The organism is Marinobacter sp. KM021 (genome assembly GCF_050707965.1).
Lineage (GTDB): Bacteria > Pseudomonadota > Gammaproteobacteria > Pseudomonadales > Oleiphilaceae > Marinobacter > Marinobacter shengliensis.
Map to the genome: position 1 here is coordinate 452,827 of NZ_CP136129.1, position 57,671 is coordinate 510,497.

The 57,671-nt window shown below is 58.5% G+C and carries 45 protein-coding genes (1 of these 45 running past the window's edge); 22 read left to right on the top strand and 23 right to left on the bottom strand.

Features of this window, described 5'->3' with window-relative positions; genetic code table 11:
- Positions 1-273, bottom strand: the 5' portion of a protein-coding gene (locus RVM24_RS02255) for a hypothetical protein (protein WP_213480196.1). Its footprint begins 138 nt before the window's first position; 273 of the gene's 411 nt are visible here — the first part of the coding sequence; the start codon lies at positions 271-273; its stop codon lies off the left edge, out of view.
- A 452-nt stretch (positions 274-725) separates the two neighbouring features.
- Between RVM24_RS02255 and RVM24_RS02260 the strand changes: the two genes are divergently transcribed.
- Positions 726-1,751 carry an IS110 family transposase gene (locus tag RVM24_RS02260; RefSeq protein ID WP_058091130.1) on the top strand — a complete coding sequence of 342 codons (1,026 nt, stop codon included), beginning with the start codon at positions 726-728 and terminating at the stop codon, positions 1,749-1,751.
- Positions 1,752-2,783: 1,032 nt separating this feature from the next.
- Here the strand turns inward: RVM24_RS02260 and RVM24_RS02265 are convergent.
- The 8 genes from RVM24_RS02265 to RVM24_RS02300 all read right to left on the bottom strand — a co-directional run bounded on the left by RVM24_RS02265 (position 2,784) and on the right by RVM24_RS02300 (position 12,444).
- On the bottom strand, positions 2,784-4,484 hold the full coding sequence (locus RVM24_RS02265; protein WP_286920580.1) for an AMP-binding protein: 1,701 nt from the start codon (positions 4,482-4,484) through the stop codon (positions 2,784-2,786).
- Positions 4,485-4,537: 53 nt separating this feature from the next.
- Positions 4,538-5,113: a peroxidase-related enzyme gene (locus RVM24_RS02270; RefSeq protein WP_431474889.1), complete on the bottom strand. Its 576-nt coding sequence runs from the start codon at positions 5,111-5,113 to the stop codon at positions 4,538-4,540.
- Between the two features lie 145 nt (positions 5,114-5,258).
- Positions 5,259-6,167 (bottom strand): hydroxymethylglutaryl-CoA lyase, encoded by a 909-nt coding sequence (locus RVM24_RS02275; RefSeq protein WP_286920583.1) that lies wholly within the window; start codon positions 6,165-6,167, stop codon positions 5,259-5,261.
- On the bottom strand, positions 6,167-8,161 hold the full coding sequence (locus tag RVM24_RS02280; protein WP_286920584.1) for an acetyl/propionyl/methylcrotonyl-CoA carboxylase subunit alpha: 1,995 nt from the start codon (positions 8,159-8,161) through the stop codon (positions 6,167-6,169). Before RVM24_RS02280 ends, RVM24_RS02275 begins: the two co-directional genes overlap by 1 nt.
- A gap of 2 nt (positions 8,162-8,163) precedes the next feature.
- Positions 8,164-8,967 carry an enoyl-CoA hydratase-related protein gene (locus RVM24_RS02285; protein ID WP_286920585.1) on the bottom strand — a complete coding sequence of 268 codons (804 nt, stop codon included), beginning with the start codon at positions 8,965-8,967 and terminating at the stop codon, positions 8,164-8,166.
- Positions 8,968-8,981: 14 nt separating this feature from the next.
- Positions 8,982-10,589 (bottom strand): carboxyl transferase domain-containing protein, encoded by a 1,608-nt coding sequence (locus tag RVM24_RS02290; RefSeq protein WP_286920586.1) that lies wholly within the window; start codon positions 10,587-10,589, stop codon positions 8,982-8,984.
- Positions 10,590-10,787: 198 nt separating this feature from the next.
- Positions 10,788-11,954: an isovaleryl-CoA dehydrogenase gene (locus tag RVM24_RS02295; protein ID WP_286920587.1), complete on the bottom strand. Its 1,167-nt coding sequence runs from the start codon at positions 11,952-11,954 to the stop codon at positions 10,788-10,790.
- Between the two features lie 49 nt (positions 11,955-12,003).
- Complete coding sequence (locus RVM24_RS02300) at positions 12,004-12,444, bottom strand: MerR family transcriptional regulator (protein ID WP_213466031.1); 441 nt, start codon at positions 12,442-12,444, stop codon at positions 12,004-12,006.
- Between the two features lie 104 nt (positions 12,445-12,548).
- Between RVM24_RS02300 and RVM24_RS02305 the strand changes: the two genes are divergently transcribed.
- The 3 genes from RVM24_RS02305 (at position 12,549) to RVM24_RS02315 (ending at position 16,185) form a co-directional block, all read left to right on the top strand.
- Positions 12,549-13,310 (top strand): SDR family NAD(P)-dependent oxidoreductase, encoded by a 762-nt coding sequence (locus RVM24_RS02305; RefSeq protein ID WP_286254448.1) that lies wholly within the window; start codon positions 12,549-12,551, stop codon positions 13,308-13,310.
- 80 nt (positions 13,311-13,390) lie between these two features.
- Complete coding sequence (locus tag RVM24_RS02310; RefSeq protein ID WP_286920588.1) at positions 13,391-14,539, top strand: acyl-CoA dehydrogenase family protein; 1,149 nt, start codon at positions 13,391-13,393, stop codon at positions 14,537-14,539.
- Positions 14,540-15,006: 467 nt separating this feature from the next.
- A complete protein-coding gene (locus tag RVM24_RS02315; protein WP_058093069.1) occupies positions 15,007-16,185 on the top strand; it encodes an acetyl-CoA C-acyltransferase in 1,179 nt (392 codons plus the stop codon).
- Between the two features lie 122 nt (positions 16,186-16,307).
- Here RVM24_RS02315 and RVM24_RS02320 read toward each other — a convergent pair whose 3' ends face one another.
- Positions 16,308-16,562 carry a hypothetical protein gene (locus RVM24_RS02320; RefSeq protein WP_431474890.1) on the bottom strand — a complete coding sequence of 85 codons (255 nt, stop codon included), beginning with the start codon at positions 16,560-16,562 and terminating at the stop codon, positions 16,308-16,310.
- A 190-nt stretch (positions 16,563-16,752) separates the two neighbouring features.
- On the opposite strand from RVM24_RS02320, the gene RVM24_RS02325 reads away from it, so the two are divergent.
- On the top strand, positions 16,753-18,087 hold the full coding sequence (locus tag RVM24_RS02325; RefSeq protein ID WP_058093070.1) for a sodium-dependent transporter: 1,335 nt from the start codon (positions 16,753-16,755) through the stop codon (positions 18,085-18,087).
- Positions 18,088-18,581: 494 nt separating this feature from the next.
- Here the strand turns inward: RVM24_RS02325 and RVM24_RS02330 are convergent, their stop codons facing one another.
- Positions 18,582-20,480: a sigma 54-interacting transcriptional regulator gene (locus tag RVM24_RS02330; protein ID WP_058093071.1), complete on the bottom strand. Its 1,899-nt coding sequence runs from the start codon at positions 20,478-20,480 to the stop codon at positions 18,582-18,584.
- Positions 20,481-20,783: 303 nt separating this feature from the next.
- On the opposite strand from RVM24_RS02330, the gene RVM24_RS02335 reads away from it, so the two are divergent.
- Genes RVM24_RS02335 through cynS form a run of 4 tightly spaced genes read left to right on the top strand, consistent with a single transcriptional unit; the run spans position 20,784 to position 24,476 of the window.
- Entirely contained in the window at positions 20,784-22,208 is a 1,425-nt protein-coding gene (locus RVM24_RS02335) for an ABC transporter substrate-binding protein (RefSeq protein WP_058093072.1), read from the top strand.
- 2 nt (positions 22,209-22,210) lie between these two features.
- Positions 22,211-23,038, top strand: a complete 828-nt coding sequence (gene ntrB / locus RVM24_RS02340; RefSeq protein ID WP_058093073.1) for a nitrate ABC transporter permease — start codon at positions 22,211-22,213, stop codon at positions 23,036-23,038.
- A 57-nt stretch (positions 23,039-23,095) separates the two neighbouring features.
- Positions 23,096-24,004: an ABC transporter ATP-binding protein gene (locus RVM24_RS02345; protein ID WP_431474891.1), complete on the top strand. Its 909-nt coding sequence runs from the start codon at positions 23,096-23,098 to the stop codon at positions 24,002-24,004.
- 28 nt (positions 24,005-24,032) lie between these two features.
- Complete coding sequence (gene cynS, locus RVM24_RS02350) at positions 24,033-24,476, top strand: cyanase (protein ID WP_431474892.1); 444 nt, start codon at positions 24,033-24,035, stop codon at positions 24,474-24,476.
- A 470-nt stretch (positions 24,477-24,946) separates the two neighbouring features.
- On the opposite strand, the gene ilvD is transcribed toward cynS, so the two are convergent.
- The 3 genes from ilvD to ilvG all read right to left on the bottom strand — a co-directional run bounded on the left by ilvD (position 24,947) and on the right by ilvG (position 28,723).
- Positions 24,947-26,623 carry a dihydroxy-acid dehydratase gene (gene ilvD / locus RVM24_RS02355; protein ID WP_431474893.1) on the bottom strand — a complete coding sequence of 559 codons (1,677 nt, stop codon included), beginning with the start codon at positions 26,621-26,623 and terminating at the stop codon, positions 24,947-24,949.
- Between the two features lie 124 nt (positions 26,624-26,747).
- Positions 26,748-27,029 carry an ACT domain-containing protein gene (locus tag RVM24_RS02360; protein ID WP_431474894.1) on the bottom strand — a complete coding sequence of 94 codons (282 nt, stop codon included), beginning with the start codon at positions 27,027-27,029 and terminating at the stop codon, positions 26,748-26,750.
- Positions 27,026-28,723, bottom strand: a complete 1,698-nt coding sequence (gene ilvG / locus RVM24_RS02365; protein WP_431474895.1) for an acetolactate synthase 2 catalytic subunit — start codon at positions 28,721-28,723, stop codon at positions 27,026-27,028. Before ilvG ends, RVM24_RS02360 begins: the two co-directional genes overlap by 4 nt.
- A 342-nt stretch (positions 28,724-29,065) precedes the next feature.
- Between ilvG and RVM24_RS02370 the strand changes: the two genes are divergently transcribed.
- The 4 genes from RVM24_RS02370 to RVM24_RS02385 all read left to right on the top strand — a co-directional run bounded on the left by RVM24_RS02370 (position 29,066) and on the right by RVM24_RS02385 (position 35,986).
- Complete coding sequence (locus RVM24_RS02370; protein WP_431474896.1) at positions 29,066-30,148, top strand: efflux RND transporter periplasmic adaptor subunit; 1,083 nt, start codon at positions 29,066-29,068, stop codon at positions 30,146-30,148.
- 5 nt (positions 30,149-30,153) lie between these two features.
- Positions 30,154-33,231 carry an efflux RND transporter permease subunit gene (locus RVM24_RS02375; RefSeq protein WP_431474897.1) on the top strand — a complete coding sequence of 1,026 codons (3,078 nt, stop codon included), beginning with the start codon at positions 30,154-30,156 and terminating at the stop codon, positions 33,229-33,231.
- Entirely contained in the window at positions 33,231-33,953 is a 723-nt protein-coding gene (locus tag RVM24_RS02380) for a pseudouridine synthase (protein WP_286920868.1), read from the top strand. Before RVM24_RS02375 ends, RVM24_RS02380 begins: the two co-directional genes overlap by 1 nt.
- A gap of 164 nt (positions 33,954-34,117) precedes the next feature.
- Positions 34,118-35,986, top strand: coding sequence for a sensor domain-containing diguanylate cyclase (locus RVM24_RS02385; RefSeq protein WP_431474898.1), 1,869 nt, complete (start codon positions 34,118-34,120; stop codon positions 35,984-35,986).
- On the opposite strand, the gene RVM24_RS02390 is transcribed toward RVM24_RS02385, so the two are convergent.
- Positions 35,956-37,422 carry an amidase gene (locus RVM24_RS02390; protein WP_431474899.1) on the bottom strand — a complete coding sequence of 489 codons (1,467 nt, stop codon included), beginning with the start codon at positions 37,420-37,422 and terminating at the stop codon, positions 35,956-35,958. The two genes, RVM24_RS02385 and RVM24_RS02390, sit on opposite strands and share 31 nt — an antisense overlap.
- Before the next feature lie 184 nt (positions 37,423-37,606).
- Here RVM24_RS02390 and RVM24_RS02395 point away from each other — a divergent pair, with 184 nt between their 5' ends.
- Positions 37,607-38,119: a methyltransferase family protein gene (locus tag RVM24_RS02395; protein ID WP_431474900.1), complete on the top strand. Its 513-nt coding sequence runs from the start codon at positions 37,607-37,609 to the stop codon at positions 38,117-38,119.
- Here RVM24_RS02395 and RVM24_RS02400 read toward each other — a convergent pair.
- Entirely contained in the window at positions 38,071-39,276 is a 1,206-nt protein-coding gene (locus tag RVM24_RS02400; RefSeq protein ID WP_011785425.1) for an ISL3 family transposase, read from the bottom strand. The two genes, RVM24_RS02395 and RVM24_RS02400, sit on opposite strands and share 49 nt — an antisense overlap.
- A gap of 113 nt (positions 39,277-39,389) precedes the next feature.
- Here RVM24_RS02400 and RVM24_RS02405 point away from each other — a divergent pair, with 113 nt between their 5' ends.
- The gene (locus tag RVM24_RS02405; RefSeq protein ID WP_431474901.1) at positions 39,390-39,533 is read left to right on the top strand and encodes a methyltransferase family protein; all 144 of its coding nucleotides are present in this window, start codon (positions 39,390-39,392) and stop codon (positions 39,531-39,533) included.
- Between the two features lie 9 nt (positions 39,534-39,542).
- Here the strand turns inward: RVM24_RS02405 and djlA are convergent, their stop codons facing one another.
- Together djlA and RVM24_RS02415 are read right to left on the bottom strand one after the other, a co-directional pair.
- A complete protein-coding gene (gene djlA, locus RVM24_RS02410) occupies positions 39,543-40,325 on the bottom strand; it encodes a co-chaperone DjlA (RefSeq protein ID WP_058093084.1) in 783 nt (260 codons plus the stop codon).
- Between the two features lie 50 nt (positions 40,326-40,375).
- Positions 40,376-43,177, bottom strand: a complete 2,802-nt coding sequence (locus tag RVM24_RS02415; RefSeq protein ID WP_431474902.1) for an HD domain-containing phosphohydrolase — start codon at positions 43,175-43,177, stop codon at positions 40,376-40,378.
- Between the two features lie 86 nt (positions 43,178-43,263).
- Here RVM24_RS02415 and alkB point away from each other — a divergent pair, with 86 nt between their 5' ends.
- From alkB to RVM24_RS02435, 4 genes are all read left to right on the top strand, one after another.
- Positions 43,264-43,914 carry a DNA oxidative demethylase AlkB gene (gene alkB / locus RVM24_RS02420; RefSeq protein ID WP_286920873.1) on the top strand — a complete coding sequence of 217 codons (651 nt, stop codon included), beginning with the start codon at positions 43,264-43,266 and terminating at the stop codon, positions 43,912-43,914.
- Between the two features lie 259 nt (positions 43,915-44,173).
- On the top strand, positions 44,174-45,661 hold the full coding sequence (locus tag RVM24_RS02425) for a SulP family inorganic anion transporter (RefSeq protein WP_106695300.1): 1,488 nt from the start codon (positions 44,174-44,176) through the stop codon (positions 45,659-45,661).
- Positions 45,662-45,738: 77 nt separating this feature from the next.
- Complete coding sequence (locus RVM24_RS02430) at positions 45,739-46,590, top strand: universal stress protein (RefSeq protein WP_431475390.1); 852 nt, start codon at positions 45,739-45,741, stop codon at positions 46,588-46,590.
- Positions 46,591-46,607: 17 nt separating this feature from the next.
- Positions 46,608-48,167, top strand: coding sequence for a phospholipase D family protein (locus RVM24_RS02435; RefSeq protein ID WP_431474903.1), 1,560 nt, complete (start codon positions 46,608-46,610; stop codon positions 48,165-48,167).
- Positions 48,168-48,173: 6 nt separating this feature from the next.
- On the opposite strand, the gene RVM24_RS02440 is transcribed toward RVM24_RS02435, so the two are convergent.
- From RVM24_RS02440 to RVM24_RS02450, 3 genes are read right to left on the bottom strand one after another with little or no spacing between them, the layout of a single operon-like run.
- Positions 48,174-49,364: an NAD(P)/FAD-dependent oxidoreductase gene (locus tag RVM24_RS02440; protein ID WP_286920876.1), complete on the bottom strand. Its 1,191-nt coding sequence runs from the start codon at positions 49,362-49,364 to the stop codon at positions 48,174-48,176.
- Between the two features lie 45 nt (positions 49,365-49,409).
- Positions 49,410-50,216, bottom strand: a complete 807-nt coding sequence (locus RVM24_RS02445; protein ID WP_431474904.1) for a PhzF family phenazine biosynthesis protein — start codon at positions 50,214-50,216, stop codon at positions 49,410-49,412.
- Positions 50,213-50,518: a hypothetical protein gene (locus tag RVM24_RS02450; RefSeq protein ID WP_431474905.1), complete on the bottom strand. Its 306-nt coding sequence runs from the start codon at positions 50,516-50,518 to the stop codon at positions 50,213-50,215. The genes RVM24_RS02445 and RVM24_RS02450 overlap by 4 nt, the downstream gene beginning before the upstream one ends.
- A gap of 202 nt (positions 50,519-50,720) precedes the next feature.
- On the opposite strand from RVM24_RS02450, the gene RVM24_RS02455 reads away from it, so the two are divergent.
- The gene (locus tag RVM24_RS02455) at positions 50,721-52,148 is read left to right on the top strand and encodes a PLP-dependent aminotransferase family protein (protein WP_061331675.1); all 1,428 of its coding nucleotides are present in this window, start codon (positions 50,721-50,723) and stop codon (positions 52,146-52,148) included.
- Here RVM24_RS02455 and RVM24_RS02460 read toward each other — a convergent pair.
- The gene (locus tag RVM24_RS02460) at positions 52,129-52,785 is read right to left on the bottom strand and encodes a response regulator transcription factor (RefSeq protein WP_061331676.1); all 657 of its coding nucleotides are present in this window, start codon (positions 52,783-52,785) and stop codon (positions 52,129-52,131) included. The two genes, RVM24_RS02455 and RVM24_RS02460, sit on opposite strands and share 20 nt — an antisense overlap.
- A gap of 7 nt (positions 52,786-52,792) precedes the next feature.
- On the bottom strand, positions 52,793-54,283 hold the full coding sequence (locus RVM24_RS02465) for a sensor histidine kinase (protein ID WP_420195365.1): 1,491 nt from the start codon (positions 54,281-54,283) through the stop codon (positions 52,793-52,795).
- 149 nt (positions 54,284-54,432) lie between these two features.
- Between RVM24_RS02465 and RVM24_RS02470 the strand changes: the two genes are divergently transcribed.
- Both RVM24_RS02470 and RVM24_RS02475 read left to right on the top strand, forming a co-directional pair.
- On the top strand, positions 54,433-56,061 hold the full coding sequence (locus RVM24_RS02470; RefSeq protein WP_286254535.1) for an acyl-CoA synthetase: 1,629 nt from the start codon (positions 54,433-54,435) through the stop codon (positions 56,059-56,061).
- A gap of 95 nt (positions 56,062-56,156) precedes the next feature.
- The gene (locus RVM24_RS02475) at positions 56,157-57,527 is read left to right on the top strand and encodes a solute carrier family 23 protein (RefSeq protein ID WP_061331679.1); all 1,371 of its coding nucleotides are present in this window, start codon (positions 56,157-56,159) and stop codon (positions 57,525-57,527) included.
- Positions 57,528-57,671: the final 144 nt, after the last annotated feature.

A 57,671-nucleotide genomic window follows, 5' to 3' on the forward strand; every position in this document is an offset into this window, starting at 1 on the left:
CTTGCCTCGCTCAATACGCCATTTAATAGCCATCAGCGCTTTATCTGGCAGGCTCTCCCATGATTTAAAAGGAGTTTCTTCGGAGGATGCGGAGATGCCGAATTCACGCAACAGTGCTCGAACATGCTCTGTTTCTGACCAGAGCGCTGTGTCTGCCGCATATATGCCCAGCGCGTTTGCCTTTTGCTTGGCCTCCGCATAACTGACACCGGCAAGAGCAGCACTTGCCGCAATACCGCAACCAGTTGGCTCTTCCTGGATGACAGGTTCCATAGCTTTACCAATTAACGCTAGCGGTAACCGGCGCCGGAGCGCAGCGGAGGGAACCAAAAGCGGTACGCTTTTGGCGTCCGGTTGACCGCCTGGTTAAGGGCCGGTTACCCGTTGTTCTGTTGTGGCACCCAGTGGCGAATGCCTACTCCCGATACCTTGCAATAACTCGACCCATGGCGCCAGGAACCAGAACACCAAATGAGCGGAAGCTGACCCATGAATGGCCGGATTACCCCGCGACCTGAACTCCAGATTGGCCATCAAAACCGTTGCCCGACTGAGGGCTGTTTTCTGCCTGCCGGCACCCCCCCAAACCGCGGGAGAACACCAAACCCAAGAACACCGGAGCCAGGCCTTTAACGAATGATATGGACTCCCCTGCTCCCACGGCATCAGTCATGTGCCACATTGAAGGTGTCTGACATCTTCAATCCGAAGCAGGAGGAGTCATCATGAATGTTACAACCATTGGCATCGATCTGGCGAAAACTGTGTTCAGTATTCATGGCACCAATCAACACGGCAAGGTCGTGGTTCGCAAACGGCTCAATCGCCCCAAACTGTTGGCGTTCTTCGCACAACTGCCGCCGTGCCTGATCGGCATGGAAGCCTGTTCCGGTGCCCATTACTGGGCTCGGGAGTTAACCAAACTCGGCCACGATGCCCGGATCATTGCGCCCCGCTTTGTCGCTCCGTATCGCAAGAGCAGCAAGAACGACGACAACGATGCCGAGGCCATCTGCGAAGCCGTCAGCCGGCCCAATATGCGCTTTGTTCCAGTTAAGACTGAGGACCAACAAGCGGTACTGTGCCTTCACCGCATTCGCCGTGGGTTAACCAAAGAGCGCACAGCCCAGATCAATCAGATTCGCGGGCTGTTAGCCGAGTTCGGACTGATCATCCCCCAGGGGCGCTATCATGCCCGACACCGGATTCCCGAAATCCTGGAAGATGCCGAAAACGGTTTACCCATGCTGGCCCGGCGTTTACTCAACAACATCAACCAGCGCATTCTCCAGCTCGATGAAGAGATCCTGGCCTATGACCGGGAAATCGAAGCCATGGCCCGGCGCGACGAGCAGGCCAAACGGTTGATGGCCATTCCCGGCATCGGCCCACAAACAGCCACTGCGATATTGGCCAGTGCGCCGGATCCCAGACAGTTCAAAAGCGGACGACACTTTGCCGCCTGGCTCGGGCTCGTGCCCAGGCAGTACTCGACCGGAGGCAAGCCCCGGCTGGGTAGAATCACCAAGCGCGGGGACAAGTACCTGCGAACACTATTAATCCACGGCACTCGAGCGGTGATTGCCAAACTCGACGACAAACACGATCAACTCAGCGAGTGGGCCAAAGGGTTGGTGGAACGCCGCGGCTACAAACGAGCCGCCGTGGCATTGGCCGCCAAGAATGCCCGGATTATCTGGGCACTGTTGATGAACCAAACTGAGTTTAAAACACAGCCTGCAGAGGGCTGATAACGGGCAACAACGACAGGCAGAACACGCCTGCCAGCCGAGTCTTGCAACGGCAAGCGATGACGGAACGGTCAGACCGAGAGTGATTGAACCTGTTGTGCTTTGCGGCTGATACAAGCCGACTAACGAATGAGGTCATCACTCACACGCATCATCATCCTGGCCCGGGCTGAAACGCCCACACAGAGGCCGAATGTAGAGCTGCAGTCTCAAACCGCTTCGAAATCAAATGGCGTTGCTTGACCGCAGGGGGAGTCCATGTAGCAAAGCGCAGCGGCGCCCTTGTAATGGAGGCGAAGCCGCAATGAAAAGGGCGTCCGGCGGCCATCGGCCGCGTACTGACGCGACTGGTTAAGTGACAGCACTGGTTAACATCCCGTACGAAGAAAGACCAAATAACGTGAGTGGTAAGATGATATATGCGACTGCATCGGAATACCCCCAACGAGACTCACGTCTGCGCTTTGAACGCAACTTGCAGACGGAATATCCGAAAAAGGCAAAGATGCACGCTCCAGCGTAAGGCATCCAGAACACTTCGTCAGAAGCCATCAACGACACCGGAATTAAAGGAGAGAAGCACCATAGAGTTGCTACGAAATGGGCGCCATCTACCAACTCAACGATTCTGCTCATATCAATTAACAGCTAATTCAACGACAAATTACAGCTATCCAAAATGCGCTTATCCCGGGGCACTAGGAAAGTCATTCATTAAATTATTTTCAAAATCAAACTACTACCGGCCCACCAAATATGACGCACCGGGAAATAAGCGCCAGTTGTCGGTTTCTCCCCGAATCAGTGGAGCGCCTATTTGTAATTTAACGTTCTGACTATTCCATGATTTTCATTAGGTTACAAGCCAAGAGAGACCACGTTCACAGAGTTTTACGACAGTTGTCGTCTATTTCCACTATCGACCGTGAATTTGCAGTGGCCCACGCCCTGTTTGAACTCGGGCGTATACAGCCGGGCAGGGAGGCCGGCCCAGTGTGACCCTGGGCCGGAGTGATGCAGCAAGAAGGTCGTTTACCTCTTCAACCCCATCTCCTCAATCGAAATCTCCCGCATCTTGAACTTCTGAATCTTCCCGGTCACGGTCATCGGGAAGGCATCCACAAACTTGTAGTTCTTGGGGATTTTGAAGTGGGCGATTTTGCCTTTGCAGAAGGCCTGCAAGTCGTCACCGGTTACCGGGTCTGTGTCTGGGCGCAGTTTTACCCAAGCAATCAGTTCTTCGCCGTATTTTTCATCGGGTATGCCGGTTACCTGCACGTCTTCGATGGCGGGGTGGGTGTAGAGGAATTCTTCGATTTCTTTCGGGTAGATGTTCTCGCCGCCGCGGATGACCATGTCTTTGATGCGGCCGACGATCTGGATGTAGCCGTCCTCGTCCATGGTGGCCAGGTCGCCTGTGTGCATCCAGCCGCCGTCGTCTATGGCTTCACGGGTTTTCTCTTCGTTGTTCCAGTACTTCAGCATCACGCTGTAGCCACGGGTGCAGAGTTCGCCAATTTCGCCACGGGGCACCACGTTGCCGGTGCCGGGGTCGACAATCTTGGTTTCCAGGTGCGGCTGTGTTCGGCCCACGGTGGTGACCTGTTTTTCGAACGGGTCTTCGGAGCTGGTCTGGGTGGATACCGGGCTGGTTTCGGTCATGCCGTAGGCAATCTGCACTTCCTTCATGTTCATCTTGCCGTTGACCTTTTTCATCACTTCCGCCGGGCAGATGGAGCCAGCCATGATGCCGGTGCGCAGGGTGGAGAGGTCGTAGGTGTCGAACTCCGGGTCGGCCAGTTCGGCGATGAACATGGTGGGCACGCCGTACAGGGCGGTGGCTTTTTCCTGGTGCACGGCCTGCAGTACGGTTTTCGGGTCAAAGCCTTCGCCCGGGTAGATCATGGCGGTGCCGTGGGTAATGCAGCCCAGGTTGCCCATCACCATGCCAAAGCAGTGGTACAGGGGCACGGGGATAACCAGGCGGTCGTTCTCGGTCAGGCGCTGGCTTTCACCTACAAAGTAGCCGTTGTTGAGGATGTTGTGGTGGGTGAGGGTGGCGCCTTTGGGGTTGCCGGTGGTGCCGGAGGTGAACTGGATGTTGATGGGGTCATCAAACTGCAGCTCGCTCTGGCGTTCGCTCAGGTCGGCTTCGGACACTTGGCTGGCAAAACCGATGAACTCTTTCCAGGTCCACATGCCGTCGTGCTTGTCGTCGTGCATGTTGATGACGGCGCGAAGGTCTGGCAGGTGATCGGCTTTGAGTTTGCCGGGGGCGCTGCATTTCAGCTCTGGCGCCAGCTCGTAGATCATTTCCCGATAGTTGGAGGCTTTGAAGCTGTCTGCGGTGACCAGGGTGGTGATGCCGGCCAGGTTGAGGGCGTATTGCAGTTCGTGCACGCCGTAGGCCGGGTTGATGTTCACCAGAATGGCGCCCACTTTGGCGGTGGCGAACTGGGTAACGGTCCACTCATACCGGTTGGGAGACCAGATGCCCACGCGGTCGCCGCGTTTGACACCGATGGCCATAAAGGCGCGGGCGGCTTCGTTGACCTTGTCGACGAATTCTTTGTAAGTCCAGCGGATGTCCTGGTGCAGGCATACCAGGGCGTCGTTGTTGGGGAATCTCTCGGCGGTGCGGTCGAGCATATCGCCGATGGTCATGCCCAGTAGCGGTTTGTCGGCGGTGCTGCTCGTATAGCTGGGATTGTAGCTTGGGAGAGTCTTGCTCATGTCTCTGCCTCCATTTGTTTTTGTAATTGAGGGCTGGCAAGTCAACGCACTTGCTAGCGACTCTGGCTGTGGTATTCCGGGTTGGGTTGCATGTCGCTGGCGATGGCCACGCGGTTACTCATATTGTAAAAGCCGATCAGGTTGCTCAGGTCCCAGATGCCCCGGTCACTCAGGCCGGCGTCTCGCAGGGCCTGGGTGTGTTCTTCGGTCACCAGGGCGGGTGTGCGGGTGAGCAGGGAGGCGAAATCGAGCATGGCGCGCTGGCGCTTGTCGAGTTTGGCGCTGCGGTAGTTCATCACCATGTGTTCGCCCAGGGCCGGGTCGCCGCTCAGTACCCGCACGGCGGCGCCGTGGGCGACCAGGCAGTAGAAGTATTTGTTCTCTGAGGAGACGACGACGGCCACCATTTCCCGCTCGAGTTTGCTGAGTTCGCTTTCGCCGAGCATGAGTTCGTTGTAGAGGCGGGTGAAGCCTTCTAGCTGTTTGAGGTTGTGGCTGTAGGCGGTGAGTACGTTGGGGATCATGCCGAGTTTTTCCTGGCAGATCTGGAAGTACTTTTGGGTGTCTTCGGGCATGTCGCTGATCTCCGGGATGGGGAGATCGAGGGCCACTACGTTTTTGTTGCTCATTTTTGGGCTCCTAGCCTGCTTGATTCTGTGTGGTGGAGGGCGGGTACTCCTTCCCGGGACACGCTGTGAATACGTCCTTGTACGCTTGACTGCAGCATCCATGCTGCAGACAGTCCCGGGAAGGAGTACCCGCCCTCCACTTCGATCATTGGCAGTTTCCGCCTAATGCCTGGCCGACTTTTGAGCCGTTGTGGCGGTTCAGTTGGCTGCTGATCCAGTCGCCGGTGGCGACCAGTTTGTTCAGATCCACGCCGGTGTTGATGCCTAGGCCGTTAAGCAGGTATAGCACGTCTTCTGTGGCCACGTTGCCGGAGGCGCCTTTGGCGTAGGGGCAGCCGCCGAGGCCGGCGACGGAGGCGTCGATGATCGAGACGCCTTCTTCCAGCACCGCATACAGGTTGGCCAGGGCCTGGCCGTAGGTGTCGTGGAAGTGGGCGGCGAGTTTGTCCATGGGTATGTGGGCGGCGACGGCTTCGAGCATGCGTTTGGCTTTTAGTGGGGTGCCCACGCCGATGGTGTCGCCCAGGGAGATTTCGTGGCAGCCCATGTCGTACAGGGCTTTGGCTACCGTGGCGACTTGTGCCGGGGCGATGTCGCCTTCGTAGGGGCAGCCCATGACGGTGGAGACGTAGCCGCGCACGGGGATGCCGTGTTTGCGGGCTTCTTCCACCACGGGAGCAAAGCGTTCCAGGCTTTCGGCGATGGTGCAGTTGATGTTCTTTTTGGTGAAGCTTTCGGAGGCGGCGCCGAAGACGGCGACTTCATCGGCTTTCGCGGCCAGGGCAGCCTCGAAGCCTTTGAGGTTCGGGGTGAGGGCGGAGTAGCGTACGCCGGGTTTGCGGGTGATGCCGGCCATCACGTCGGCGGCGTCGGCCATTTGTGGCACCCATTTGGGCGACACAAAGCTGGCGGCTTCGATGTGGCTCAGGCCGCAGTCGGCCAGGCGGTCGATCAGGCTGGTTTTGATGGCGGTGGCAATCACCGCGCCGGGCTCGTTCTGCAGGCCGTCCCGGGGGCTCATCTCAACCAGGCGCACCTGTTTGGGAAAGGCCATCAGCCTGCCTCCTCTTCCGTCACTTCAATGGCGATCAATTCGGCACCTTCGGACACCTGGTCGCCTTCGGCGAAGAAGATCTCGGTGACTACGCCGTCGGCCGGGGCTTTGATGGCGTGTTCCATTTTCATGGCTTCCATGATCACCAGGCTCTGGCCGGCTTTCACCTTGTCGCCGACTTTCGCTTGCACGGCGACGATGGCGCCGTTCATGGGTGCGGCCAGGCTGCCTTCGCCGGCCATTTCTTCAAAGCCGTAGCTTTCTTTGTAGAGGGTGCAGTTGAAGGTGTCGCCTTCGTAGAAGAGCACCAGTTGGTCGTTGTGCAGGTTGCCGTGAACGCTGATGCGATGGCCGTTAATCACGGCCTGCAGGTAGTCGTCGTCCAGGCGCATGGTGAGGTTGTACACGCTGCCGCCCACGTAAACCTGGTAGCGGTCGTCGCGCTCCAGAATTTTAAGGTCATGGATGTCGTCGCCTACCTGTAACTGCAGAGGCTGGGCGTATTCGGAGTTCATGCGCCAGCTGTTCTGGCGGGCGAAGGGCGACCAGGGGTCTGTGCTGATCACTTCCCGGGATTTGCGTTGTTCCAGCACAAAGCCGGCGGCCAGCACCAGGGCTTTGTGGGTATCCAGCCTGGATTTCGGGAACAGCAGTTCCCGGTGGTCGTCTATGAAACCGGTGGTCAGGTCCGCTTCCCGGAACGGCTGGGCGTCGGCCAGGGCGTGCAGGAAGCGGATGTTGGTTTTCACGCCGGCGATGCGGTAGTGCTCCAGGGCCTGGACCATGCGGTTGATGGCCTGGTCCCGGGTTTCGTCCCACACGATCAGCTTGGCGATCATCGGGTCGTAGTGGATGCTGATGTCGTCGCCTTCGGTGACGCCGGTATCCACCCGCACATGGGCGCTTTCATCCGGGGTGCTCAGGTAGCGCAGGTTGCCGGTGGCGGGCAGGAAGTCCTGGTCCGGGTCTTCGGCGTAGATGCGCGCTTCCAGGGCGTGGCCCCGGGTTTTTACCTGGGATTGCTCCAGCGGCAGGGGCTCGCCCCAGGCCACTTTCAGCTGCCATTCCACCAGATCCTGGCCGGTGACCATTTCGGTGACCGGGTGTTCCACCTGCAGGCGGGTGTTCATTTCCATAAAGAAGAAAGAGCCGTCCACGTCGTACAGAAATTCCACGGTGCCGGCGCCCACGTAGTTGATGGCCTGGGCGGCTTTAACGGCGGCTTCGCCCATGGCTTTGCGGGTTTTGTCACTCAGGCCCGGCGCCGGGGCTTCTTCCAGTACTTTCTGGTGGCGGCGCTGCACGGAGCAGTCCCGTTCCGCCAGGTACACGCCCTTGCCGCTCTGGTCGCAGAACACCTGGATTTCCACGTGCCGTGGCTGGGTCAGGTAGCGTTCGATGAGCATGTCCGGGTTGCCGAAGGCGTTCTTGGATTCCCGTTTGGCGGCGGCCAGGGCGTCGTCGAAGTCTTCCATGCGTTCCACCACCCGCATGCCTTTGCCACCGCCACCGGCAACGGCTTTCAGCAGCAGCGGGAAGCCGCATTTCTCGGCCTCCTGGCGCAGGGTTTCCGGGGATTGGTCGTCGCCGTGGTAGCCGGGCACCAGGGGTACGCCGGCTTTTTCCATGATGGCCTTGGCGGCGGATTTGGAGCCCATAGCGGCGATGGCCGAGGAGGGCGGGCCGATGAACACGATGTTGTTGGCTTCGCAGGCTTCGGCGAACTGGGTGTTCTCAGACAGGAAGCCGTAACCCGGATGGATGGCCTGGGCACCGCTTTCCTTGGCAATTTCGATGATCTTGTCGGCTTTCAGGTAGCTCTCGGAGCTGGGGGCCGGGCCAATGTGGAAGGCTTCGTCTGCCATGGCCACATGCCGGGCGTCTGCGTCTGCATCGGAATACACGGCAACGCAGCGGATGCCCATGCGATGGGCGGTATGTATGATCCGGCAGGCGATTTCGCCGCGGTTGGCGATGAGTATCTTACTGAACATTATTATTCCTCCGGAACCCAGTTGGCCTTGCGTTTGTTCAGGAACGCGTTGAGCCCTTCCTGACCTTCTTCACCCACCCGGATGTCCGCGATGCGTTGTGCGGTGTCGTCGATCACGTCCTGGCCGATCACCTTGTGGCTGACGGCAAATACCAGATCTTTGGCGGCTTTCATGGCTTCTGGCCCGTTGAGGGCAAGCTGCAAAAGCAGTTCGTCGCAGCGGCGTTCCATGGCGCTTTCGTCTTCACACACTTCATGCACCAGGCCGAAGTGCTCGGCTTGCCGGGCGGTGAAGACTTCGGCGCTGATAAAGTAGCGCCGGGCCTGGCGCTCACCGATGGCGCGCACCACGTAGGGGCTGATCACGGCTGGAATCAGGCCGAGTTTGACTTCGCTCAGGCAGAAGCTGGCCTTCTCGGTGGCCAGTACGATGTCGCAGCAGGCGGCCAGGCCAACGGCGCCTCCGAAGGCGGCACCCTGAACCAGGCCGATCACCGGCTTGGACAGGTGGTTGAGCACGTTCATCAACCGCGCCAGTTGCCGCGAGTCGTCCAGGTTTTCCTGTCGGCTGTTGTCGGCCATGCGGCGCATCCAGCCCAGATCCGCCCCGGCGGAGAAGTGTTTGCCTTCGGAGCGCAGGATGACAACGTGGGTGTTGTTGTCTGCGTCTACCTGTTCCAGCGCCTTGATCAGTTGCTGGATGATCACGTCGTCAAAGGCGTTGCGTTTGTCCGGGCGGTTGAGCACAACCTCGGTGACACCCTTGGCGCGGTGATTGAGGCGAACCGCTGGTTCCTGATCGGTCATGGCGATGTCCTCCATCACATCCGGAACACGCCGAAGCGTGTTGGCTTGGCGGGTCGGTTGAGGGTGGCCGACAGGCTCAGGGCAACCACTTCGCGGGTCTGGGCCGGGTCGATCACGCCGTCGTCCCAGAGGCGCGCGCTGGCGTAGTAGGGGTGGCCCTGGTGTTCGTAGGTGTCGATGATCGGCTGCTTGAATTTGGCTTCTTCGTCGCTGCTCCAGTCCTGGCCTTTGCGCTCCATGCCTTCACGTTTAACCGTGGCGAGCACGCCGGCGGCCTGTTCACCGCCCATCACGGAAATGCGGGCGTTCGGCCACATCCACAAGAAGTCCGGGCTGTAGGCGCGGCCGCACATGCCGTAGTTGCCCGCGCCGAAAGAACCGCCGATCAGTACGGTGATTTTCGGTACGTTGGCACAGGCCACGGCCATGACCATTTTGGCGCCGTGTTTGGCGATGCCTTCAGCCTCATATTTCTGGCCCACCATAAAGCCGGTGATGTTCTGCAGGAACAGCAGCGGGATGTTGCGCTGGCAGCAAAGTTCGATGAAGTGCGCGCCTTTCTGGGCGGATTCGCTGAACAGGATGCCGTTGTTGGCGATGATGCCCACGGGGTAACCGTGGATGTGGGCAAAGCCGGTGACCAGGGTCTGGCCGTAATAGCGTTTGAATTCGTCGAATTCGGAGCCGTCGACGATGCGGGCGATCACGTCGCGCACGTCGAACTGTTTGCGTAAGTCAGTGCCAACGATGCCGTAGATTTCTTCGGCGCTGTACAGGGGCGCCTTCGGCTTGCGGATCTCCACGTCGACCGGTTTGCGGCGGTTGAGGTTGGATATGCAGCGCCGGGCGATGTCCAGGGCGTGGGCGTCGTTTTCGGCGTAGTGGTCGGCCACGCCGGAGATTTTGCAGTGTACGTCTGCGCCGCCCAGGTCTTCGGCGCTGACCACTTCGCCGGTGGCGGCTTTCACCAGCGGCGGGCCGGCCAGGAAGATGGTGCCTTGATCGCGCACGATGATGGATTCATCGGCCATGGCGGGCACGTAGGCGCCGCCGGCCGTGCACAGGCCCATAACGACGGCGATCTGGGGGATGTCGTCGGCCGACATTCTGGCCTGGTTGTAGAAGATACGGCCGAAGTGGTCGCGGTCCGGGAAGACTTCGTCCTGCCTTGGCAGGTTGGCGCCGCCGGAGTCCACCAGGTAGATGCAGGGCAGGCGGTTTTCCAGGGCGATTTCCTGGGCGCGCAGGTGTTTTTTGACCGTGAGCGGGTAGTAGCTGCCGCCTTTGACGGTGGCGTCGTTGGCGATGATCATGCATTCGGTGCCGGAGACGCGGCCGACGCCTGCGATGACGCCAGCGGCGGGGACTTCTTCATCGTAGACGTTGTAGGCAGCGAACTGGCCGATTTCGAGGAACGGGGAGCCGTCATCGAGGAGGCGGTTGATGCGCTCTCTGGGCAGCAGTTTGCCGCGGGCGATGTGGCGTTCCTGGTAGCTTGGGCCGCCGCCTTGCTGGATGGTGGCGACTTTTTCTTTCAGGTCTGCGACGGCTTTGGCCATGGCGTTCTGGTTGGCCAGGAACTCGTCGGACCTCGGGTTTATTTTGCTTTGCAGTATCGTCATGTTTTCCCAGCCTCGGGTGTCGGGGCGTCGGGCCTGGTGGGGTGTCTTTCCGGGAAACGCTACGAGCACATCCATGTGCGCTTGGCTGTGGCCATCCTTGGCCACAGACATTCCCGGAAAGACACCCCACCAGGCCCTCGTCGTACTTTGGGTGCTGGCTTCCTTAACGCTCTGGAAGCCCCTGGCTTGGAACGGCGTTTACTTGTTCAGGAACAGCTCCCGCCCGATCAACATCCGTCGAATCTCGGACGTGCCGGCACCGATTTCATAGAGTTTGGCGTCTCGCAGCAGGCGCCCGGTCGGGTATTCGTTGATGTAGCCGTTGCCGCCGAGCAGTTGGATGGCGTCCAGGGCCAGTTTGGTGGCCATTTCGGCGGAGTAGAGGATGGCGCCGGCGGCGTCTTTGCGGGTGGTTTCGCCGCGGTCGGCGGACATGGCGACCATGTAGACGTAGGATTTGGCGGTGTTCATCCAGGTGTACATGTCGGCGACTTTGCCCTGTACCAGTTCGAATTCGCCGATGGCCTGGCCGAATTGTTTGCGTTCGCGGATGTAGGGTACGACTACGTCCATGGCAGCTTGCATGATGCCGAGCGGGCCGCCGGAGAGGACGAGGCGTTCGTAGTCGAGGCCGCTCATGAGAACGCGGGCGCCGTTGCCTTCGCCGCCGAGGACGTTTTCTTTGGGTACTTTGCAGTCTTCGAACACCAGTTCGCAGGTGTTGGAGCCGCGCATGCCGAGTTTGTCGAGTTTCTGGTGGCGGCTGAAGCCTGGGTAGTCGCGTTCTACGATGAAGGCGGTGACGCCTTTGGAGCCGGCTTTTACGTCGGTTTTGGCGTAGATCACGTAGGTGTTGGCGTCCGGGCCGTTGGTGATCCACATTTTGTTGCCGTTGAGGACGAAGTGGTCGCCTTCGTCACGGGCGCTGAGTTTCATGGAGATAACGTCAGAGCCGGCGTTGGGCTCAGACATGGCCAGCGCGCCGATGTGTTCGCCGCTGATGAGTTTGGGTAGGTATTTTTGCTTTTGCTCTTCGGTGCCGTTGCGGTGGATCTGGTTCACGCACAGGTTGGAGTGGGCACCGTAAGACAGACCAACGGAGGCGGAGGCGCGGCTGATTTCTTCCATGGCGATGACGTGCGCCAGGTAGCCCATGTCTGAGCCGCCGTATTGTTCGCCCACGGTGATACCCAGCAGGCCCATGTCGCCCATTTTCCGCCACAGGTCCATGGGGAACTCGTTGTTGCGGTCGATTTCTTCGGCACGGGGTGCGATTTCAGCGGCGGCGAAGCCGTTGATTTGTTCGCGCAGCATGTCGAGGGTTTCGCCGAGACCGAAGTTGAGTTCTGAGTATTGTGATTTCATCGTTGGCTACCTTGTTGTTCTTGAATTGGGTCTGTGTGCTTGGCCACGCTCAGGTGACGGTTTGTTTGGATTCTTTTTGCCCTGCGCCTTGTTGTTTCTTTTTCTTCTGCAGGTCTTCCAGTGCTTCGCGGCACCGGGTTTCGGCGGTTTCGATTTCCATTTCCGCCTGGGCAATGTCGTTTTTCTGTTGTTCGAGCTGGGCGCGCCTGTCGGCGAGGATTTCCAGCATCTTCAAAAGCTGTTTTTCGTTACCGGTGAGGGTTTCGTCCCACAGGTCGAACAGTTCCCTGGTCTCTGCCAGGGAGAAGCCCATGCGCTTGCCCCGGAGAATAAGCTTCAACCGAACCCGGTCTTTGGTGCTGAAGATCCGGGTTTGGCCCCTTCGGGTGGGCTTGAGCAGGCCCTGATCCTCGTAGAATCGGATGCTTCGGGTTGTCACGTCGAACTCCTGGGAGAGCTCGCTGATGCTGAAGGTTCTTTTTTCGTTCATCACGATTTCCTTTTTAGACCAAGGTTAGATAAAGTTTACGTAAACGTAAAGTAGTTTTCGGGTCCGATTTTCAACAAATACAATCCTGAGAATAGGAGTGCATGATGGAATTCAAGAATGTGGCAGCCATTGTAACAGGCGGGGCTTCCGGGCTGGGCGAGGGCGCGGCGCGGGCTTTGGCTGCGGCCGGGTGCAAGGTGGCCATCCTGGATCTTCAGAAAGAGCAGGGTGAAAAGGTAGCCGCAGACATTGGCGGCATTTTTGTCGAGTGCGATGTGAGCTCTGCGGAAAGTGCCGAGGCCGCCATCAACGCCGCACGGGAGGCCCATGGCCCCTGCGGTGTTGCGGTTAACTGCGCAGGTATCGCGCCGGCGGCGAAGATCCTGGGCCGGGAAGGTGTGATGCCACTGGACAGCTTCAGCAAGGTGATTCAGGTAAACCTGATTGGCACCTTCAACATCCTTCGCCTGGCCGCAGCCGACATGGCTCAGCGTGAGCCCAACGCCGATGGCGAGCGCGGTGTGATCATCAACACCGCTTCTGTGGCAGCTTACGAGGGCCAGATTGGCCAGGCCGCCTACAGTGCTTCCAAGGGCGGGGTTGTGGCACTGACTCTGCAATCCGCCCGCGAGCTGGCCCGTGAAGGTATCCGCGTGAACACCATCGCCCCCGGCCTGTTTATGACACCGATGATGGCCGGTATGCCGGAAGAAGTGCAGGACAGCCTGGCGGCGACACTGCCGTTTCCCAAGCGATTGGGTAAGCCGGAAGAGTTCGGCATGATGGTAGACCAGATGGTGCGCAACCCGATTCTGAACGGCGAAGTGATTCGCCTGGATTGCGCCCTGCGCATGGCACCCAAGTGAATTGACGCAAACCACCCGCCACAAGCGGGTTCAGGCAATTGGATTCGCCACAAGCGAACGAATAACAACAGGTGAGTAATATGACCAACCACGTCGATCAAGAAGAATTGGCCATGTTTCGGGAGTCGGTGATCAAGGCTCTGGAAGCCGAGGTGAAACCGCACTACGAGGCCTGGGAGAAAAGCGGCATCGTGCCACGGGAGCTCTGGAATACCCTGGGCAACGCCAGTTTACTGTGTGTCGACGTGCCGGAAGACTGCGGCGGCATTGGTGCGCCTTTCCAGTTTTCTGTGGTGGTGGGCGAAGAAATGGCCCGCATGGGCTTCGGGGCGTTGTCTACCAATGTGATGGTGCATTCCGACATCGTGGCGCCTTACCTCAGCCACATCGGCAACGAGGCCCAACGCCAGCAATGGTTACCAAAAATGGTTTCCGGCGAAGCCGTCGGCGCCATCGCCATGACCGAACCCGGCGCCGGCAGTGACCTGCAGGCCATGCGCACCAGTGCGGTAAATGATGGTGACGATTACATCCTCAACGGCTCCAAAACCTTCATCACCAACGGCCAGCACGCCGACATGGTGATCGTCGCCGCGAAAACCGACCCGAAAGCCGGCGCCCGGGGCATCAGTTTGTTCCTGGTGGACACCTCATTGCCGGGCTTCAGTAAAGGCCGCAACCTGGACAAAATCGGCCAGCACTCGGGTGATACCTCCGAACTGTTCTTCTCTGACATGCGCATTCCCTCATCGGCTTTGCTAGGCGAGGAAGGGCAGGGCTTCATGTACCTGATGCGGGAACTACCCCGCGAACGCCTGGTGATCGGCGCCTTGGGCGTTGCCGCCGCCCGAGGCTCTCTGGACCTGACCATTGCCTACGCCCAGGAGCGGGAACTGTTCGGCCAGAAACTCAGCCAGCTGCAAAACACCCGCTTCGAAATCGCCCGTATGGAGACGGACTACCGCATCAACAAGGCGTTTGTTGACCAGTGCATCCGCGAATACGAAGACGGCAAACTGGATGCGCCCACGGCGTCCATGGCCAAGTACAGCGCCACGGAGATGCAGTGCCGCGTGGCCGATGGTTGTTTGCAGTTATTTGGGGGCTACGGTTATACCACCGAATATCCGATTTCCCGGAACTTTATCGATGCTCGGGTGCAGAGGATTTACGGCGGTACTTCAGAGGTGATGAAGGAGATTATTGCCCGTTCGGTACTTGGGCGCTGAGGGGGCTGGCTTGGGCCCCCAGCCTTCCGGTTTGCGGGCGGGCTTGCGGGGTGGCTGTTGGATTTTTTTTGGAAAAACAACTCGCTTCGCTCAGACATCTTTTTCCGGCAAAAAATCCAACAACCACCCCGCGCCGACGGGCATTGGCGGGTAGTCGCTTGATAAAAACCGTTGTAGGTTTTGCGCTTAGAAAGGGAAAGGATAGATTCAGTGCAACACTCACACTTACCCCAGGGTACTTTCTTTGTTTTTACCCTTGGCATTCCTGTACTGCACGTCGGTAGGGGGGTATGGGGTATTTTTCTGGCAGGGAAAAAGATGTCTGAGCGAAGCGAGTTGTTTTTCCCAGAAGAAAAATACCCCATACCCCGCGTACCCGCCCGCACACCCGAAAGGCTAGGAGCCCAAACAAGACCGATTAACAAAACCAGAAAACCAATCAGATTCCGTTGAAGGAGAACAAAGCCATGAACAACGATATCGTAATAGCAGGCTCCGCCAGAACCCCGATGGGGGGCATGATGGGCTCTTTGAGCTCTGTGCGTTCACCGGAACTGGGTGCCGTTTCCATCAAGGCGGCCATTGATCGTGCCGGGCTGCAGCCGGCCGATATACAGGAAATCATCATGGGCTGCGTGCTACCCGCCGGCCTCGGCCAGGCACCTGCGCGGCAGGCATCCCGCGCTGCCGGTATTCCGGATAGCAGTGGCTGCACCACCATCAACAAAATGTGCGGCTCCGGCATGCAAGCCGTCATCATGGCCCACGACCAGATCAAAGCCGGCACCAACAACATCATGATCGCCGGAGGTATGGAGAACATGAGCCAGGCACCGTATCTGTTACCGAAAGCCCGCGTCGGCATGCGCATGGGCCACGGCCAGGTGATGGACAGCATGTTCCTGGATGGCCTGGAAGACGCCTACGAAGGCGGGCTGATGGGCGTATTTGCCCAGCGCACCGCTGATAAATACAACATCACCCGCCAGGCCATGGACGAGTTCGCCATCGGTTCCCTGCAAAAGGCCCTGGCGGCCATCGAAAACGGCTGGTTCCGGGATGAAATCGTTCCGGTTACCGTCTCTGGCCGGGGTGGTGACACGGAAGTAGACACCGACGAACAACCGGGCAACGCCAAACCCGAAAAAATCCCCCAGTTGAAACCCGCCTTCGCCAAAGACGGCTCGGTAACCGCCGCCAACTCCAGCTCCATCAGCGATGGGGCCTCCGCGCTGGTGTTGGCATCTGCCGCCGAAGCCGATGCCCATGGCCTGATTCCCCAAGCCAGAATCGTGGCCCACGCCACCCATGCCCGCTTGCCGGCAGAGTTCACGCTGGCCCCGATTGGCTCCATTGAGAAAGTGGTCAAAAAAGCCGGTTGGACGCTGGATGATGTCGACCTGTTCGAGATCAACGAAGCCTTCGCAGTGGTCACCCTGGCCGCCATCAATGAGCTGAAATTACCTGCAGAAAAGGTCAACGTGCACGGCGGCGCCTGCGCCCTGGGCCACCCCATCGGCTCCTCTGGCTCCCGTATCATCATTACCCTGATCAACGCCCTCAAACAACGTGGCCTGAAGCGTGGTGTGGCATCGCTGTGCATTGGTGGTGGTGAAGCAACTGCGGTGGCCATCGAGGTGGTCTGAGTTCCGTTCTGAGCCTTCTGGTTTTGGTGTGGGGTTTGGTTTGGGCTCCTGGCCTTCTGGTTGTGGGGGCGGGTACGCGGGGTGTGGGGTATTTTTCTTCTGGGAAAAACAACTCGCTTCGCTCAGACATCTTTTTCCCTGCCAGAAAAATACCCCACACCCCTACCGACGTGCAGCACAGGAATACCAAGGAAAAAACAACGAAAGCACCCTGAAATAAGCGCGACCATCGTACTGAATCGATCTTTTGCAATTTTAAGTGCCAAATATATTGGCTCTGTTATCAAGCGAATACCCGCCAATGCCCGTCGGCGCGGGGTGGTTGTTGGGTTTTTTGCCGGAAAAAGATGTCTGAGCGAAGCGAGTTGTTTTTCCAAAAAAAATCCAACAGCCACCCCGCAAGCCTGCCCGCACATCCGGAAGGCTGGGCGCCCAAGCCCAAGCCCAAGCCCAAGCCCAAGCCCGATGACCAGGAACCAAGAACGCGTTGACCCCAGTCATGAACCGTAACGGCTGATTTGTTAGGCTTCCGTGCAAATAAGCCATATCACGGGGAGCCAGGTACCGTTGAACAAGCGCCACGAGTTTATCGAGGAATCCCGAAAACAATGGAGTTCCGAGCCCGCATTTGTGTTCTCCATGGCCGCTGCAGCCGTCGGCCTCGGGAACCTCTGGCGGTTTCCCTACATGGTTGGGGAGAACGGTGGCGGGGCTTTCGTGGTGGCCTACTTGCTGGCGCTTGTGGTTGTCGTTCTGCCGATCATGATTCTGGAGGTCGCAGCTGGTCGGCTGTCTGAGGGCAGTACCGTTCAGACCTTCCGGCAGGTGAACCGGTTTGGGGCCATCTACGGCTGGTTTGTGGTGCTGATCACCATGGCCATCACCAGCTATTACCTGGTGATTACCGGCTGGACGCTGGGCTATGCGGTGGATGCTGCCACGGACGACCTTCGCGTGTTCAGTGAATACAGTGCCGGTTACAACTCGCTATGGTACTTCCTGATCGTAACGGTACTGGCTGCCATCATCCTGGCTCGGGATGTGAAGGCTATCGAGGTCTTCTCGAAAATGCTGATGCCCGTGCTGCTGTTGGTGATGATAGGGCTGATGCTGTTTGCCTCGACGACGCCGGGTTGGGAGCAAACCAAGTCCTTCTTTTTTGACGTGGACTGGACCCGGCTTGCAGACGGTCGTCTGTGGGCGTTTGCCTTCGGGCAAGCCTTTTATACTCTCGCCATTGGGCAGGGATATCTGGTCACCTATGGCAGTTTTATTCCCCGCAAAACCCACGTGCCCCGAGCTTGCCTGGTCGTTGCCGGTACCGAGACCAGTGTTGCCTTGCTGGCGGGATGGATGATTTTCCCGTTTGTGTTCAGTCTGGGCATGGAGCCTACCGAAGGCAGTCAGCTGGCGTTTGTGACCATGCCGCAAGTGTTCGAAGACATGCGTGGTGGTTACTGGGTTGGCGTGCTCTTCTTCGCGCTGTTCTTCATGGCCGCATTCAGTTCCAGCCTGGCGGGTCTGAAGGTGATGATTGCCGCGGTGGCGGAGGAGTTCCGGCTGAGTAACGTGGCCGCAGTGAGTATCGTAACGGTTGTCATGCTAGTGCTTGGTACCGCCTCAGCACTCAGTTTCACGCCCCTTGAATGGACCATTGCCGGTGAGCCGGTGCTGGACGTTATTGATCGTGTGGCTGGTGGGAACGTGATTATCTTCTCCGGAGTATTCGGTGCCGCATTGTTCTGCTGGTTCATCCCGCCCCAACGCATCCGCACTGTTCTTGGAACAGAAAGCCGTTGGTGGGAGTGGCGTATGTACCTGGTCGGGCGGTTTCTGCCGGTGCTGGTGTTGCTCTGGATTGTAGTCACCTACGCGCTCAGCCAGCTTGGCTTTGGTTCCTAGCATTCTGGGTTTTCGGCTGGGGGTCTGGCTTGGGCTCCTAGTCTTCTGGGTGTGCGGGCGGGTACGCGGGGTATGGGGTATTTTTCTTCTGGGAAAAACAACTCGCTGCGCTCAGACATTTTTTCCCTGCCAGAAAAATACCCCATACCCCCCTACCGACGTGCAGTACAGGAATGCCGAGGGTAAAAGCAAAGAAAGTACCCTGAAGTAAGTGTGAGTGTTGCACTGAATCTATCCTTTCCCTCTCTAATCGCAAAACCTACAAGTGTTTTTGTCAAGCTACTACCCGCCAATGCCCGTCGGCGCGGGGTGGTTGTTGGATTTTTTGCCGGAAAAAGATGTCTGAGCGAAGCGAGTTGTTTTTCCAAAAAAAATCCAACAGCCACCCCGCAAGCCCGCCCGCACAGCTAGAAGGCTAGGAGCCCAAGCCAAACCCCGCCCCCCAACCAGAAGGCCAGGAGCCCAAGCCCGAACCCAGAAACCCAAGCCAACACTCAAGAAGCCCGAAACTGCCGGGCATCAAGCTTAAGTTTGCCCAGACGGGAATTAAGGGTCGTTGGCTTGATGCCAAGAAGTGCCGCCGCGCCGTCGTCTCCGAAAATGCGCCCGCCCGTCATTTTCAGCGCCTTGATCAGGTTCTGTTTCTCCAGCTCCTTCAAGTCTACCTCGGTCAACAACTCACTATCGTAATGGCGCGATGGCGTTGAGTTTGCTGCGGTATGCGCGGGAGTCTCGGCACCGGGAAGGTCCAGATCCAGGCGGCCATCGGCGGTAATCACCTGGCGTTCGATGACGTTTTCCAGTTCCCGAACGTTGCCCGGCCAATTGTAGGCCTTGAGGGTACTCACATCTCGTTCTGTCAGAACCAGCGGTGGCCGGTTGAACTTCTGGCAGGCCCGGTTCAGGAATTCCTGGGCCAGCATGGGAATATCTTCAAGCCGCCTGCGCAGGGGGATGGATTCGATAGGGAAGACGTTGAGGCGAAAATACAGGTCTTCCCGGAAGGTCTTCTCCTGCACCTCCGATTTTAGATCCCGGTTGGTGGCGGCAATCACTCTTACATCGACGGCGCGAGTCTTGTTCTCACCCACGCGTTCGAACTGCTGATCCTGAAGCACCCGCAACAGCTTGCCCTGCAATTCCAAAGGGATTTCACCCACTTCATCCAGAAACAGGGTGCCGCCGTCGGCCAGTTCGAATCGGCCGATTCTGTCGTTCACGGCGCCGGTGAAGGCGCCTTTGATGTGGCCGAAGAACTCGCTCTCAAACAGGTCTTTTGGAATTGCGGCGCAGTTTACCCGGATCAGCGGGCGGTCGCGTCGGGTGCTGGCCTGGTGAATGGCGCGGGCAATCAACTCTTTGCCGGTGCCGGATTCGCCAGTGATCAGAACGTTGGCGTCTGTCGGGGCTACCATGCCGATGCGCCGCACGATGGCCTTGATGGCGTCGCTCTGGCCGAGGATTTCGTGGAAGTGGAACTCCGCACTGAGTTCTTCCTGCAGGTAGGCGTTTTCCATTTCCAGCCGGCGTTTCAGGCTTTCGACTTCTTCCAGTGCTGACTGCAGTTCCTTCTGGGCTTGCAACCTTGCGGAGATGTCCCGGAAAACCACCACCGCACCCACCGGGTGGCCGTTGTCCATGATCGGGGTGCTGGTGTATTCCACCGGAAACCCGGTGCCGTCTTTGCGCCAGAACCAGTCGTCGCCAACGCGCTTGATGCTGCCATCCCGGAAAGCGCCGTAAATGGGGCATTCTTTCAGTGGGAACAGGCTGCCGTCTTCGTGGGAGTGATGCACAACCCGGTGTATTACCCGCCCCATAAGTTCATCCATTCGCCAGCCCAGCATGCGCTCGGCGGCAGGGTTGGCGAAGGTGGTGCGGCCTTCGGCGTCTACCCCGTAAATGCCTTCGCCCACGGCGTGGAGAATCAGCTGGTTCTCCCGCTCCATATCCTTGAACAGTTCTTCCACTCGCCGCCACTCCAGCAAACCGCCCCGGTGGTAGTGATTGGCTTCGTGGCGTTCGCGCAGGGTTCTCAGTTGTCGCCGGTCACGCAGCAGCAGTAACAGGGTTTGCGCTTCGGCTTCTCCCACGCAGGAAGAAGAAATTTCCAGTTCAACCGTGTGGCCGTCCCGGTGTTTCAGGTGGAAGTCACGGCTCCAGCTGTGGCTGCGAAAGAGGGTTTCTTCGGTGAAATTGATCAGCTGGGGCCGCTGGTCAGCAAACAGCTGGGTACATGCCATGCTGGCAATGGATTGTCTGTCGGTGCCCGCCATTCGCGCCATGGCGCTGTTGGCAGCGAGGATCAGGTCCTGGCCCGCATCCACCAGAAGGGCAGCCTCTGGTAGGTGGTTGATCCATTGGTGTGTTTCGATGCGTTCGGGCTGGTTCATGCCGGGCTTCCGCTTGAGTGACGGTAAAACCCAAACAAAGCCTATGCCAACTACGAAAAATCGAAGCGCTCGCTACGAGAAATCGTGGTTTACGAAATATCGTAGTTCGCCGGGTTAGCATTCGTTTGTATTAAACCCCATAAAAACAATGAGGTAGAGGTTTTCATAAAGTTGGCACGAACCCCGCAATAGTCATCTCAGAACGTGCTGTTTGCCAAGGCCAAATTCTGGCCGGGCAGAACCAGAGTCTTAGTTGCACCGCAAGAGTGCAAAAAAACTATCTGAGAGTAGGGAGAGTGCACCATGACAACCAAAAGCCTTGGAAACCCGTTTGACGGCGACCAGTCACTTATCCACGCGAAAACCTGTGGTTGCCCGGAATGTAAGCCTGGTGACAGCCTGCCGTCTGTATCGCTGAACCTTCGACAGACAGGGGGCGAGCAAGCCACAGGCTCTGCGGCCGGGATGGATTCCGAAGCCATGATGGACCGTGCCATCGAAAGCGCTGTGGTGCGCTCCGTGTTCGGCCATAACGATCACAGCCGCCGCAGCTTTATGAAGATGATGGGGGCAGGGACCGCAGCCGCTTTGCTGGGCTCCGTGTTCCCCATGGACAAAGCCAAGGCGGCGGTGAAGGAGTCGCTCGGCAAGCTGGAGAAAACCAAGCTGAACGTTGGCTTTGTGCCGATCACCTGTGCCACGCCCATCATTATGGCCGCTCCGATGGGGTTTTATGAGCGCTATGGCCTGGATGTTACCGTCACCAAAACGGCCGGTTGGGCCGTGGCTCGGGACAAGTCTCTGGCGGGTGAATACGACGCCTCACACATGCTCACTCCCATGCCCCTGGCCATGACCATGGGCGCCGGTTCCACGCCGGAGCCGTTCATCATGCCGGCGGTGGAGAACATCAATGGCCAGGCCATCGTGCTGCACGTGGATCACATGGACAAGCGTGACCCAAAGCAATGGAAGGGCTTCAAGTTTGGTGTGCCGTTTGAATACTCCATGCACAACTTCCTGTTGCGCTATTACCTGGCTGAAAACGGCATTGATCCGGATAAAGACGTTCAGATCCGGGTGGTTCCGCCACCTGAGATGGTCGCCAACCTGCGCGCCGGCAACCTGGATGGCTACTTGTCACCAGACCCGTTCAACCAGCGTGCCGTCTGGGAAAAAGTCGGCTTCATTCACATGCTCACCAAAGATATCTGGGAAGGGCACCCATGCTGCGCCTTCGCCTGCAGCCAGAAGTTTGCCAGCCAGAATCCGAATACCTACGGCGCTCTGCTGCGCGCCATCATCGACGCCACCCAGTACTCCAATGAGCCTGAAAATCGCAAAGAGATCGCCGAGGCCATTGCCCCGCGGAACTACCTGAACCAGCCGGTACCGGTGATCCAGCAAGTGCTGACAGGCCGCTACGCCGATGGCCTGGGCGAGGTGCAGAACGTGCCCGACCGCATCGATTTCGACCCGTTCCCGTGGCATTCCATGGGCGTGTGGATTCTGACCCAGATGAAACGCTGGGGATACATTGAGGGCGATGTGGATTACAAGGGCATCGCTGAGCAGGTCTACCTGGCGGGTGAAACCGGCAAGCTAATGCGCGAGATGGGGTACAGCGCACCCACCGAAACCTACAAAACCCACACCATCATGGGCAAAACCTTTGATCCGGAAACTCCGGAAGAGTATGCCCGTAGCTTCGCCATCGGGAGGATTTGATCATGGCCTCGTTGAATGTGAGGGCAGCACTGCTGTCGGTGTCTTTCCTGATCCTGGCACTTGGCATGTGGGAAATGGCCACCCAGCCGCCCGCGGCGACGGAGGCTACGTCAGAGTATGAATTGCTGATGGGCGTCTCGGGGTCAGAATCTCGTGTGCCGCCGCCATCAGCAGTCATCAAAGTGGCCTGGGCGGAGCTGTCTAACCCGTTTTACGACGCCGGCGCCAACGATAAAGGCATCGGCATTCAGTTGGCCTACTCGGTTTACCGGGTGCTGACGGGGTATCTGGCGGCCATGGCGATTGCCCTGCCATTGGGCTTTCTGATTGGCATGTCGCCGCTGATGTACAAAGCGCTCAACCCTTACATTCAGGTGCTTCGGCCCATCTCGCCCCTGGCCTGGATGCCGCTGGCCCTGTTCATCATCCAGGATTCGGATGCGTCGGCCATCTTCGTGATCTTCATCTGCTCCATCTGGCCCATGCTGCTGAACACCGCCTTCGGCGTGGCCAACGTGCGGTCGGACTGGGTCAACGTGGCCCGCACCCACGAGCTCAATCCGTTCAAGACCGCGATTACGGTGATTCTGCCGGCGGCAGCACCAACCATCCTCACCGGCATGCGCATCTCCATCGGTATCGCCTGGCTGGTGATTGTGGCGGCGGAAATGCTCGTGGGCGGAACCGGCATTGGCTACTACGTGTGGAACGAGTGGAACAACCTGGACCTCGCCAGTGTGATCTTCTCCATCCTGATGATCGGCGTGGTGGGCATGCTGCTGGACCTGGCCCTGGGCAAGGCTCAGAAGCTGGTTGAATACAAAGAATGATCGGGCAGGGCGCCGGTTGTCTGGCGCCCGCCAGAACCCTCCGACTGGAGAATTGATATGAGTAAGTCATTCCTGGAAGTAGATGGATTGTCGAAGGTATACCCAGACGGCCAGGGCGGTGAGTTGACGGTCTTCGAAGATATCCGATTCGCCCTTCAGAAAGGTGAGTTTGTGTGCATCATCGGCCATTCCGGCTGCGGCAAATCCACCATCCTGAACGTGTTGGCCGGCCTGGACGAGGCCAGTACCGGCAACGTGGTGATGAACGGAAAAGAAGTGAAAGGCCCGGGCCTGGAGCGCGGCGTGGTGTTTCAGAACTACAGCCTGTTGCCCTGGAAAACCGCCCTGAACAACATCATCTTTGCTGTGAAGGCTCGCTGGCCCAGCTGGTCCAAAGAGAAGGTGCGAGAACACAGCGAGCGATACCTGAAAATGGTCGGTCTGGACCACGCCATGGACCGCAAGCCCTCCCAGCTGTCTGGCGGTATGCGCCAGCGGGTGAGCATCGCCCGCGCCTTCGCCACCCAGCCAGAGCTGCTGTTGCTGGATGAACCCTTCGGCGCTTTGGATGCCCTCACCCGTGGGGTGATTCAGGACGAGCTGGTAAAAATCTGGGAAGAAACCCGCCAGACCGTGTTCATGATCACCCACGATGTGGACGAGGCCATTCTGCTGTCTGACCGCATCTTCCTGATGTCCAACGGCCCCAATGCCCGCATTGCCGAAAGCGTGAAGGTAAACCTGCCACACCCGCGCTCCCGGGCCACCATTTTCCAGAACCCTGCCCATCAAAAGATCCGGCATTACCTGGTGGATTTTCTGGTGAATCGAAGTGGTTCAGCGCTGCCGGAGCAGGATGGCAGCCCGAGAGTAGTAGACCCCAGCACCGATGAGCTGACGCCCGACCCGGTGCCGGCCGAATCCGAGACAAAGACCGAAACCACCGCGCGAGCGGTGAATGCTTGATGTTGATTGTCCACAAGAGGAAATGACCATGATGAACAAAGAACTGATGACTGCAAAAATCCTGGAAGCCAAAGTTGCCAAGGGCATGACCTGGGAAGCGATTGCTGAATCCATTGGCATGTCCCCGGTGTTCACCACCTCAGCCTGCCTGGGCATGAACAGCTTTACCGAAGACAAGGCGTTCGCCCTGTGCGAAACCCTGGGCCTGGACAAGCCGGTGGCAGAAGCATTGCAGGCGTGCCCGAAGAAAGCTTGGGAAGGCGGGGTGCCCCAGGACCCGCTGATCTACCGTTTGTATGAGATTGTGGGTGTGTATGGCGACACCATGAAGGAGCTGATCCATGAGAAGTTTGGTGATGGCATTATGAGTGCGATTGATTTCACCATGGATATCGAGAAAGAAGAGAACCCCAAGGGTGACCGGGTGGTGGTTAAACTTAACGGGAAGTTCCTGCCTTACAAAGCTTGGTAGTTTTGAGTTTGCCCGCTCCTAGCCTTCTGGTTATGGGGCGGGTACGGGGGGTATGGGGTATTTTTCTTCTGGGAAAAACAACTCGCTTCGCTCAGACATCTTTTTCCCTGCCAGAAAAATACCCCATACCCCCCTACCGACGTGCAGCACAGGAATACCAAAGGCAAAAAGAAACTAAAGCAAATTCAGGTTTGAAGAGAGCGTTGCACTAATTCGATCAATTCCCCTTTCGGCACAAAAAATACCGGCCTTGTTATCAAGCGAATACCCGCCAATGCCCGTCGGCGCGGGGTGGTTGTTGGATTTTTTGCCGGAAAAAGATGTCTGAGCGAAGCAAGTTGTTTTTCCAAAAAAAATTCAACAGCCACCCCGCAAGCCCGCCCGCAAACCGGAAGGCTGGGAGCCCAAGCCAAACGGTACCCGCCCCTCAACCAGCAGGCTAGGAGCCCAAGCCCGACCCCCAGTCCGGACTAGGGCAGGTCAGTAACGGCCCCCGTAGATGCAGAACTGACCACCCGGGCATACTTGGCGAGAACACCTCGAGTGAACCTTGGCTCGGGCGGCGTCCAGGCCTGGCGGCGTTTCTCCATTTCCTCTTCAGAGATCTCCAGGATGATAGAGTTGTTGACTGCATCAATGGTGATGGTGTCGCCATCTTCTACCAGGGCAATCGGCCCACCAACGGCCGCCTCCGGGGTGATGTGACCAACCACGAAGCCGTGGCTGCCGCCGGAGAACCGGCCGTCGGTGATCAGGGCAACATCGCTGCCCAGGCCCTTGCCCATGATGGCGGAAGTTGGGCTTAGCATTTCCCGCATGCCGGGGCCGCCTTTGGGGCCTTCGTAGCGGATGACCAGCACATCGCCGGCCACCACGGTGCCGTCAAGGATGCGCTCCTGCGCTTCTTCTTCTGAATGGAATACCCGTGCCCTGCCGGAGAAGTGGGTGCCTTCCTTGCCGGTGATTTTGGCCACGGAGCCTTCCGGTGCCAGGTTGCCAAACAGAATGCGCAGGTGGCTGTCTGCTTTGATAGGGTTTTCAAAGGCCCGTATGATCTGCTGGTCCTCCGGGTAGGGGGTTACCGTCGCGAGGTTTTCAGCCAGGGTTTTGCCGGTCACCGTCATGCAGTCGCCGTGCAGCAGGCCCCTCTCCAGCAGCATCTTCATCAACGGCTGGATACCGCCGATGGCCACCAGCTCCGACATCATGTAATGGCCAGACGGGCGCAGGTCCGCCAACACCGGAACCTGTTTGCCAATGCGCACGAAGTCATCCAGCGACAACTCCACACCTACGGTACTGGCCATACCCAGCAGGTGCAGCACCGCGTTGGTGGAACCGCCCAGGGCAATGACCACGGTAATCGCGTTCTCGAAAGCCTCACGAGTCATGATGTCGGAAGGCTTGATGTCTGCTTCCAGGAGCTTCAGTACCGCTGCACCAGCGGCTTCGCAGTCAGCCAGTTTGGTGTCAGACACCGCATTCTGCGCCGAACTGCCCGGCAGGCTCATGCCCATGGCCTCAATGGCCGAGGCCATGGTATTGGCCGTGTACATACCCCCACAGGAACCCGGCCCCGGAATGGCGGTTTCCTCGATCTGCTTCACCTCAATCAGGTCCATATTGCCGCGGGCATGGGCACCCACCGCTTCGAAAACCGAAATGATATCGGTGTGATTCTCACCGGGCATAATGGTACCGCCGTAAACAAACACCGACGGCCGGTTAAGCCGCGCCAACCCCATCATGCAACCCGGCATGTTCTTATCACACCCACCAATCGCCACCAGCCCGTCAAAACCCTCACAACCGGCCACGGTTTCAATGGAATCCGCAATCACCTCCCGCGACACCAGCGAATACTTCATCCCCTCCGTGCCGTTGGCAATGCCGTCTGAAATCGTGATGGTGTTAAAAATCAGACTCTTGCCGCCCGCTGCATCTGCCCCCTTGGCCGCTTCCCGGGCCAGACCGTCAATGTGCATATTGCAGGGCGTCAGATTACTCCAGGTAGAGGCAATACCCACCTGCGGCTTCCGAAAGTCCTCATCCTGAAACCCCACCGCACGCAACATCGCGCGACTGGCAGACTTGTTAATACCATCCACCACCGGTGCGGAATAACGACGTCGTTTATCCGTGGTCATAAAAGTGCCTCCCATCAAAAGTAAAAAGTCTTCCAACCAGCAAAACCCACAAATCCCCACACCCCACGTACCCGCCCGTAAACCCGAAGGCTAGGAACCCAAGCTAGAAGCCCGAGCCAGCCCCTTAAGCCAAAACTGAGCGAACCGATGCCCCCTGTTCCTGAAGGCCCACATCCACAACTGTATGCAGCTTCTCCAACTGAGAGCGTAACATGGCAATAGGCCGACTGCCGGAAAGGGTCAGGGCGATATCCAGGTAGTCATCGGCAGACTCCATGGTCATACGCGAAATCTGGAACCCCCGAACCCGAACCACCTGGCAAAGCCGCTCCAGCGCCGCCGCCTCCTGATTCATCCGACAGTTCAACGTATAACTCGGTAACGCTGTTTGTGCTTGCGCGCTCATGCTACGTGCTCCTTGCTGGTGGTAGTGCGACGGTTTTCGTCAATCATGTCTCGGTTACTGGCGCCGGGTTTCACAATCGGCCAGACATTCTCCTCCCGGCTGATGGCCACGTGCAGCAACATCGGGCCGTCGTAAGCCAGGATCGTCTCAATGCCCCGGCGAATCTGATCGGTGCGCTCAATGTGCAGGGCCGGGATATCAAACGCCCGCGCCATAGCCACAAAATCCGGGTTGTCGTCCAGATTGATGTGGCTTTCCCGGTTGTTGTAGAACAACTCCTGCTGCTGGCGCACCATGCCCAGACACTGGTTATCCAGAATGATCAGCTTCAGCGGCAGGTTATAGCGGCGAATGGTGGCCAGCTCCTGGGCGTTCATCATGAACGAGCCATCACCGGTGACATTGATGACCGTGCCGCGACGATTCGCAAACTGGGCGCCAATGGCCGCCGGCAGGCCGAAGCCCATGGTGCCCAGGCCGCCACTGGTCAGATGGTGGCGTGGGCGGTCGAATTCGTAATGTTGGGCAACCCACATCTGGTGCTGGCCAACGTCACAGGCGATGACCGTATCATCCGGCGTAATCCGTGAAAGCTGGCGGATAAACGCGGGGCCGGTGATCGGCGCCAGGGCTTCCTCGTTGTCCGCAGCCTGGAAGCCACCGGTGGTGTGCCAGGTTCGGCATTGCTTCTGCCAGTGGGCAATGGCCAGAGGCTTCTCCTTCAAAGCCTCAGTGAACGCAGGCAATATCCGGTTCAGGTCACCCCGCAGGGCCAGGTCTGCCGGTCGCAGCTTGTTGATCTCGGCGGCGTCGGCGTCGATGTGAATCATCCGGGCGTTGGGCGCGAAGCCGTCCAGTTTGCCGGTGGCACGGTCGTCCAGGCGGGCGCCGATAACCAGCAGCAGGTCGCATTCATCAACCGCTTTATTGGCCGCCCGGGAGCCGTGCATGCCCAACATGCCGAGGCTGTGAGGATTGTTCTTGCCCGGGTTGCCAATCCCCTTGAGGGTCACAACACCCGGCAAGGCAGAAGTGTTGGCAAATTCACGGAAGCTGTCTTCAGCACGGCCCAGAGATACGCCGCCGCCACTGTAGAGCAGGGGGCGTTTGGCTGAGTAAAGCATGGCCAGGGCGTCGGAAATCTCCGGGCAAAGCGGATCTGGCTGAGCGCAGGTTGCAGCAGCCGGCGCCTCGATCTCCGTTAACTGAATGTCTTTGGGAATATCAATCCATACCGGTCCTGGCCGGCCGCTCTGGGCCAGGTTAATGGCTTCTTCCATGATGGCGGGCAGGGCCTCTGCGTCGTCTACCAGGTAACTGTGTTTCACGATGCCCAGGGTCATACCCAGAATGTCCGTTTCCTGGAAGGCATCGGTGCCAATCAATCCGGATGGAACCTGCCCGGTGATCACCAGCATGGGGATGGAATCCATATAGGCATTGGCAACGCCGGTGATCAGGTTGGTGGCGCCGGGGCCAGAGGTGGCGATGCAAACGCCGATCTCGCCACTGGCCCGAGCATATCCATCGGCAGCCAGGGCGCACGCCTGTTCGTGGCGGCACAGCACGTGCTCCACACCCACATCGTCCACCAGGGCATCGTATAGCGGCATGATGCAGCCACCCGGATAGCCGAATACGGTATGGATGTTGTGGCGGTGGAACGCTTCAAGAATGTGCTGTGCGCCGTTCATGCTCGTTTTTCCCTTTTTTCTTTGCCGCAAAAAAGAAACCCCCGGGACCTTTCGGTGCCGGGGGTTTCTGGTGTCTTTGTCAGGTTGTCGCTATCTCACCCGCTTGTCCACGCAAAAGCCCCCGGACGGTACCACGACCACCAGGACTAGCTTCACGATGACAACCATTGCGTTGAGATTCATAAAATCGACAGTCTGCTCTGAATTGATCCAAACAATGTGTGTAGAATCTAACCCACGTTTAAATCCGGTTGCAACCGTTTATTGCCGGAAATGTGGCCTCGCCCGCCGAGCGTGGGTTGTCAGGGCCACCAATAAGAACGATTCCGTGGCGAGTGTTACATGACGAAAGCAAAATTGGGCTCTCTCGGGCTGTCACTTCTGATACTTGTGCTGCTGGTTGTCTGGATGGCGACTGGCGATGTAAAGGTAGCCAGTAAAGAGGCACCGGATGAGCCACAGGTGCAGGATGCAGAAAGGATTCGGGTTGAAATTGAGACCCTTGAAGCAACCCGTTACCAACCAACTCTGAAACTGCAGGGCCAGCTTGAGCCCTGGCGTTCGGTGATGGTGGGTGCGCGGGTAGCCGGCACGGTTGAGCGAATGCAGGTAGAGCTGGGGCAAAGCGTTCGTGCCGGGCAGGAGTTGTTGCAGCTGTCTGTTGATGGCCGGGACGCCGTTGTAGAGCGCTGGCGCGCCAACATTCAAAAGCTGGAGGCTGACCTTGCCGCCGCGCGCCGGTTGAGGGCCAACAACCTGGCGGCGGAGACCGACATTCTCAGGCTGCAGAGTGACCTGGCGGCGGCCCGGGCGGAGCTGGCGGCTGCGGAACTTGCGGTCAGGCACCTTCGGCCCGAGGCCCCGTTTGACGGCGTGGTTAACCGTAAAGATGTGGAGCAGGGCGATCTGGTGCAGGTGGGTACGCCGATGCTGGAGCTGGTGCAGATTGACCGGCTGAAAGCCACCGGCAGGATTCCACAGCAAACCGTGAAAGATGTTCAGCCGGGGCAGGCCGTGGAGGTTAATCTTCTGGATGGTACCCGACTGGCCGGCGTGGTCAGTTTTGTTGCCAGCGCGGCAAGCCCCGAAACCCGCAGTTTTGCCGTTGAAATTGTGGTGGAGAATCCGGAACAGAAACGCGCAGCTGGCGGCACGGCCAACCTGAATATCCAGTTGCCCGAGCAGGATGCGATTTTTATCTCACCAGCGTATCTGAGCCTGGACGATGACGGCCGGCCCGGCGTGAAGTATGTGAATGACAGCAACGCTGTGGTCTTCCAGAACGTTCAGCTGTTGAGCGTTTCCACCAACGGTGCCTGGGTGTCTGGCCTGCCGGAGCAGATTCGCCTGATTACCCGTGGTGGCGGTTTTGTGGCCGAGGGTGAACAGGTCGAGCCCGTTGATCGCTCGGATCGGCGGGGTTAACGGCCATGCGAGCGCTGATTTCGGCGGCCATGGACCGCAGCCGCACCACCTTGTTGCTGTTCCTGTTTCTGTTACTGGGCGGCATGGCGGCCTATCAGGCGATTCCCAAGGAATCCAACCCTGACGTCACCATACCCATGATATATGTATCCATGACCCTGGAGGGCATCAGCCCCGAAGACGCCGAACGGCTATTGGTGCGGCCGATGGAACAGGAACTGCGATCTCTGGAGGGCATCAAGGAGATGCGGGGCAATGCTGCGGAAGGCCACGCTTCGGTGATGCTGGAGTTCGATGCAGGCTTCAATCCCGACAAAGCGCTGCAGGATGTCCGAGAAAAGGTGGACACAGCCCGCACCAAGTTGCCCCAGGAAGCCGACGAGCCCCGGGTAAATGAGATCAACGTCTCCCTGTTTCCCGTGCTGTCGATCGGTTTGTCTGGCCCACTCTCCGAGCGTGAGCTCATCACCATTGCCCGTCGCCTGCAGGATGCCATCGAAGCGATTCCGGAAGTTCTGGAAGTCGACATTGGCGGTGACCGCGAGGATCTTCTGGAAATCGTGGTGGATGCCCAGGTGTTGGAGAGCTACGGCATTGACTTCGACCAGTTGGCCTCTCTGGTCACGCGCAATAATCAGCTGGTTGCCGCTGGCTCCCTGGACACCGGCAATGGCCGGATGGCCCTGAAAGTGCCGGGGGTAATCGAGACCATCGAGGATGTGATGTCGATGCCGGTGAAGGTAGACGGCGATTCGGTGGTCACCTTTGGCGATGTGGCCATGCTGCAGCGCACCTTCAAAGACCCTACCGGTTTTGCTCGAATTAACGGCGAGCCGGCACTGGTGCTGGAAGTGTCCAAACGCTCAGGCGCCAACATCATTGAAACCATCGAGAAAATCCGCGCGCTGATCGACGACGCCAGGCCACGGCTGCCAGACACTCTGGACATTCGTTACATCATGGATCAGTCCGATGAAGTTCGGGATATTCTGTCTGACCTCCTGAACAACGTGATGACCGCCATCGTGCTGGTCATCATTGTAGTCATTGCCACCATGGGGCCCCGCTCCGCGTTCCTGGTGGGTCTGACCATTCCGGGCGCATTCCTGACCGGTATCCTGGTGATTTGGAGTATGGGGCTGACCCTCAATATCGTGGTGCTGTTCAGCCTGATTCTGGTAGCGGGCATGCTGGTGGATGGTGCCATTGTGGTGTCTGAGCTGGCGGACCGGAACCTCAGCGATGGTCAGCCGGTGAAAACTGCCTGGGTAGAAGCCGCCTCGCGAATGGCCTGGCCGGTTATAGCCTCAACCGCCACCACGCTTGCGGTTTTCGTACCCCTGTTGTTCTGGCCTGGAGTTGTGGGCGAGTTCATGAAGTTCCTGCCGATGACGGTGCTGATTTGTCTGATCGCCTCGCTGGCCATGGCTCTGGTGTTCCTGCCAGTGATGGGCGGTGTCAGTGGCGGCCGGCGTGTGCATCAGGACGCCACGGAAGGGCGGTTCATGATCATTTACCGCAATACCCTTGGCACCTTACTGCGCCGCCCGGGGTTGACCCTGTTGGGTGCGTTGGGAGTGATTATCCTGATCTACGCGGCGTATGGCCGTTTCAACCACGGCGTGGAATTTTTCCCCAGCGTGGAACCGGATTCTGCCCAGGTGCAGGTTCGCGCCCGGGGCGATCTGTCTGTGTGGGAGAGAGACGCCATTGTGCGCCAGGTGGAGCAGCGCTTGCAGAATATGCCGGAAGTAAAAGCCCTGTATGCGCGTTCCATGCTGTCAACCAGCAGCCAGCTGGCGCCGGATGTCATCGGGGTGTTGCAGTTCCAGTTCAACGACTGGTTTACACGCCGTACCGCCACCGACATTCTGGAGGATTTTCGAGAACGAACCAGGGATATCCCTGGTATCGAGCTGGAGTTTCGCAAGCAGGAAGGTGGCCCGGCAGAGGGCAAGCCCATAGAGCTTCAGGTCAGCAGTATGAACAGTGACGAGCTGAATGAGTATGTGGATGAGATTCAGCGGCAGATGCGAGCATTGGGTGGCTTCGCCGATATCGAGGATGACCGCAGCCTGCCGGGTATCGAGTGGCGCCTGCAGGTAGACCGGGAAGCGGCGGCCCGCTTCGGTACCGACGTGTTGAGCATAGGCAGTGCCGTGCGCCTGGTCACCAATGGCCTGGTGCTGGCTACCTACCGGCCGGAAGATGTCCGGGATGAAGTCGATATTGCCGTGCGGGTTCCAAACAACTGGCGGGAGCTGGACCACCTGCAACGCCAGACCATCTACACCCCGCGCGGCCAGGTGCCACTGTCGGAATTTGTCAGCCTCGAACCGGGGGATAAAACCGGCTCCATTGTCCGGGTAGACGGCCAGCGCACCATTACCATCAAATCCGACGTTGCCCCGGGCCGACGCATGGATGAGGTCTTGCGCAGCCTGCAGGCCGAAATGCCAGAGCCGCCCGAGGGGGTAAGCGTTCGCTTCGCCGGCGAAAACGAAGACCAGCAGCAGGCAGCCACCTTCCTGACCACAGCTTTTCTGGTGGCGGTGGGCCTGATGCTGCTGATACTGGTTACCCAGTTTAACTCTCTCTACCAGACTTTCCTGATCCTGTCGGCGATTGTGCTGTCGACCGCCGGCGTGCTGCTGGGCCTGCTGGTCAACGGCCAGTCCTTCGGGGTGGTGATGGTGGGTATGGGAATCATCGCCCTGGCAGGCATTGTGGTGAACAACAACATCATCCTGATTGATACCTTCAACCAGATGAAGAAAGAGGGCAAGGCCGCCTACGAGGCCGCTCTGGAAACCGGTTGCCTGCGTTTACGGCCGGTGCTGTTGACAGCCATCACCACCATTCTGGGCCTGATGCCCATGGTGCTGGGCGTCAACGTCAACCTGCTGGAGCCGTCGCTCGGGCTGGGCGCCCCTTCAACGCAGTGGTGGACACAGCTGTCCAGCGCCATTGCCGGTGGCCTTGCCTTTGCCACCCTGCTGACATTGCTCCTGACGCCGGCGTTGCTGGTATTGGGTGAGAAAGCCGGCCAGCGGGTTAGGGCGTTGTTCGGTCGGGAGTCCTGATGCCATTCGCCGACAACCCTCTTGTCGAACTTTATCGCGATCAGTGGCTGCTGGCGGTCCACAAACCGGCGGGGCTTCTGGTTCATAGAAGCCCCATCGACAAACACGAAACCGAGTTTGCCCTGCAATACGCCCGTGCGCTGAATGGCGGCGAGCATGTGTACCCGGTGCATCGCCTGGACCGGCCCACCTCGGGTGTTTTGCTGTTTGCCAGAGATCCGGAGACTGCTCGCCTGGTTGGGCAGGCCATGATGGCGGGCGAGGTGGAGAAAGCGTATCTGGCGATGGTGAGGGGGTGGGCGCCCGAGTCTGGCGTGATTGACCACCCGCTGAAAGATGAGCCGGAAGACCGGCGTTTACGTGGAACTGAACAGCCTGTGCGGGAAGCGCTCACTCACTTCCGAAGGCTGGCGACCACTGAGATTCCGGTGGCCATTGAACGCTATCCCTCCAGCCGGTACAGCCTGGTGGAGCTATACCCGAAAACCGGCCGAAAGCATCAGCTACGCCGCCATATGAAACACATCAACCACCCCATCATCGGTGATGCTAACCATGGCCGGGGGCGCCATAACCGGTATTTTGCTGAACGGTTTGGCGAGGGCCGGTTGATGCTGGCGGCTACCAGGCTGTCTTTGTTGCACCCGGTCTCCGGCGAAGAGCTGACACTGGTATCCGAGCCGGAAGAGAGCTTTCTCCGGGTGCTTGAAGTGTTTTCCTAGGCCCCGTTTAACAATTGGCTAAAAGTGTTTGATTAATAACCATTGTGTATCTTTTTTTGTCATTTTGCGTCGATTGGTATTAGCGGCAGGCGCCGCGCCCAAGCTTGGAGCATACTCGTTGATAAGCACATAACTACACTAAATGCTTATACCCGAGGCCCACTGTGCCAAGACTCTCGTTACTGCTCATTCTTGCTCTCGGTCTTCTGCTGCCATCGTCAGTGTTGGCAGAGCCGGCAACCTGGGACAAGCACTCGAAGCGACTGGAACTGGCGCCCCATGTCGATTACTGGTTGGAAAACGGGCGAACCTCGTTCTCGGAGGTAACTCAGTTACCAGATGAATCCTGGACCGCCGGTGGCGACGAAAGTGCGAACTTCGGCTATAGCGATGACGTGTACTGGTTCCGTTTCCGAGTGACCAACGTCACCGGAGTGGAAGCCGTCAATTTCATGGAAATTGGTTACCCGGTCTTGGACCATATCGAAGTCTACCTCCCTGACGCTCAAGAACCTCTGCTGCTGGGCGACAAGCGGCCGTTCTACGACCGGCCCATCCACCACCGTCATTTTGTTGTGCCTTTGCTGTTGCCAGCCAATGAAACAGTTACGGTATACCTCCGGGTGGACACCACCAGCTCCATGCAGGTGCCGCTGACACTCTGGGAGCGGGATGCGTTTTATGCGGCAGACCAGGGCCGCAGTATGCTGGAAGGTATCTACTACGGCATTGTTCTGGTGATGATCCTGTACAACCTGTTTGTGTTCATGGCCGTGGGCGAGCGCAGTTTTCTCTACTACGTTGGCTACATCACCACCATGCCCCTGTTTCTGGCCAGTCTTCACGGGGTTGGCTTCCAGTACCTTTGGCCGGAGGGCACCTGGTGGAACGATCAGTCCATCATTGTGTTCCTGAATCTGGTGATTGTCTTTGGTGGGGCCTTCAGTATCCGCTTTATCAGCGTTACCCGCGAGAACCACCCGTGGCTGAACCGTTGGACCATGGCGATGATCATGGCCGCGGGCCTGATGGCCGGGGCAGGTCTGTTTATTCCCTACAAGCACATGATTCTGCCCACCATTCTGATCGCTGCGGTGGGCTGTTCGACCATGCTGGTGCTGAGCGTGATGCGTTGGATCAAGAAAGATCCGGCGGCTCGCTATTACACCGTTGCCTGGGTGTTCATGCTGTCTGGGGGAATTGTACTGGCCCTGAACAAGTTCACCTTCCTGCCGCGCAACCTGCTGACAGAGAATGCCACTCAGGTGGGCTCGGCACTTGGTGTCATCCTTCTCTCACTGGCCCTGGCAGACCGCTTGAACCGGGAGAAGAAGCGTTCATTTGCCGCGCAGCAGAGGCTCCTGCGTGAAGAACGCAAGGCTCGCCTGGCTCAGGAGAAGTCGCTGCGGGTGCAGCAGGAGGCCAACGCCATGCTGGAAGAGCGGGTGCAGGAACGTACCCGGGATCTGGAAACCCTGAACGAGCAGTTACTGGAGTTGAATGCTACCGACCCATTGACCGGCCTGAAAAACCGGGGGCATTTCGACAAGGCTTTCCAGTCGTCCGTGGTACATGCTTACCGGTTTGAGGAAGTGGTGTCACTGCTGGTGCTGGATATCGACCATTTCAAGAAATTCAACGATACCTACGGCCATCTGGTGGGTGATGATTGTCTGAAAATGGTGGCCCAGTGCATCAAGCGCCACGTGACGCGCCCCCAGGATCTCGCTGCCCGCTATGGCGGGGAAGAGTTTGTGGTACTGCTGCCGGATACTCCCGGAGAGGGCGCCGAGCGCGTAGCAGAGCGGATTCGGAAGGAAATCGAGAAGACCGCCTTCCGGGTGTCCGGTGAAATACTGCACCTGACCGTCAGTATTGGTGTGTGCAGTGTGTCACCTTCCCGTGCCGATGCCACCAAGGACATCTTTTCCTGCGCCGACGAGGCACTCTACGAGGCCAAGGGGCAGGGCAGAAACCGGGTAGTGGCTAACCGGCATCAGGGTCAGGCCATCAGTGCCACATCACCCGCGTAGCGATTATCGCCCAGGCGTGAGATGAGGGGCAGTGGATGGTCGGCTTCAAGCGCGTAAGCCAGTTCCAGCAGGGTGCGCTCATCACCGTGTCGAGCCATGAACTGAACGGAAACGGGCAGGCCCGCGTCTGTGAGTGCCATGGGTACGGAGATGGCCGGTGCCCCGGTGGTGTTGGCTAGCGGAGTGAAACAGACGTACCGGGTCAGCCTGTCAAACAGCTGGTCAAACGGCACTGTCGGGCTCAGGTGCCCCAGTGGCGGTGTCGTCTGGCCGAGTACCGGGGTCAGCACGGCATCGTATTGGGACATATGCCGCGCATAGTCCTGCTGCGAGCGCTTGAGTCGCCAGAGCGCCGCAGGCAATTTCCAGAGTTTCTTCCGGAACATTTTCTCCAGCCCGTTGGTCAGTCCGTCAACTTGCCGCTTATCGAACTGAGGGTGCATCAACTTGCGCCCCTGCAGTTTCACGCCGAAGGCCAGCAATCCCCAGTACAGTGCAAAGTCGTCCGGAAAAGACGCTGGAATGGGAGCATCCATCGGCTCGATGATATGCCCGAGTTTCTCGAGATAGCGCGCGGTGGCCTCCACGGTTTTGCGGGTTTTCGGGTCTGTTTTGTGGCCGGTCACCGAGTCCAGAACCACTCCGATCCTCAGCTGCTTTCCTGACGGACCCCGCACATGGCCCACTCGGGGAAGGGCCGGGTTGCGTAAATACTCGTCCGCGGCTGCAATGAAGCCTGCGGAATCCCGTACAGAGCGGGTGACCACTCCATCACTGACAATATTGATGGGCAGGGTTTTGGCGGCCTCGTTATCCACCACACGGCCCCGGGTGGGTTTCAGCCCAATCAGCCCACAGCAGGCCGCCGGGATTCGGATAGACCCGCCACCATCGTTGGCATGGGCCACAGGCACAACGCCGGCGGCCACCAGGGCCGCAGCGCCACCCGAGGAGGCGCCAGAGGAATATTGCAGATTCCAGGGGTTACGGGTGGCGGCGCCATGGGCTGGCTCGGTGGTGGCATTAAAGCCGAATTCCGGCAGCGTGCTCTTGCCCAGACACAGGTAGCCCTGTGCCAGCATCTGCTCAGCGAACGGGCTGGTTTTGCTGGCGGTATTGCTGGGCACGGCCGCCGAGCCATGGCGGGTTGGCAGGCCCTGAACGTCGGTGTTGTCTTTGATAAACATGGGCACACCGGCAAACGGGGCCTCAGGCTTTGCGAGGCTCCGGGCAAGTGAAAGGCTTCGGTCGTAATCCGTGGCAACCAGTCCGTTGATCACCGGCTGTGCCATTTCAGCCCGTTCAATGGCGGCTTTCGTGACGTCCAGCGCTGACACTTCACCAGCACGAATGCGCGCCGCCAGTCCGGTTGCGTCATCTTCGCCCATGGCATCATCACGAAAGCAATGGAATGGACCTTGGTGTTCGGACTGCATGGTGTACTCCAGACTGATCAGATCGTCTAACGATAACTCACCTGAAAACGTGATGGCATGTCATTTTGGGTATCGCGTCACATGTTCCGTTAAAACCAGCGAACGGGTGATTGATTCTGATCACTTTCAATAACCGGAATCAGACAGTAAGCTGATAGCCAACCTGTTGAACCAGAATGCATAAATGGATCTGATTGAACCCGCTGTCCGAACGTTTCTCGGCATCTTTTTTCTGATGATTGGCCTGCAGTTCTCCGCCAGAACACTGGGCTTATACGCCCGTATGGGGTTCAGTCACATTCATTACGGTGCCCGGGGTAAAGCGACCTGGTGGCATCGCCACATCTTCAATGTCTTTCGGGCGGCGATTCTTCTGGTGTGTCTGGCGCGGATTTTTGTCGACCTGGATGGCTGGCTCGGGGTATTTGCCTGGCTGTATCACGGGCCGGTTCTGTTGGCCGGTGCGGTGTTACTGCTGGCATCGTTCACGGCGGTGAATTACCTGCAGGCGTATATGCACGAAGACTGGCGCTCCGGTATCGCACCCACTGAAGATAAGGCCAGGCTACTGACTCAAGGCCCCTACAGCCGTTCCCGAAATCCGTTGTTTCTGGCGGTTATGACCGGGCAGCTGGGCTTTTTTCTGGTTCATCGCGCTTTACCGGGAAATGCTGCTTTTATCTTCAGAAAGAAGTAGTCGTTATCCCGGTAGCCGTAGGCCACCCGCTTGATCACCTTGATCTTGTTGTTCATTCCCTCCAACACACTGGTGTTCAACCGGTAGACCGCGCTGGCGATAATGCCGTCGACGTAGCCCTTGAGGCGCCTGGCAAACTGCTGCACGGGGGCCAGCCCACTACTCATAGCCAGATTTAGCCAGTCTTGCCAGCGTTGTCTGGCATCGGCCTCTGAGGGAGCGTACCAGAGCTCTTTGAGCTGGTCTTTCAGGACGTAGACAGTCATCAGGGGCTGGTTGGCTTGCAGCAGTTCTTCGAGCTTCAGAGCCTGCTCGTCCTTGAGGTTGCCTCGGTTTCTGAGCAACAGCCAGCGACTTCGTTTCACTACTTTGCGAGCCGGCTTGTCGTGTCGAAGCTGATTGGCCTGATCGACCCGGACACGGTCAATCACTTCCCGTCCGAACTTTGCTACAACGTGGAACAGGTCATAGACCACCCGTGCTTGTGGGCAGTGGTGCTGAACTTCCAGGTCCATGGCGGTATTCATATCCATCGCCACGGCTTCGATCTGGCCACAGGTTTCCGGCCCCAGCCATTCAAAGAAGGGGCGTACCGCTGCTCGACTGCGGCCTTCTCCAACCCAGAGGACTTGTTGAGTATCCGCATCAATCGCCACGGTGGCGTAGCGGTGTCCCTTGAACAAGGCGAACTCATCCATGATCAGTCGACGAATCCGGCGTTTATCTGGCTCAGTCACTTCTCGTTTGAGGCGCCGATGGTCGATGGCCTTGACCGTATGCCAATGCAACCCTAGCAGCGTTGCCACATGTTGGATCGGCATCAGTCGTACCAGGGATTCAATCCAACTGACCATGCCTGCCGTCAGACGCTGTCGCCCTGGTAACCAGCGAATCTGTTCAAGCTTGGGGCCACAGGTCGTACAACGAACTCGGCGAACTGGCACGTCCAGCCAGACGCGGTATTGGAACAGGTCGCGTTCTCGGACTCGTCGGGTGCTGATGTCATGGATGGCAAGCGTGTGCTGATTACAACCACTGCAGCATGGCAAGTAATCGTCGGCAGGTTGCAGTCGGATGAGCAGAGATTGAGCGTCAATCTGGGCATACGATTCTATCGTGAATCCTTCCCAGAACAGGGCAAGAGGATTAGCATTCATAGGGACGGCGGTGAGTCGGTCAGGTTTGTTGTTTTGGCGAACTCAAAACTAACCGGTTTGACCGCCGTCTCCTACTTTTTCACGCTAACCCGCGATGAACCTTTTTTCTGGCATTGCCCAGTGCGTTTTCGCTGGTTTGCCTGGTGGCGGGTGTGCTGGTGATTACCCGCCAGGCAAAAGAGGAAGAAAAAGCCCTGGCTCAGCGCTTTGGCCAGGACTATGAGGTTTACCGGGCAAGGGTGCCCCGCTGGTTCTGACGTCTGTCGTCAGGATGCCTGTTTTCGGGCGTCTTTGATCACATCGTAGGCGTGGCTGATTTCACGAGTGCGCTCTTCCGCCATCTCCCGCATGCTCTCGGGCATGCCGCGCCCGGCCAGTTTATCCGGGTGGTTCTCACTCATCAGCTTGCGGTAAGCGCGTTTGATCTCTGCATCGGAGGCAGAGGCGGATACCCCCAGTACCTTGTAGGCGTCCTCAATCTGCTGCCCCGAGGAGTAGTTCGGGCTGCCGCCGGCATGCCCGGCATGGGCGCCGCGCAGCATGGCTTCCAGTTGGTCTACCTGGCTTTCTGGCAGGCCAAGGCCCCGGGCAATACGCACCAGCATCTCGTGCTCGGCCGGGTGCACCTGGCCATCCGCGGCCACCGCCGACACCTGAACCTGCAGGAACATCTGCAGAAATGCGGGCTGGCGGCCGGAGTTCTGCAAAAAGCGGTTGAGCTCCGCGTCCAGGTCGAAATCCGGTTGCTTGCCACGGTTGAAGGCGTCCCGGGCGATGGCTTTTTGCTCTTCGTTCAAACGAAACCGTTCAAACATCGCCTCCGCCAGTTGAATCTCGTCCCGGGTCACCACGCCGTCGGCCTTGCACAGGGCGCCCATGACGGCAAACACAGATTCAACGAAGTTGTTTTGCAGGCTCTGAATCTTGCCTATCAGCCGGCTCTTCATCCGCTGGAACAGGAATGCACCAATGGCAGCCCCCACCAGGAATCCCGGAAACCGGCCAAAGGCATAACCGATCAGGCCACCGAAAATCATTGCGAACAGCATTCAGATATCCTTAGCAAGTAAATCAGTCCGTAGAATATACGTGTTTTTGGTCAGCGCTTCATGAACAGGCTTTCATCCACCGGATCAATCTGTTCCGGCCGTAGGTGCTGTTGTGCGTAGGTCAGCCAGATACGGGACTGCAAAAACAGGTTAAAGGTGTCCTTGTCCAGGTGCCCCTTGTCCACCATAACCGCCATCAGCCCCAGGGATTCGGAGAGGGTTTTACCGCGTTTGTAGGGGCGGTCTACCGCAGTGAGGGCTTCGAATACATCGGCGATGGCCATGATTTTTTCCGGAATGCTCATGTTTTCACCTGTCAGCCTGCAAGGGTAGCCATTACCATCCATTCGCTCGTGGTGGGTGCCGGCGAGCCTCGGCACATTGGCCAGTCGATCTGGCAGCGGCAGGGCATCCAGCATGCAAATGGTCTGCACGATATGCTCGTTGATTTTGAATCGCTCTTCGTCGGTGAGGGTGCCATAACGCACCGTAAGGTTGTGCAGTTCACCCCGATTGTAGGCGTGCTCGGGCAAGGTCATATCGAACCCCCAGCGGTTACGGGGATCGTCTTTGCGCACCGGGGGAATATTGTCGCCCCAGCTGCGCAAGTGGCCGGGTTTGTCAGCCAGCAAGGTTTCCATAACGGGTAGCTCGGGTGTTGGCTGGTGTTCCAGAGCTTGCTGTTCGTCGCCGGACAAGCCCAGGCGGTCGTTAAAGTTCCGTAGCCAGGTGCGGCTGCCAATCTGGTGAATGCGCGCGACATCGTCATCCGACATGGATTCGCTGCCTTGATTGACCCGCGCAAGAAACGCGAATTCCTCCCGCAGGGTTTCTTGCAACTGATCCCGTTGTTGCCGCGCCTCGTCAGAATCTTTCCCTTCCAGGCACGCCTTCAGGTACTGGATGTCGGCATCCCGGTGTAACACCTCAAAACGGGTTCGGATTTCATGTATCCGGTTGTGAATGGTCTCAAGCTTGACCGCCTTATCAACCACATATTCCGGGCTGGTTATCTTTCCGCAGTCGTGGAGCCAGGCGGCCAGGCGGAATTCGTAACGTTCGTCTTCGGACATCCTGAAGCGGGCAAACGGGCCGTCACTGGCGCTCTCAGCCTGTTCAGCCAGCATCTGTGCCAATTTGGGCACCCGCTCGCAGTGGCCCCCGGTGTAGGGTGATTTGGCGTCGATGGCGTTGGCCACCAGTTGAATGATGCCGTCCAGCAGGGCCTGCTGGCTTTCGATCAGCTCACGGGTTTCGATGGCAACGGCGGCAGAACCGGCAATCTCGTCAACAAACAGGATCAGGTCATCGCTCAGTTCTGTTTTGTCTCCGTGCTCGATCTCGATAATCAACACGCCAATCAGTTTGCGGCGGCGGTTGCGGAGAATGGCAAACACCGAGTGGCCGGGAATGTGGCTGCGCAGAATACGGATCAGTTCGTTGTCATCGGCGGCAGGGGGAATAGACCTGAGTGCCTTGGGTATTTCAAGGCCGCCATTCACGGTCAGTTCGAGTTTGTGATCGTGAATGTTGAACAGGTAGATCGCACCGCGTTTCTGGCCCACGATACTAACGATCTGCTCGAGAATATCCTGCAGCAGCTGGTTCAGGTCCTGGCCGCGGTTCAGTACGGTGGAAATGTTCTGGAAGCTGCGGATGGTATGGGCCATGTCGTCCAGCGCAATGCTCAACTGCGACGCCTCGCGGATGTGAGACTCGGAACGAACCTTGGTATCGAATCGGAAGCGTGACAGCTGGCTGACTCTGTCTGTCAGCTGCTCCAGCGGCTTGCCCACCTGGCGCCCCATAAACCAGCCGATGACCAGCAACAGCAGGGCGATGGCGCCAGCAATGAGGGTTTGCCTGGCCAATGCGGCCCAGACTTCTGCAAGCAGTTCATCAGAGGGAATGGCAATCACAATCGACAGTGACTCATCCGGCAGGGCATCCAGTGCCACGGCAACGCCATACCAATCACGCCCCTCTGCGGAAAAACCGCCGACGCCCCGTTCCGTTTGCTGCAGCCGGGCCGTTTGGATAACGGCACCGGCCTCTTGCTCAAACTCTGAACTGGCCAGTAACTGCCCTTGATCATTGATGATGGCGAGCTGGCTGCCGGGCGTCTGGCGCAGTTGGGCGAGCTGGGCGCCAAGATCATTCACCGTAACGTCAATGCCAAGGACCGTGGAAGGCTGTGCACTGGCCCGCTGAGACAGCGTCAGCCCGGTTTCCTGAGTGGTAAAGAAGACGTATGGCGCGGATAGCTGCAGTTCGCTGACGCTCTGGGCTGCCTGATACCATGGCCGTTGGCGGGGATCGTAGTCATAACTTTCCAGCACCCGATGCTCAATCAGGTTTAGCCTCTGATCGTAGAAACGCCATACCCCAACCCGTTGCTCCCCTTCCCGTTCGAGGCTTTGCAACAGGAAGTGGCTGCCAGTGGGGGCGTCCGGAAACTGCACGGACCCTGAACTGCTCAAGGTGCGGAAGAGAAAGAAATCGCCGTCGCCAAAGCCGGCGTAAATAGCACTGACGATGGCGCTGCTGGACAGGATGTCGGCCAGTACCGGCAGCCGCTCAAGGCGCTGATCCAGTGTGGTTGCCGCCGTTAACGGGTCATGTCGGAGCACCGCCAGCGCGGTGGAGGGCGGTTGGGTAATGGCGTTGATGCGGTCATCCACGCTGGTGGCCAGTTGCCGTGCCGTGGCCTCTGCCGCTGTTAGTTTGGCCTGCTCCATGCCGCGAAAGCTCTGGCCCACCAGCACAAGGGTGAGAATGAGCATGCCCAGGGTGATGGCGGACGCGATCAGAAAAGCGAGCGACACCTGTGCGGTCTGGCGGTTCGGCAGCATGGGCGAGCCTTAAATGGAAAACAGGTATCCTGAGTGTAGACCCTGACCGCCGAGGTGTTTTGAATGTTGATGAAAATGATCAGGTTATGACAACAGATCTGTTTGATTTCAGTGATGCTGAACCCTGGCAGGAACTGGTGGGTGAGGGCGTTGTGGTATTGCGCCGGTTTGCCCGGAACACGGCCCCGGATCTGATACAAGCCATTGGTGAGGTGGCCAGCAAAGCGCCGTTTCGGCATATGGTAACGCCCGGCGGCCACAGCATGTCGGCCGCCATGACCTGTGCCGGCGAACTGGGCTGGGTGACAGACCGGTCGGGTTACCGGTACCAGTCCACCGATCCGGAATCCGGTCTGCCCTGGCCTGAGATCCCCGAGTCCTTTATAACGCTGGCGCGGAACTCTGCCGAGGCGGCGGGGTATCGGGGATTTGTGCCGGATGCCTGCCTGATCAACCGTTATCAGCGCGGCGCCCGCATGGGGTTGCACCAGGACAAAGACGAGCAGGATTTCTCCTGGCCCATTGTCTCCGTTTCCCTCGGTTTGCCGATAACCTTCCAGTTTGGCGGGCCGAGGCGATCAGACAAACCCCTGAAAATCCCGTTGGAGCACGGCGATGTGGTGGTTTGGGGAGGGCCGGCCCGGCTGTTCTATCACGGCGTACTGACACTCAAAGCGGGCCACCACCCTTTAACGGGCTCTTGCCGTTACAACCTGACTTTTCGCAAAGCCGGTTGAGGTGTGCGGCAGCGAGGCGGTTGGCACCCTTGCCTTACTTTCCTGACCCGCTTCTGGTAAGCTTCGCCGCCCCGATTCGACAGTAATCTGACTTTCATCCAAGCGAAGCATTCCATAACCGTGACGATCCTTCCGCCATAGCGTTCATGCTCCCTTAACTGGCCTCGCCCAGACTTCTTTTTCAGGTTTCCTGACCCCCGCCCGTGCCCGTGTGCATGGCAGCCGTTTATTTTCATTGTTCAGTTGGATATCCCCAATCATGGTGCAATCACTCAAGCAAAACTGGTTTTCCAATATTCGAGGCGACCTGCTCGCCGGTATCGTTGTTGCCCTGGCGCTGATTCCGGAAGCGATTGCTTTCTCCATCATCGCGGGCGTGGACCCGAAAGTGGGTTTGTATGCCTCTTTCTGTATCGCCGTGATTATCGCCTTCGTGGGCGGCCGGCCAGGCATGATCTCGGCAGCAACCGGCGCCATGGCCTTGCTGATGGTGACCCTGGTCAAGGAGCATGGCCTTGAGTACCTGCTGGCGGCAACCCTGTTGACCGGTGTCATACAGATTGCCGCAGGCTACCTGAGACTGGGTGGATTGATGCGCTTTGTGTCCCGGTCTGTGGTCACGGGGTTTGTGAACGCACTGGCTATCCTGATCTTTATGGCCCAGTTGCCGGAACTGACCAATGTGACCTGGCATGTGTATGCCATGACCGCCGCTGGCCTTGGCATTATCTACCTGTTCCCGCTGATTCCCACCGTGGGCAAGCTGATTCCATCGCCTCTGGTGTGTATTGTTGGCCTGACCCTTGTGGCCATGGTGATGGGCCTGGATATCCGCACGGTTGGGGATATGGGCGAACTGCCGGATACCCTGCCCATCTTCCTGTGGCCGGACGTGCCGCTGACCCTTGAAACCCTGATGATCATCCTGCCGTATTCGGTTGCTCTGGCCGTCGTCGGCCTGCTCGAATCGCTGATGACAGCCACCATCGTGGATGACCTGACCGACACCACCAGTGACCGTGACCGTGAGTGCAAGGGCCAGGGCATTGCCAACATCGGCTCTGGTTTGTTGGGTGGCATGGCCGGTTGCGCCATGATTGGCCAGTCCATCATCAACGTGAAATCCGGTGGTCGCACTCGATTGTCGACCCTCACCGCCGGTGTCTTCCTGCTGATTCTGGTGCTGGTTCTGGACAAGTGGCTGGTGCAGATTCCCATGGCCGCGCTGGTGGCGGTGATGATCATGGTCTCTATTGGTACCTTTAGCTGGGACTCCATTCGCAATCTCAGGGAGCACCCGTTGTCTACCAACATCGTGATGCTGGTAACGGTGATTGTGGTGGTGGCCACCCACAACCTGGCCTTTGGCGTTCTGGCGGGCGTGCTGCTGGCGGCACTGTTTTTTGCCAACAAGATTGGCCACTACATGTTGGTGACTTCTGAGCTGGATGAAAACACCGAGACCCGTCGCTACACCGTGGTAGGTCAGGTGTTCTTCAGCTCGTCAGAGAAGTTCCTGGAATCCTTTGACTTCAAGGAAGCAGTCGATAATGTAGTAATAGATCTCAGCCGGGCCCACTTCTGGGACATCACCGCCGTAGCTGCGCTGGATAAGGCGGTGATCAAGTTCCGCCGTGAAGGCTCTGATGTTGAGGTAATTGGCCTGAACCAGGCCAGCGCCACCATCGTTGACCGCTTCGGTGTTCATGATAAGCCGGATGCCGTCGACCGCCTGATGGGTCACTGACAATGATCGACAGCAATGAAAAGAACGACATTCGCAGCCACAATAACGAGCAGACGGACAACCAAGGCGAGGCAAGTATGTTACGAGTAGTGGCCTGTATCGATGGCTCCCGGGCAGCACCTGCAGTATGCGATTACGCAGCCTGGGCCAGCCGGCACATGGAAACGCCCCTGATGCTTTTGCATGTTCTGGACGAAGAACGCTACCCGGCGGAGCCGGATCTGGCGGGCAACATCGGCCTTGGCAGCCGTGAGCAGTTGCTGGACGAACTGGCGCAACTGGACCGAAAGCGGGCCAAACTGGCGCTGGAGCACGGCCATCACATGCTGGATGAAGCCGAAACCAGGGTGACGTCCGCCGGTGCGGAGGAGGCCGTCAAGCGCCAGCGCCACGGTAATCTGACTGAGTCGTTGGTGGCTCTTGAGAAAGAGACCCGCCTGTTTGTCATGGGGCTGCACGGTGAAAGCAGTTCTGACCGTGATATCCACATCGGCAGCCAGCTGGAGACCGTCATCCGAAGTGTGCATCGCTCCATCCTGCTGGTGCCGGATGACTATAGTGAGCCGAAAAGTGCCATGCTGGCGTTCGACGGCAGCCCCACCGCTTTCCGGGGTGTGGAACTGATTGCCCAGAGCCCGGTACTCAAAGGCATGCCCCTGCACCTGGTGATGGTTGGCCCGGATACCGCCGACCGCTGGGAGCAGCTCAAGAAGGCAGAGCAGATGTTGTCCGGGTTGGGCGTTGATATCACCCTGGCCATTCGCGCCGGGGATGTAGAACCTGCATTGCACGCGTACCAGGAGGAGCATGACATCGACATTCTGGTGATGGGCGCTTACGGCCATTCCAGAATTCGCCAGTTCCTGGTGGGCAGTACCACCACAACCATGCTGAAAACCGCTAAAAAACCATTGGTTATCATTCGCTGACAAGGAATCCCCCGGCCATGCTGACCCGGCAAGTAGTCCCGTTGATCGCCAGGCTGAGCCTGTTATTGTTTGCGGGGCTGCTTGCCGGCTGCGCAAGGGGATTGCCGCCGGTCGACCATGGCCCGGTTTTGGCGGTATCCTCGGTGGCAGACTCCTTCACAACGGATCAGCGCCGGATGCACCTTGATCCCGAATCCCGACTCTCTGCGTTTGGGCTGCTCGACACGGGCCGCGATGCCTTTGTGGTTCGCAGCGCCCTGATTGAAACCGCCAGTCAGCGCATTGATGCCCAATATTACATCTGGAACGACGATGCCAGCGGCCGGTACCTGGCTGGCCGCCTGGTAGCCGCTGCAGACCGGGGCGTGCAGGTTCGCCTGTTGCTGGATGACATCAATGTGGCCGGCAAGGAATCCCTGTTTGCCATGATGGAGGCCCACCCGGCCATCAGCATCCGGATTTTCAATCCGTCTCCTTCCCGCAAGGGCGTTGGCCGTTGGCTGTCGTTCATCACCGACTTCGACCGCATCAACCGGCGCATGCACAACAAGACCTTTGTGGTGGATGGCAATGTCGGTATTACCGGCGGCCGCAACATTGGCGACGAGTACTTTGACGAGCACCAGGAACTGAATTTCCGGGATCGCGACGTCATGGTGCTCGGGCCGCTGGCTGGCGCCATGACCGATAACTTTGAGGCCTACTGGCAAAGCCCCTGGTCCTACCCGCTGGGGCAATTGTATGAGCTGCCGGAATCGGAGCGTGCAGGTGACCGCTTATCCGGACTCAGCCGTGCCACCACTGAGCCGCTGCCTTTTACTGCGTCAGTACCCCAGGGCAGGAACCAGGCGGAATCCCTGCTGGCAGGGTGGTTCGCTGACATGGTGAAGGCGGAGGCCGAGCTGGTGTTCGATCCGCCACCGGAAGACCTGGAAGCGCCGGCAGACAAACCGCGAAACACCGCAAAGGCCCTGTTTGATCTGATCGAATCGGCCCGGAAGGAAATCCTGATTGAGTCCGCCTATCTGATTCTGGCAGACGAGCAGCTGAACGGGCTGGACAATCTGGGCAACCACGGGCTGAAGGTGGCGGCGATCACCAATTCGCTGGCCACCAACGATCTGGTCACCAATCATTCCGGCTACGCCCGTTGGCGGCGTGAGATGCTGGAGCAGGGCTTTGACCTGTACGAGTTACGCCCTGATGCGCCAGCCTGTAAACGTTGGGTGGCCAATGAACAAGCCTGCGATAAAGGTGTGATCAGCCTGCATTCCAAAGCCGTGGTGTTTGACCGGGAAACATTGTTTATTGGCTCGTTCAACGTGAACCTGCGTTCTATCTACCTCAACGGCGAGACGGTGCTGGTGATTCGCAGTCCGCAACTGGCGCGCGCGGTAGCCGAAGATATTGAGCGCGCCATGGCGCCGGAGAACAGCTGGCGGGTGAGCCTGAACGAGCAGGGTAGTCTGGTGTGGCAATCCCGGGATGGTGAGGTTTATCAGGAACCTGAGAGCGGATTCTGGCGCCGGGCGGCGTCCCGGATGTTGTCCTGGCTGTCGATCGAGAAGTATCTCTGAGGCCTGTCAGGCCACGTTACCCGCCGCCACACCGGAGGCCCACGCCCACTGGAAATTATGCCCGCCCAGGTGGCCGGTAACGTCCACCACTTCCCCGATAAAGTACAGCTTGGGGTGCTCCAGGGCCGCCATGGTTTTGGAGGATAGCTGGCGAGTATCCACACCGCCCAGGGTCACTTCGGCCGTTCTGTAACCTTCCGTTCCAGCCGGCTTGATGGTCCAGTCGCCAAGCGTGCCGGCAACCTGTTCCAGTTCCTGGTTGCGATACCCCTGCAGTGGGCCGTTCCAGCCGTGCAGGTCGTTAAACGCCTGGGCGAATCGTTTCGGCAGGTGTTGGTTCAGATAGTGCGCGATGGTGGATTGCGGCTTGCTGTTGCGCAGGGCCAGCAGGTCTTCGTGAATGTTCTCAGTCGGCAGCAGGTTGATGTGTACCGCATCGCCTGGCTGCCAGTAACTGGACACTTGCAGCATCGCCGGGCCACTGAGGCCGCGATGGGTGACCAGCATGGGTTCCCGGAAGTGTTGTTGGTGGCAGTGGGCGTCCACCGGGCAGCTAACGCCAGACAACGGCGCCAGTTGTTGCTTCAGTTCCGGGTGCAGGGTGAAGGGCACCAGCCCCGCGCGGGTGGGCAGCACGCTCAGGCCAAACTGCCTGGCAATCTCATAACCAAAGCCGGTGGCACCCATGGTGGGAATCGACAGCCCACCGCAGGCTACGATCAGGGATTCGCAACCGAGTGTGCCGCCACGGGTCTTCAGGGAGAAGCCCGAGCCTGCTTGCCGAATGCCGGACACCGACGTGTTCATGCGAATCTCGGCGCCGGCCCATTCGCACTCGGTCAGCAGCACGTTGAGAATGTCCTTCGCGCTGTCTTTGCAGAACAGTTGGCCCGGCGCTTTCTCTTCATACTCCACACCGTGGCGGTCCACCAGTTCCACAAAATCCTGCGGGGTATAGCGCTTTAGCGCGGAGATGCAGTAGTGCGGGTTGTCGGAGATAAAGTTCGCAGGCGTGCTGTTCAGATTGGTGAAATTGCACCGGCCACCGCCAGACATCAGGATCTTTTTGCCCGGTTTGTTGGCGTGGTCCAGCACCAGTACTTTGCGGCCGCGATAACCGGCGGTGGCCGCGCACATCAGCCCGGCAGCGCCTGCGCCGATGATGATGACATCGTACCGGGATGTTGAACCTGCCATAGAACTGCCCACCACTCGTTGAAAATGGCGGGCAGTATATCAGCCTCAGGGCAGGTAAACGGACCCTTCCATGTAAAACGCCGCCTGGCCGGCGATGGCTACCCGGTCAACTCTGAGCTCGCATCGCAGAACGCCACCGCGTGCAGAGAGTTGGCGGGCTTCCAGTGTTTGTTTGCCGAGCTGTTCAGCCCAGTAAGGTACCAGCACGCTGTGGATGGAGCCGGTTACCGGATCCTCATCGATACCCGCTCCGGGGGCGAAGTAACGGCTGACGAAATCGCACTGAGTTCCTGGCGCGGTAACGATCAGCCCCTGATTGCCCAGTTCTGCCAGCAACGCCAGGTTCGGGGCAGCTTTGGTTACCGCAGCTTCCGAGTCCAGAACCAGCATGTAGTTGGTGTCATTTGGCACGTAGAACGCCTGCTCCGGGGCGTTTGGCAGCGCTTTCCGGATTAACTCCGGGGTTGGTCGGGGTTCAAACGGCAGGTTGGGGAAGTCCAGTTCCAGCCAGTCATCGGAACGGCGGGTAACCGCCAGGGGGCCGCTTTTCGACTGGAAACGAACCCTGTCGTGCTGCCAGCCAAGACGGTTGAACACCACCCAGGCCGACGCCAGGGTGGCGTGTCCGCACAGTGGCACCTCTACTGTCGGGGTGAACCAGCGGATATGAAAATCCGCATCATCCTGCTCCGGGAGTGGCACCAGGAAAGCGGTCTCGGACAAATTGTTCTCCAGGGCAATGGCCTGCATCTGTTGCTCCGGAAGCCAGCTGTTCAGGGGCATCACCGCCGCAGGGTTTCCCCGGAACAGTTCATTGGTAAAAGCATCCACCTGGTAGATTTCTGTCTTCATGGGTTGTCCTTGTGGGTTGTTAGTAGAACGCGTCTGGCTGGTGAGACTGAGATTCCATGTAGCTCCTGCTCACTGTAACAGTGAATCTCGGGCAGCGGCGCGGCGCCCCGAAGTACCCAGTGACGGTTGCCAACGGGTATCACACGGATGCCCTCACGGGCCAGGGCCTGCATGGCTGTCATCAGCGTGCCGGCGGCCGGCGTGCCCCCTGTGGCATAGAGGCCCAGCACATCGTTCCGGGTGGCGCGGTGAACGGGGCGCGGTGAACGCGAGTCGGGTTTTGGGATGGTTGCCGTTGCCATGATGAAACTCCTTTTCTGATTCAGGAACCATTATTATTTTCATCGGATTTCCATAACAGATTCAGCTACAGTGTTATTGAATCGGTACAGATGCAGAAAAATGGAAACTGTACTGCCGAAAAAGCCGGGAAACTGTACTGCTCATAGTGGCGTCGGTTCTGGTGGAATAGAGCTTATAAAGCACGGCACGGCGGAGAACACGATGGGCATGCTCTACAACCAGGTGGCGGACCAGCTCCAGGCGCTGATCCTTGACGGTGTATACCGGGAAGGGGAGCGTGTGCCCGGTGTGCGGGTACTGAGCCGGCAGTTCGGTGTCAGTATTTCAACCGTGCTGCAGGCCCATCAGACTCTGGAGGCCCGAGGTTACCTGCAGGCCCGGGAACGCAGCGGGTATTTCGTGCGCCGGCCAGCCCGGGATTTGCCGGAACCAAGAATGACGGAACAGCGCAGTCGTCCGGTACCGGTGTCTGCCCGGGAAATGACCCTGGACCTGTGTGCCGATGAACAAAAGCGTATGGTGCCCCTGGCCACGGCCATTCCGCACCCGGACTACCTGCCGGTCAGGCAGATTCAGCAGAGCACGTTATGGGCGGCGAGGCGAGGCCTGGAAACCCTCGACTATGCGTTTCCGGGCAAGGAATCGTTCCGGCGCCAGATTGCGCAGCGAATGGCCACCATCGGAGTGCCCATTGCGCCAGATGATGTGCTGGCCACCAACGGAGCCCAGGAGGCTATCATTCTGGCCCTGCGGGCAGTGACCCAACCCGGGGATATCGTCGCCGTGGAGTCACCTTCGTTTCCCGGCATCCTGCAGGCGCTGGAAGTGGTGGGCCTGCGGGTGATTGAAATCCCCACCCACCCGTCAGACGGCATCAGTCTTGAAGGCCTGCAGCTTGCCCTGGAGCAGTGGCCCTTGAAAGCCTGCGTGGTGGTGCCAAACCACAGTAATCCCATGGGTGCCCGGATGAGCGACGAGCGCAAACAACAGCTGGTTTCCATGCTGGCGGCTGCTGGGGTGCCATTGATTGAAGACGATATCTACGGAGACCTTTTCCATACCGGCGAGCGCCCGCGCCCGGCCAAGGCCTTTGACCTGGCGGATAACGTGATTTACTGCAGCTCATTCTCCAAGACCATCTCTCCGGGGCTGCGGCTTGGGTGGATGATCCCCGGTCGGCATATGGCCGCCGCCCGGCAACACAAATATTTTGTGAATCTGGCAACTTCCACCATCCCGCAGCTGGCAGTCGCCCATTTTCTGGAACAGGGTGGTTATGACCGTTACCTTCGTTCGGCCCGGCAGCACTACAAGGAGTCCACAGACCGGCTTCGTTCGGCTATTGCCAGAACCTTTCCGGAGGGCACCGCGGTAAGCCGGCCCCAGGGCGGGTTTGTGCTCTGGGTTCAGCTGCCGGAGGGGGTGTCGGGCACCGAGGTGTATCACCGGGCGCGGGGAGAGAATATAAACGTCGCCCCGGGGCGGATGTTCTCCACCGCCAACAAGTTCGACAACTGCCTGCGGCTGAACGGCGGCAATCCCTGGACCGGCCGGATTGAAGCCGCGGTCGACCGCTTGGGCGCCATCGCCCGGGAGGTGCAGTCCGGGGTCAGCCCGGACCGGTTCTGAGATTTGCCGGGTCGAGCAGTCCAGCGGCAATGGCAATGCCGGTGACATCCGGCAGCCGTTCTGCGCCCAGGCGCTTCATTACCCGAGCCCGATACAGGTCGATGGTTTTAACGCTGACATCCAGCTGTTCGGCGATTTCCTTACTGGTGTAGCCCTGGGCCAGGGGCAGAAAGACATCCCGTTCCCGGCGGGTGAGGGTGCTGATCAGCGCTTCGGTATCCGCATCGGAGCGAACGGGTGGCTCGGGTTCGGCGGGTGCCTGTAGTGCCTGCTGCACGCTGTCCAGTAACAACTGCTCATTGAAGGGCTTCTCGATAAAATCAAAGGCGCCGGATTTGAAGGCGCGCACCACGATGGGCACATCGGCATGGCCAGAGACAAAAATAATCGGTATCTCCAAACCCCGTTTTTGCAGTTCTTCCTGAACATTCAGCCCGCCAAGGCCGGGCATCCGGATATCCAGAATCACGCAACCCGGGCGTTGGTCTTCCACGGCATCCAGAAACTGCCGGCCATCACTGTAGGCTCTGACTTCAAGCCCGACCGATTCCAACAGCCATTGGGTGGACTCCAGCATACCGGCATCGTCATCAACAACGTAAACGGTGTTGGCATTTGACTGGGTGGTACCAGACATCGGGGGCTTACTCCTGGGTTGGTTTGTGGGTGCATCGGGTGTTGCCGGGAGGGAAACGGCAGATCAGCGAAAGGCCGCCGGTGTCTGTGCGGGTGGCATCCAGAAAGCCGCCAAATCCCTCAATGATGGAACGGCTCATGGACAGCCCAAGTCCCAGCCCCTTGGCCTTGCTGGTGTAGAACGGCTGGAACATCTGGCGTATGCCTTCGTCGTCCAGCCCCGGGCCTTCATCGATGACCTGAATCAGGGTTTCCTGTTGGTCGTTGACGCAGGTGCTGACCACAATCCGGGAAGGGCCTGCACTGTCTTTGTCTGCCCCGGCTTCCACATTGGCCTCGATGCCGTTACGGATCAGGTTGATCAACACCTGTTCAAGCAACACCGGGTCTGCGGTGATGGTGGGAGAGTCTGCGGCCAGGTTCTCATAGATACGGACGCCGTTCTTTTCTGCCTCCCACTGGCACAGGCGTGCAACCTCGGTAATCACCGAATTCAGGGATACCGGGCCCATGCGCTTCTGGCCTTTACGCAGGAACGCCCGAAGACGTTTGATCACCTCGGAAGCGCGGTTGGCGTGGTGCACGATCTTTTGCAGGCCGTCGTCTACCTTCAGCAGCTTCTCGGGATGTTGGTCTGCTTCCTTTAGAAAGCGCTGGCTGGCGGACGCGAAATTCACGATCGATGCCAGTGGCTGATTCATCTCATGGGCAATGCTGGAAGCCAGTTCACCCAGCGTGGCCAGGCGGGCCGTGTGGGCCAGTTCATCTGCCAGCAGCCGGTTCTGCTCCTCGGATTCCACCCGGGCGGTGATGTCACGGGATACGCTGATCACCTCCACCACGGCGCCGGTATAGGTCTCCCGGATGGCGCGGCTGGCAATCTCGAACCAGCGGCGGCTGCCGTTGCGGTGAATAATCTCCAGCGTCATGGTGGCGTAGCCGTCTTCCCGCAGCCGGTGGCGGGTCAGGGCCAGTTGCTCGGCCACGTTTTCCCCCTGGAACACCTCTTCCAGGGCCTTGCCCCGGAGCTCTTCCGGCCAGTAGCCCAACAGGCGCCAGGACGCAGGCGTGGCATCAATGAATCGTCCGTCCGGGGCATGCCGCGAGATCAGGTCTGTGGTGTTCTCGGTGATCAGCCGGTAAAGGCGGTTGGAGCGAACGGCTTCTTCCAGGGTGAGGATATCGTTGGTGGCATCACGGCCCCGAACCAATACTTCCCCGCTGTCTGGATCGGGAATGAAGCTCCACAGAAAAATATGGTCGGCAAACCGGGATTCCACGTTTTCAATGGCTCGCCCCTGTTCCAGGGCTGATTTAACAAGCGCTGCCGCGTTCACCGGTAAAAGGTGCTCCGGATAGTCCAGTTCTGCGCGTTGGACGAGGGAATCGGCCGCATGATTACTGGCCAGGACCTCTAATGTGCGACCGACCACGAGAGTGGGTTGTGGGTCATTAGGGACCAGTTGGCTGAAAACGCGGGCTTTTTTAGGGTTGCTCATAAAGTTATAGTAATAATCCTATAATACCATAGTAGAGTTTCTAGTATTTGTTCTATCTTCTACCATTTCGGGCAATCTGGAGTATAGCTGCTTTGGCTATTCTTCTGAATATGCCATAAGAACAACATCTGAGTTAGAGGACCACGCCAATGACTTCGATCTTCGACCAGGGCCTTGCGCCCCGGGATGCCAACTACGCAGTTCAGTCCCCCATTGATTTTATCGAGCGCACCGCCAGTGTGTACCCGGATTATCCGGCCATCATCCACGGTGCCATCCGTCGTAACTGGGCAGAAACCTATGACCGTTGCCTGCGTCTGGCCTCTGCCCTGAAAGGCCGGGGTATCGGCCGGGGCGATACCGTGGCGGTGATGCTGCCTAACATTCCTGCCATGGTGGAATGCCACTTTGGCGTGCCCATGATCGGCGCAGTACTGAACACCCTGAACGTGCGCCTGGATGCCGAGGCCATTGCCTTCATGCTGGAGCATGGTGAAGCGAAAGTCGTGATTGCCGACCGCGAATTCGGCCAGGTCGTTAAAGATGCGATTCGTCACCTTGAGCACAAGCCCCTGGTGATTGATGTGGACGACCCTGAGTACGGTGAGGGCGTTCAGGTCAGTGACCTCGACTACGAAGCCTTCCTGCAGGAGGGTGACCCGGAGTTTCAGTGGAGCTTCCCGGCCGATGAGTGGGATGCCATTTCCCTGAACTACACCTCTGGCACCACCGGTAACCCCAAAGGCGTGGTTTATCACCACCGCGGCGCCTATATCAACGCTCTGGGTAACCAGGCCGTTTGGTCCATGGACATGCACCCGGTGTACCTGTGGACCCTGCCGATGTTCCACTGCAATGGCTGGTGTTTCCCCTGGACCATCACCGCCATGGCTGGCACCCACGTATGCCTGCGCCGGGTAGACCCTGAGAAGATCCTGCAGCTGATCCGTGACCACCAGGTTACCCACATGTGTGGCGCCCCGATTGTTCTGAACGCGCTGCTGAATGCCTCGCCAGAAGCCAAGGCTGGTATTGATCACGAAGTGAAGTCCATGACCGCCGGCGCAGCGCCCCCTGCCCAGGTGATTGGCTCCATCGAAGAAATGGGCATCAAGGTGACTCACGTTTACGGTCTGACTGAAGTGTATGGTCCGGTCACCGTGTGTGCCTGGAAGTCGGAATGGGATGAACTGCCGTTGCGGGAGCGTGCCCAGATCAAGGCGCGCCAGGGCGTTCGTTATCACACCCTGGGCGGTACCATGGTGGCTGACCCCAACACCATGCAGCCGGTCCCGAAAGATGGCAAAACCATTGGCGAGATCTTCCTGCGCGGTAATACCGTGATGAAAGGTTACCTGAAGAACCCCAGTGCCACGGAAGAAGCCTTCCGGGGTGGTTGGTTCCACACCGGTGACCTGGCCGTGTGGCACGAAGACGGCTACATGGAAATCAAGGACCGCCTGAAAGACATCATCATCTCCGGCGGTGAGAATATCTCCACCATCGAGGTGGAAGACACCCTTTACCGCCACCCGGCGGTGATGGAAGCGGCGGTGGTTGCCCGCCCGGATGAGAAATGGGGCGAAACGCCCTGTGCTTTCATCACCCTCAAGCCAGAGGCAGGGGATGTGTCTGAAGAAGACATCATCAATTTCTGCCGCGAGCACCTGGCCCGGTTCAAGGTGCCCAAAACCGTGGTCTTCTCGGAGCTGCCGAAAACATCCACCGGCAAGATCCAGAAGTTCGTGCTGCGGGACCAGGCCAAAGATCTGAACTAATCCCCCTGAACGGCGGCATCTTTCGGTGCCGCCACACCTCGTCACAAAAACAACATTGACTGGCACCCTTTACCGGCGTGCCCGGAGGTAATGCAATGCAAATGTTCCACAGAAAAAACGGTGAAGAACAGCCGTTCTGGCCCGCGGGCCCTTTCAAAATCCGTCTGCCGTTCGTCCACTATCGTTGGGAGTTCGCAGAGATGGTCCAGGCCCTGATCATGTTCGTGGTCAGTTTGGCGATGATTCCCCTGCTTGAAACCTATCTCGGCGTACCCTACGAGGTGGCCCTGGCTTATGTCGTTATCTGCGGTATCGGTTTTATGCTGCCGGCGCTGCTGGGCGTGCCACTGGTTCCCGGCTGGATAACCCCGGGTATTCCTGTGGTGCTGCTGTTCCTCTCGGACTACGAGCCTGGCCCGGAGGCCATTCAGGCGCTGTTCGCCCTGCAGTTCCTGGTGTTCCTGATCTTCCTGATTCTGGGGGTTACCCGCCTGGGCAGTAAACTGGTTGAGTGGATTCCGCGCTCCATGAAGGGCGGTATCATTATCGGTGCGGGTATTGCAGCACTGATGGGCGAAATTGAGGCTGGTGGCCGTCTGGCCAACACGCCCATTTCCCTGATTGTCGGTGGCCTGGTGTGTCTTTACCTGATGTTCTCGGTGTCCTTCAAGGGCTTCGTCGACAAGAGCAACATAGCCCGCAAGATTGCCAATTACGGTATGGTGCCAGGCATGGTTGTGGCGATCCTGGTTGGATTTGCCACTGGTGAATACGCTGTACCGGATGTGCAGTGGGGCATCACCAAGCCGGCCTTTGACCAGCTGTGGAACTACCTGCCGTTTACCGTAGGTTTCCCGGATCTGAATATCTTCCTGTATGCGATCCCGACTGCGGTTATCGCTTACGTGATTGCCTTCGGCGATATCGTGGTGGGGCAGTCCCTGATGAACCGTGTCGACCACCTGCGTAAAGACGAAGACATCGACAACAGCATTGACCGTGTTCACCTGGTAACTGCTATCCGTAACGGTGGCCACGCGTTCTTTGCGCCATACCCTGGCCTTGCTGGTCCAATCTGGACAGCGGTCACCGCCACCATGGCCGAACGCTACAAGTATGGCCGTAACGCCATGGATTCCATCTACAGCGGCGGTGGTACTTTCTGGATTACCGGCTTTATTGCCCTGTTTGTCCTGCCGCTGGTGAGCTTCTTCCAGCCGGTGCTGCCGATTGCGCTGTCGCTGACCCTGCTGCTGACCGGTTACATTTGTTTGATGGTGGGCCTGGAGCAGCTGGAGAACAACACCGAGCGAGGCATTGCCGGCACCATGGGTGTGGTTCTGGCGGTGTATGGCGCAGGCTGGGGCCTGGCGACCGGTGCGGTTCTCTACTACCTGATCGAACGCACTCATTTACTGAAATTCACTTCCGACCCGGAGGCCCCGGGCGCCGAGAAGAGCGAGTAACACTGAACCCGGTGCCGTTAGTAACTTGGCGGCACCAACCCACTGTGTGTCCTTGGGAGGCTTGATGCCTCCCTTTTTTTGTTTGCATAAGCGTGCTGACAGTTTGTCATTTCATGACAAATTGTCGAAATTGTCAGCCTGGCC

What these genes read in the sequence shown, in the direction of transcription:
- RVM24_RS02260 (WP_058091130.1), top strand. Translation starts at nt 726, where the DNA reads ATGAATGTTACAACCATTGGCATCGATCTGGCGAAAACTGTGTTCAGT.
- RVM24_RS02265 (WP_286920580.1), bottom strand. Translation starts at nt 4,484, where the DNA reads ATGAGCAAGACTCTCCCAAGCTACAATCCCAGCTATACGAGCAGCACC.
- RVM24_RS02270 (WP_431474889.1), bottom strand. Translation starts at nt 5,113, where the DNA reads ATGAGCAACAAAAACGTAGTGGCCCTCGATCTCCCCATCCCGGAGATC.
- RVM24_RS02275 (WP_286920583.1), bottom strand. Translation starts at nt 6,167, where the DNA reads ATGGCCTTTCCCAAACAGGTGCGCCTGGTTGAGATGAGCCCCCGGGAC.
- RVM24_RS02280 (WP_286920584.1), bottom strand. Translation starts at nt 8,161, where the DNA reads ATGTTCAGTAAGATACTCATCGCCAACCGCGGCGAAATCGCCTGCCGG.
- RVM24_RS02285 (WP_286920585.1), bottom strand. Translation starts at nt 8,967, where the DNA reads ATGACCGATCAGGAACCAGCGGTTCGCCTCAATCACCGCGCCAAGGGT.
- RVM24_RS02290 (WP_286920586.1), bottom strand. Translation starts at nt 10,589, where the DNA reads ATGACGATACTGCAAAGCAAAATAAACCCGAGGTCCGACGAGTTCCTG.
- RVM24_RS02295 (WP_286920587.1), bottom strand. Translation starts at nt 11,954, where the DNA reads ATGAAATCACAATACTCAGAACTCAACTTCGGTCTCGGCGAAACCCTC.
- RVM24_RS02300 (WP_213466031.1), bottom strand. Translation starts at nt 12,444, where the DNA reads ATGAACGAAAAAAGAACCTTCAGCATCAGCGAGCTCTCCCAGGAGTTC.
- RVM24_RS02305 (WP_286254448.1), top strand. Translation starts at nt 12,549, where the DNA reads ATGGAATTCAAGAATGTGGCAGCCATTGTAACAGGCGGGGCTTCCGGG.
- RVM24_RS02310 (WP_286920588.1), top strand. Translation starts at nt 13,391, where the DNA reads ATGACCAACCACGTCGATCAAGAAGAATTGGCCATGTTTCGGGAGTCG.
- RVM24_RS02315 (WP_058093069.1), top strand. Translation starts at nt 15,007, where the DNA reads ATGAACAACGATATCGTAATAGCAGGCTCCGCCAGAACCCCGATGGGG.
- RVM24_RS02330 (WP_058093071.1), bottom strand. Translation starts at nt 20,480, where the DNA reads ATGAACCAGCCCGAACGCATCGAAACACACCAATGGATCAACCACCTA.
- RVM24_RS02335 (WP_058093072.1), top strand. Translation starts at nt 20,784, where the DNA reads ATGACAACCAAAAGCCTTGGAAACCCGTTTGACGGCGACCAGTCACTT.
- ntrB (WP_058093073.1), top strand. Translation starts at nt 22,211, where the DNA reads ATGGCCTCGTTGAATGTGAGGGCAGCACTGCTGTCGGTGTCTTTCCTG.
- RVM24_RS02345 (WP_431474891.1), top strand. Translation starts at nt 23,096, where the DNA reads ATGAGTAAGTCATTCCTGGAAGTAGATGGATTGTCGAAGGTATACCCA.
- cynS (WP_431474892.1), top strand. Translation starts at nt 24,033, where the DNA reads ATGATGAACAAAGAACTGATGACTGCAAAAATCCTGGAAGCCAAAGTT.
- ilvD (WP_431474893.1), bottom strand. Translation starts at nt 26,623, where the DNA reads ATGACCACGGATAAACGACGTCGTTATTCCGCACCGGTGGTGGATGGT.
- RVM24_RS02360 (WP_431474894.1), bottom strand. Translation starts at nt 27,029, where the DNA reads ATGAGCGCGCAAGCACAAACAGCGTTACCGAGTTATACGTTGAACTGT.
- ilvG (WP_431474895.1), bottom strand. Translation starts at nt 28,723, where the DNA reads ATGAACGGCGCACAGCACATTCTTGAAGCGTTCCACCGCCACAACATC.
- RVM24_RS02370 (WP_431474896.1), top strand. Translation starts at nt 29,066, where the DNA reads ATGACGAAAGCAAAATTGGGCTCTCTCGGGCTGTCACTTCTGATACTT.
- RVM24_RS02375 (WP_431474897.1), top strand. Translation starts at nt 30,154, where the DNA reads ATGCGAGCGCTGATTTCGGCGGCCATGGACCGCAGCCGCACCACCTTG.
- RVM24_RS02380 (WP_286920868.1), top strand. Translation starts at nt 33,231, where the DNA reads ATGCCATTCGCCGACAACCCTCTTGTCGAACTTTATCGCGATCAGTGG.
- RVM24_RS02390 (WP_431474899.1), bottom strand. Translation starts at nt 37,422, where the DNA reads ATGCAGTCCGAACACCAAGGTCCATTCCATTGCTTTCGTGATGATGCC.
- RVM24_RS02395 (WP_431474900.1), top strand. Translation starts at nt 37,607, where the DNA reads ATGGATCTGATTGAACCCGCTGTCCGAACGTTTCTCGGCATCTTTTTT.
- RVM24_RS02400 (WP_011785425.1), bottom strand. Translation starts at nt 39,276, where the DNA reads ATGAATGCTAATCCTCTTGCCCTGTTCTGGGAAGGATTCACGATAGAA.
- djlA (WP_058093084.1), bottom strand. Translation starts at nt 40,325, where the DNA reads ATGCTGTTCGCAATGATTTTCGGTGGCCTGATCGGTTATGCCTTTGGC.
- RVM24_RS02415 (WP_431474902.1), bottom strand. Translation starts at nt 43,177, where the DNA reads ATGCTGCCGAACCGCCAGACCGCACAGGTGTCGCTCGCTTTTCTGATC.
- alkB (WP_286920873.1), top strand. Translation starts at nt 43,264, where the DNA reads ATGACAACAGATCTGTTTGATTTCAGTGATGCTGAACCCTGGCAGGAA.
- RVM24_RS02425 (WP_106695300.1), top strand. Translation starts at nt 44,174, where the DNA reads ATGGTGCAATCACTCAAGCAAAACTGGTTTTCCAATATTCGAGGCGAC.
- RVM24_RS02430 (WP_431475390.1), top strand. Translation starts at nt 45,739, where the DNA reads ATGTTACGAGTAGTGGCCTGTATCGATGGCTCCCGGGCAGCACCTGCA.
- RVM24_RS02435 (WP_431474903.1), top strand. Translation starts at nt 46,608, where the DNA reads ATGCTGACCCGGCAAGTAGTCCCGTTGATCGCCAGGCTGAGCCTGTTA.
- RVM24_RS02440 (WP_286920876.1), bottom strand. Translation starts at nt 49,364, where the DNA reads ATGGCAGGTTCAACATCCCGGTACGATGTCATCATCATCGGCGCAGGC.
- RVM24_RS02445 (WP_431474904.1), bottom strand. Translation starts at nt 50,216, where the DNA reads ATGAAGACAGAAATCTACCAGGTGGATGCTTTTACCAATGAACTGTTC.
- RVM24_RS02450 (WP_431474905.1), bottom strand. Translation starts at nt 50,518, where the DNA reads ATGGCAACGGCAACCATCCCAAAACCCGACTCGCGTTCACCGCGCCCC.
- RVM24_RS02455 (WP_061331675.1), top strand. Translation starts at nt 50,721, where the DNA reads ATGGGCATGCTCTACAACCAGGTGGCGGACCAGCTCCAGGCGCTGATC.
- RVM24_RS02460 (WP_061331676.1), bottom strand. Translation starts at nt 52,785, where the DNA reads ATGTCTGGTACCACCCAGTCAAATGCCAACACCGTTTACGTTGTTGAT.
- RVM24_RS02465 (WP_420195365.1), bottom strand. Translation starts at nt 54,283, where the DNA reads ATGAGCAACCCTAAAAAAGCCCGCGTTTTCAGCCAACTGGTCCCTAAT.
- RVM24_RS02470 (WP_286254535.1), top strand. Translation starts at nt 54,433, where the DNA reads ATGACTTCGATCTTCGACCAGGGCCTTGCGCCCCGGGATGCCAACTAC.
- RVM24_RS02475 (WP_061331679.1), top strand. Translation starts at nt 56,157, where the DNA reads ATGCAAATGTTCCACAGAAAAAACGGTGAAGAACAGCCGTTCTGGCCC.